Consider the following 57671-nt stretch of genomic DNA (forward strand, 5'->3'; position numbering starts at 1 on the left):
AATTCCCTTTGAGGAGCGTCTATACTGGCTACTGATTTTCGTGCACCCCCTGATCGAGCCAGCGGATAGTATACAGCTGTATGAGAAAGCTTTGAGTTCAGCTGCATTGTCTGCCGATCAGCTTCGCGAACTCCGCATTCTGAACATCGTTGAAGTTTATGTAGAGGTGGGCCAATATCAACGTGCCAAAGAGCAGCTGGAAGAAACATATCGTGTAATAGAGACTGACGAGCTCAAGAATTTCAGACTGCCTGTAGCACTTGCAGCGTTGTATGTGGAACTGTGGGGTGGCAGCGGCGAAGCTGTTGAGGCTCAGATGGCAGTCCTGCGAGCGGGATTGAAGGATGCACCCTATCTGCGAGAGATCGGACGTTTTCAGGTGATGGAAGGATTATGGTTACTTCGGCAGGGACGGATTCGTGAGGCAGAGTTAAGAATGGATGATGGTCTGGATGTATTGAAAATGTCGCTGAATGCACCGCTGTATCTGAATGCGGCATTTCAGATTCTCCTATTCCTGGGTCATCATCGAATTGAAGGTAGAATTCGCAGTAAATATCGTCAAGTGTATGGAGAGATAGGCAAAAGTTACGGTGTACCCGCATATGGACAACAAATTGTAGATGAAATACGTAACTTCTTATCTCCTACCTCCCCATCCTCTGATCTTCCTCTGTTATAACTCCTTTATGATTACAGCCAAGGAACATACAGACCACAAGCGGCTGTAATCAAGGGAGGAAGTACATGTATGACCGTCATTTCAAATGAACCCACATCCAATGAATCCACCGAATCACCCGTCTCATCTGCGGAATCTTCCAAAATCTTATGGACTAACCTCCGGTTTGTCCGCATGTTTATCGCATACTCTCTGGCTACGTTTGGAGACTGGTTCGATGCACTCGCCATCCAGGTGATGGTGGCTTACCGCTGGGGTGCTGATCCACTGATCATTGCACTTATTCCTGTATGTATGGCTGTCCCGGGTATACTGCTGGGCTCCTTTGCAGGTGCCCTGGCTGATCGACTGCACAAAGTAAAGATCATGATCTTGTGTGATGTGATCACCGTGGGATTAACCGTTGCTATTTTATTCGCGCCAAGCCCGGCATGGTTGCTGCCACTTCTTGCCTTGCGGGCCATGATGGGGGTGTTCCATGTTCCAGCCCAGCAGGCGTTAACCCGCCAGGTGGTGGCAGAGGAGCATCTGTTTCAGGCATCGTCCCTAAACGGTTTTGTGAGCCAGTGTTCGAAAGTGGCGGGACCACTTCTGGGTGCAGTCATTTTGGCCATCTTTTCACCACAAATCTGTATTGTCATTAATGCCTGTACCCGCCTGTTGTCGGGTGCGGTATTATGGCCCTTGCGGCGTTTGGTGGAGAAGTCGGAGTTCGTTGAATCAGACGGAAGTGCTGCAAGTGAAAAGGATGGATCGGAATCTTTGTTCTCCCAGTGGAAGCAAGGCTGGCGTTTTATACAGAGCAGTCGCACCGTGATGAGTACGATTTTGTTCGGCTGTTTTGGACTCATGGCCATTCTCATGATTGATTATCAGTTTACGACCCTGTTTCGGGAGATCAAGCCAGGTAATGAATCACTGCTCGGATGGTTGGGGTCTTCGGCAGGAGCCGGGGCAGTCGTCACCATTTTGTTGTTAAATCGCTTGCCGAGAATTGGGTATGGGTGGGGACTGGGTGGAGGATATCTGTTCGTGGGTGCCGGAATCGCTGCGCTGGGGTGGATCGGCCCACAAACACCTGAAATTTGGGTCATTATCTGGGGTCTCTGTATCGGGCTGGGCAATGGACTCTTTATGGTAACACTGAATTATTTGTTGCAAAAGGAAACCCCTCCTGCCTATGTAGGGCGCGTCTTTGGCATTCAAAATTCACTATCCAGTGTTGTACTGGTTGTAGCTCCACTTGCAGGTGGAGCGCTCATTCGAGTTGCGGGGCCGAGCCCCACCTTTCAATATATCGGTCTCGCTACACTGGTAATTGGTCTTGCCGGCATACTACTACAGCGCATTTTGTGGGAAGGGAAGCAGCCTCTCGTGTCTGAAGCCAAAGAGAACATTCCGCAGGAATCGGCCTGATAGCCTTTGTCTGGACATTTTTAATCATCCATCTACAATATATAAAGAACAGCCGCTTTCGGTACTCATCCGAAGACGGCTGTTTGCACGTTGCCTTTGTTATACATCGTTGAACGAATCATACTTCCCACCAAGCAAAATAAGCAGTGGAGGCCATCAGTCCACCAACCGAAAGTGATCCGCTGACAGAGAGGTTAATGGCTTGACCCGGAGGAACCACGTAACGGCCAAATTCATTGGACAGAAACGGCCCTGCTTGAAGGGGCATAGCCATCAATGGGGTCGCTCCTGAAGGTGTAGCAGCAGAGAACCGTACCGTGGCTACGCTGGTATTGCTGCTGGAAAGATTACTGTTTACCGGCGTGAGTGTGGTGGGCGATGTCAGTGTTCCATTAGCGCTCAGACTCATGGAACCACTGAAGGAAGATAACAGATTGAGTGATACCGTGATTCCGCCGGAGAGTCGTGATACGTATAGGGTTTTCCCACTCCCTGCGGGATTAGCTAATTGTACGGTGGCGATCACCGTTCCTCCCAGTAATCCTAGTGTTGTGGAGTTGGTGGAACCTGCGTTGTACAGATTGCCTGTACTGCCAGCATTATTCTCTGGAGGTGCAACAATACCGGGAGAAATATACGTGTTGGTGTTGGACGTATAGACGGGCTGGCTTAACGGGTTGAATACATTATTGTTCGGCACAGTGTGCACCTCCTTTTATCAGGGTCAAACTCAGAATTCCCACCAGAACAGATTAATGGCTGCGGTCTGATTCCCCGTGCCTACGCTAATGGATAATGTTTGTCCCGGTGGAACAATAATGGAGCCATTCAGATCCAGTGAATACATTCCTGCGGTGAGCGGAATACTTGCGATGCTCGTGAAGGTTCCCCCCAGAGTACCTGTATTTTGTCTTGTGGTAACTACACTGGCGTTGGTATTTCCAAGTAACGTATTGACGGGCACTGGTGTGCTACCAACAGTCACGGTTCCTCCTGAATAGATAACAAGAGTAGCTGCCGCTGTTGTGCCTCCTGTGAGGCTGGATATACGTATTGTTCGGCTGCTGCCAGCCGCATTCAAGATCTGTAGAAGAAGATTCTGGTTGGAAGGAATTAAGGTATTGTTGGTCGTTAGGGCAAAAAAACTGCCTGCAGTAGCTGCACCGCTGTCTGGTGACGCTTCAATGCCCGGGGCTGAGAAGGTATTGGTCAGTTGAGTAAACAGGGGACGATTAGATTGGTTGAATACATTATAGTTGGTCATCTCATCCACCTCCCATAGACCAGTTCATTTGAGCAACATTCCGATTGATTCGTATTTCATTGTACTGGCAGTGTATGTGAAAAGAAGCAAAATGGATTGGGGACTGAGCCGTATATCTGGAAATAACGGCGGTTGCCGTGCCCGTATATCCAATCCGGGCATACGATGCGTAAGCACATTTTTTAAGGGGAAATCGAGATGAGTCGAACAGCAAAGCAAAGCAAGAAGAGAACGAAGCAACCAACTAAATATGTCAGTCGCCGTCGCTCCCGTCATTCCTGCCGCGCTAAATTGCTGAAACCCCCTTGTTCCCGGATTACTCGTCCCCGGTTCAAGCAGGGTGCTTCCTCACGTACGAAACTCCCTGGTGCTATTCATTGTTTTACAGAGCATACGTATGTCGGAGCCGAAACCAGTAGTAGCATGGATTCACTCCCGGCACAAGACACCTCATCACTCAGCATGTATACCTATGGCGTTGTGAATCGGGGCAAACATCCGGCTCTTGTACAGATCCAGATCAGCCCAAATGCCGTAGATTATGCTGTGGACAGCCAGGAGGTGGTCGCGGGAGGCCAGACCAAAGCGCTGGTACCATTGCGATTTTTGCACTATACCCGGCTTGCAATTCGATCCGTTGAACCGGATCAGCCGACCCGGCTCGATGTTTACTTTCAGGCGCAGCGTATGCCGTAAGGGAGTATGATCTCACAGATTTGACCAGGGAGGAGGACAAGGCACATGCCTAACTTTACAACGTTTAATACGAATCCGGATAATTTGAGAACGTTGATTTTTGGCCAGGATAGTACAGGCACAGCCCAGCCTGTCAGAACGGATACAAGCGGGAACGTGGTTGGCATTATTTTGGACGGAACGATCAGTAACATCTCAGGTCTGACCACGGTTACAATTAACGCCGGAACCATTACCAACATTCTGAACGGAACGATCACGAGTGTACTTGGAGCGACGATCACAGCAGGTACGATTACCAGTGTGCTTGGAGCCACAGTAACAGCAGGTACATTGACGAATTTGCTGAATGGTACGATCACAAGTGTATTAGGAGCAACGATCACGGCGGGAACGATTACAAGTGTACTCGGGGCAACCGTAACAGCAGGAACGCTGACAAACTTGTTGAACGGTACAATCACGAGTGTGCTCGGAGCCACGGTGACCGCCGGAACATTGACGAACTTACTGAATGGTACGATCACAAGTGTATTGGGAGCAACGATTACCGCCGGAACGATCACGAGTGTGCTCGGGGCCACGGTGACCGCAGGAACATTGACAAACTTGCTGAATGGTACGATTACAAGTGTATTGGGAGCGACGATTACCGCCGGAACGATCACAAGTGTGCTTGGAGCCACGATTACAGCAGGTACCATCACAGGTATACTCGGAGCGACAATTACAGCAGGAACACTGACGAACCTGTTGAACGGAACCATTACCAGTGTGCTCGGGGCCACGGTGACCGCCGGAACGTTGACGAACTTGCTGAATGGTACGATCACGAGTGTATTGGGAGCAACGATTACCGCCGGAACACTGACAAACTTATTGAACGGAACCATTACAAGCGTACTTGGCGCAACGGTAACAGCGGGTACGTTGACAAACCTGCTAAATGGTACAATCACCAGCGTGCTTGGTGCTACAATTACCGCGGGAACACTTAGCAGTGTGACGTCCATTTCACAGAAGAGTTTTCAGGAGTCCCAACTCATAAGCACCCCGACCGCCAACACCTTCACAGCGCTCCCGGCGGTTACGACCAGTGTATTTGGCACGTATTCTTTCTTTGTATATAACCGGGGGCCGGGTGTAAACCGGGTAGATGCTCTTGTTGAGATCAGCGCCAACGGAACGAACTGGTACACGGATGTGACGACGGTAACGGGCATTTTGTCCGGGTCAGTCGATGTATTGGTACCGCAGCGTTTTCTCAAATACACGCGTCTTTCCTACCGCTCCAGCCTAATCGGTGCACCAAGCACGATTGATGTGTTCTTCAATGGACAAGGCACATAACCCATTTATTTGTCATATAGGTACATGGAGTTCCTTTGGTGGACTTCATGTACTTTTTTGTATTGGAGGTGGTTGCATTTGAAGAACCGTTTACTTGGAATTCATATGATTGTGCAAAATGAAGAACATCACCTGCCCCGCTGTCTCGACAGCTTGAAGCATATCAGCATGGAATGTTTTATCACCGATACTGGCTCATCTGACCGTACACCCGAGATCGCTAGATTATACGGAGCAACGGTGTTGCACGCCTGTTGGGAAGATGACTTTGCCCATGCACGAAATATCAGTCTGCCTCTGGCGAGCACGGAATGGGTCCTGTGTTTGGATGCGGATGAGTACGTTACGCAGGGATTGGAAGAACTGCTGAATTATTTACCTAAAGTCCATAAAAGCATTTCAAGATTACGTATTACCATAGAGAATCGATATGGTGAAGGGATAGAAGAGAACGTTATCTCTCAGCCAGTGAGATTATTCCGTGCTCATCAGGGATATCGGTACAAGGGGCGTATTCATGAGCAATTGGTTCGTAGTAGCCCAAGCAGGCTTGGCCAGGATGAGGCTATTGATATGAATAAGAGCGAGACCTATACAGATGAACAAAACCAATTGATCGAGACTGAACCGCTTGCTCCATTATGTCTAATTCATGATGGATATCTGGCTTCAACGATTGCGAAAGAACATAAACCAAGACGTAATTTGAAACTGATTGAGCGTGAGTTACAGGATGAGCCTGCACAGCCTTTTCACCTGTACAATCTGGGAGTAACGTATTGCCAGCTTGGTGAGGTTGAAAAGGCAATTAAAGCGTTCAGTGAATCATTACACCTGACAGAGTTGCTCGCACCATATCGACCTACACTGGTTAGAGATTATGCAAAGACCCTTGTGGGATCGGAACGTTACGACGAGGCGCATGCAATTCTGGCTGTGGAAAGACAGCGTTATCCATCTTATGCTGATCTGCACCTGTTGTATGGGGAGACGTTGGAGCTGCAAGGTTTGGAGGAGCGTGCATATCAATCGTATGCTCGAGCAACGGACTGTCGGGAGGGAATAGACCGTGTTGGACACAGTGATGGCGGTAGCACGTTAGACGCGTCATATGTAACGGAAGCGGGTTCTAACAGTTACAGAGCCTATACTGCGATGGCAAGACTTGCACAGAAACGGGGATTCTATAAAGAGTCTGCACATCTGTACGGGCTGGCTCTGGACAGCATGTTCACATATGCTCCAGCATGGGCGGGGTTGGCAGACGTGCTGCAACAATCCGGTGAAACGGATGAGAACATAGCAGAAACATTACTTACCAGAAGCAGAGGAATCGGAGAGTCAGATCACGGTGATTTGATTCGTGGTGAAATGCCCCATTCATATGCAGTGACAAATGAGGATCATCTGGTGCAAATGATTCATGTTCTAACAGGCTGTGGAGCATATGAACAGGCATTGAAAATGCTGGATGCAGATTCGTGTACTGCTCGTATCCATGTAGCGGATCAAATACATTGGATGTTGTGTGCGAATAGGGTTTCCGAAGCACTGCAACTGGCAGAAGAACACTGGAGCGTGGGGTGTGTGCATGAAGTTAATCTGCTGGCTGAGCACAGAATGGATTGGGCACTGGCTTGTTGGGCCAACGGATTAAGATTATCCGAGGCGTTCCTCGCAACTACGCTTCCACAAGAAAAGAACGTTTGGAAGGTCATGGATCGACTGCTGGATCAGCTATCGAAAGAGCCGCGAAGCATGGAACCTGCGTCACAAGAACAGAAGCTTATTCAATGGGGTCCGCAGGCAGAAATGGTAGCAGAGAAGGTTGTGCAGCAAGCCGTAAAGACAGGACAGCTCACACTTGCTGAGCAACTGCATGAGTTGCGGGCCATGATGATGTGTGATCATTGGGGAACGACTTTAACTCGAAGGCGAAAGTTTGCAAGTCTGCTGTATCGTCACGGGTATACCATGGTAGCCGCGAACATCCTGATTCAGTGCATGACCGAGAGTGAGCTGGATGCCGAAGGGTTATTCTGGCTGGGTGAAACGCTGTATGCAAAAGGCCACAACGATCAAGCGCTGTCTCTGTTCGAGCAGGCTCTGGAGCGGGAGCCTGATATGTGGCAGGCCCGAGTTGGAGCAGCTGTATGTTACATGCGATTGGCAATGGAGGCGATTCGGCAGGAATTGGTTCGATCTCCTTCTTCAGGTGTACTCGTTGCACAACATAATGCACTGGAACAAAGGCTGCGAACGACCGAGGGTATGCCGTGGCGTACGCTTTTCCATGCAAAGGAAAGGAGGAATCAGCTTGCGAGCGGAACGAATTTCCCTATGCATGATCGTGAAGGATGAGGAAGAGTTGCTGCCTCATTGTCTTGCCAGTGTCCAGGGAGCGGTGGACGAAATTATTGTGGTGGACACCGGTTCATCGGACCGAAGCGCAGAGATTGCGCAGCAATATGGCGCGTTGGTTGTGCGAGTTGAGTGGTGCGAAGATTTTGCCGCAGCACGGAATGCTGGCCTGGAGCGCGCTTCCGGCGACTGGATTCTCTTTCTTGATGCGGACGAGGCGCTCGATAGGGCTGCGCGGGAGCAGATCAGGAGCTGGACGTCGGTCAGCGGATGTGACGGATTGTTTTTAAACATTCATAACTATACAGGTACGGGTCAGCAGGGGGTTACCGTGAATCCGGTTTTGCGTCTCTTCCGTAATGCCCCGGAGCATCGGTTCGAAGGTCGGATTCATGAGCAGATTGCCGCGGCGATTTGCCGTAGGAACCCAGAGGCTGCTTTTCATGTGACGGACATGGTCATCCATCATTATGGGTATCAGACGGCGATTGTGGAGCGCAAAGATAAGGTGAACCGCAATGTCCGCCTGCTGCAACAGGCAGTGGAGGAAGAACCGGATCAGCCGTTCCATCACTATAATCTGGGTGTCGAGTATCTGCGTGTGGGGGAAGCGGAGCGGGCGTTGGAGACGTTTGGTGTGGCTCGGATGGGAATTGATCCTGCGGTGACCAGTTACGCGCATTTGCTGTTCAAATATGAAGTTCGTTGTCTCCAGCATCTGAATCGCTGGCAGGAGGCATTAGATCGCATCGATGCTGCGCTTGAACTCTTTCCAGAGTACACGGATCTGATGCACCATCGCGGGGTATGTGCAGACGCATTGGGTGATGCAGATCGGGCAGAATATTCGCTACGTGAAGCTGTCCGTATGGGACCACCTCCACCCATATATCATACGGAAGAAGGCATCGGCACCTATCAGACGCGGTATACGCTAGGGCGATTGCTGGAAGGAAGAGCAGATCTGGAGGGTGCGGTAGATGCTTACGTGGAAGCAGTGCGTGCCAAATCGAGTCTGTTACCGCCGCTCTATCGGATATTCCGAATTATGCGAGTCTCCGGGCAGGAACATAAGATTCCAGAGCTGGTTAGGGAGCGCTTTGCACTAAGTTCGGAAGAGGCTACACACAAAGTATTGGGCATTCTGGAGCAATCTCGTTGTTATGATGCGGCTCTGCAATTGTTATCGGGTATATCCTCACAACCCTCCGCAGAGATGAGGGAGCGTTTATCTGTGGCGGAGGCGATGCTCCAAATCCAACAGGGAAGATGGAACAAGGCGCGTCTGAAACTGGAACCTGTGCAGCGGAAAAAAGGGATGCTCGCGATCTCGTCTGCACGATGGCTCGAACGTTTGGAGTGGATCGAGGGGAAGAAAGCCAACGGAGATGATCCATTGACTTTGTGGTTAAAGCGTAGTTCGCAGGTGGGTGAAGGAACGAATGAGGAATCTGCTGTGCAGACAGGGAGAACGGTTGGTCTGAGAGCGACAAAGAAGAAGGACATGGACTCCAGCATAGACGGAACGGTTGCAGGAACAGAGTATGATGGCTGGCAGGCGCTTGGACTGATGATGGAAGGATGTGTACAGTCAGGGAGATGGAAAGAGCTGCATAGCCTGATTCAGATGTGTCGACAGCAATTGGCTGGAGAAGGGTTATCGGTGGAACAGAGCGTTCGAGTGGGGGAGAAGGAGAAAGAGATGGAAGGGAAAAAGGAAAACGGGAAGGTGAGTGACATTGATTCGTTCCCTGGGGCTTCGGATACCCTGACGGGAACAAGCTGGCTGGTGAAAGGATTGGTCAGTGCTGCGGACCATCATCTGGAGGTGTTCGCTCAGCATGCAGATGGACAGCGGCACCGTTGTTGGCCTGTCGTTCAGCATATTCGGCTGGAGTTGCCGGGAGCGGACGGGTTTGAGAGATGAGAGGGATCAGGCAGCGGGAGTTCAACTTAATTCAGCGGGCTAATTGGTGCAGCTGAACTCCTTTGGTGAGGGGTGGTGATGAATATGGGCATAGGGATTAGCTTGTGTATGATCGTGAAGGATGAAGCGTTGTCACTCCAGCGGTGCTTGAATGCAGTCAAGGATGTTGTGGATGAGATCATCGTTGTGGACACAGGTTCGATAGATGATACAACTGAAATTGCGCGTCTCCATGGTGCCGTTGTAATTCGTACGGAATGGAACGGAGATTTCAGTGAAGCCCGTAATCTGTCACTGGCCGCTGCTACGAAACCGTGGATTCTGGTGCTTGATGCGGATGAGGTATGGGCACAGACCCCTCAGATGAAGACAGAACTCATGCGGTTGTTAGCGGCAAGTAGGGATGACGTGTGGGGATATTGGATACAGGTCACAAGTCTGCTGGGTGTGTCCGGTGAAGAGCATGTGACGGATGCGGTGTGTCGTTTGTTCCGAAATGATCCCCGAATTGCTTTTCAGGGCAGAATTCATGAAGAGATTGCTTCTTCCATCATGGCACTGGCTCCGCAAGGTGTGCTTCATTCTGGACTTGAAGTCATTCATTACGGATATCTGGAGCAGGTGATTACCGACAAAAATAAAGGTGCACGGAATATGGAGTTGATTCGTTTCGCGTTGAATCAGGAGGGCGATCAACCGGAGTTGTTATATGCTCTGGCCGCAGAATGGTTTCAGCAAGCGAAGTATGATGAAGCACTCCGTTTGTTACAGCCATTATTGGCACAGCTTAAGCCGGAGTGTGGATATCACTCGGATCTGGTGCTGAAAACGGCTTACGCCTGGCGAGAGATTGGCAGCCCGGAACGGGCGCTTGCTGTAGTGGAAGCATGGGCGCCCCTGTATGAGGATTTTCCGGATTTGTTGGAGTTTGGTGCTGTACTTGAACTCGATCAAGGGAGAGAGGACGTGGCCTTGAATTGGTTAAAACAAGCTAAATCAGCTGCTTCCACGGCCAGCAGGTATACATCAGTCTCTGGTGCTGGGACCTATCGTAGCCTGACGCTGGAAGGCATGGCATATGAGCGGGCTGGCCGTTGGGCAGAGGCAGAAACCGCGTACACGGCGGCGCTGAGCATGCAACCCGGCAGCATGGCTGCATGGCAGCGGCTGTTGTTGCTGGCCGCAGCGACAGGGCGGCCGCATGCCATCGCCAGCGCAGCCGCTCGGGTAAGCTTGCCGCCTGCGGCATGGCAAGCGTTGATCCCGGCCGCGCTTGCCGCGCATCGGCCGAATTGGCTGTTACGCCATGCGGCGGCGCTTGCTGGCCCGCTGCGGGCACAGCCGCTGGCCGCCGGGCTTGCGCTGGCCCAGCTGGGCGAGAACGCCGCGGCTCGGGCGGCTTTGCAGCCCTGGGCGGCGCATGCGCAGCACGGGCCAGAGGCGACCCTGGCGCTGTGGGCGCTGGGCCACAAGCAGCCCGGCGGGCGCAACGCCCGAGCGGCGGCTCGCCAGCAGGCAGCGCTGCCCGCCGCGGCCCACGCCGCCGAGGCGCTGCTGCAGCGCGGTGCCACGGCCGGCAGCAGCGGCCTGGCGTGCAGCCCGCCCCGCGGCGCAGCGCCAGGCGGCCCGACCGCGCCTGCGCCGGGCTGCGTGCTCGCCGCTGCGCAAGCGCTCGCCGCTGCGCAAGCGCTCGCCAGCGTAGGCGCCTGGGCCGCATGGCTGCGCCTGCTGCAAGCCCTGCCGCCTCGTGGCGCGCTGGCGTTGCTTGCAGCGCTTCCGCCTGCGGCCCGCTGCGGGCTGCTGCGCGCACCCGCGAGCGTCCGCAAAGGGCTGCTTGCACTATGCGGCACGCCTGACGGCGCGCAGCAGCCCCACGCGGACGAAGTGCCCGCCCCGGAGCGTACCGCTTACGCGCTCCTCGCGGGCACGCTCGCGCTGCTCGCCGGGCGGCAGAACCTGGCGCGTGAATGGGCCAAATCGGCCCAACTCACTGCGCGGCAACCTGCCGCCACAGGTCGCCCGGCGACGACAATCCCGCCGGGCCTGCAAACCCTGTTGCGCCTGACAGCACCCGGCGCAGCCTATGCCAAAGAGTACACCAACCAGTGCAACATGTTACTGGTACACCTATAATTTCCTTTAATCTTTAATCTTTAATCTTTAATCTTTAATCTTTAATCTTTAATCTTTAATCTTTAATCTTTAATCTTTAATCTTTAATCACTAATCTCTGGTCTCTAGTCCCCAACCTCAATCCCCACATATTCCCGCAATAGCCCATCCGATTGAAATTGCAAAAGCAACGGAGCTACCGGTAATCGGAGCATTTCCCGAACCGTGTATTGTTCCGTTGCTAATGGGTCGAGCCCGTAAGCCCTCAATCTTCCACTCTGCACTTAACTCAACGTAACCCAATTCGTTTCAACCTTTGCATATCACCGCTCGAAAACAGCGGATCGGCGCGCCGTACATATCAGACCAGATGGCATCGTCTGGCTCTTTCACATTCAGCTTATCTTCAATGGTTAATCCGGTGACAGCCATGATTGTCTCCAGCAGATCAGGCCGCATCTCGGGCACATCGAAGGTAGCGATTAACTGTCCGTTTGGTTTCAGCACCCGAGCGAATTCACGAAACGCCCGCAGCATCGTGCCTGTATCCAGATGCTCCAGTACAGAGATACAGAACACCCGATCAAACTTACCCGACTCGTACGGAAGCTGGGCCAGATTAGCCTGTGCACGGTGCAATCGGACGAGAGTTGATTCCGGCAGATCCTGAGCGGCTTGCTCCCCAAAATCAGAAACAATATCCAGTCTTATCGCCTCTTCAGACAAAATGCGTTCATCCCAGTCACAGGCGTGAACCTCGCGGCAGTGTTCTGCAAGCCAGAATTTGAATGGATGGGAGATGCCGCAGGCTGCATCAAGGACCACATCATCTGGACGTGCAAACCGCCGGGCCCATTCATATTCGTAGGGACGGCTCCACCATGCCGGATGCAGCGGGAAGACCAGTGTGTCCGTTTTAGGGTCACTTTGCCGAATGTATCTTGATTCCATGAATTCCGTTGCCTTGGGCGTATCCATCATCCCCGAATTCCCTCCTTCAATCCTGTCTCTGCCAAAAAAGATTCCAACACCGTGCTCCACCGGCTCCGCCACCTGGCAAGATCATAGGACAGTGCAGTCTCGCGCGCATAGATTCCCAGTCGTTCTCGCTCGGCCCGATCCTGTACAAGGCGTACCAGTGCAGCGGTTAGTTCCTGCTCACCAGGAGGTACCAGCAGTCCATTAAAACCATCCTGAATCAGATCATTCAATCCGCCAACATTGGAGGCAATTACCGGAAGTCCACAGCTCATCGCTTCCAGACAGGCATAGGAGGTGCCTTCCGAGAACACAGTTGGAATCACAGCGATATCTGCCTGATGGTAGGCCTCCCGAATATCCCGGAAATCATACGTGCGCTGGTTAATTCGCTCCGCATGTGGATGAGTACGATGCCAGTAACGAAAGACTCTCCCGACTGTACTGCCTTCAACCAGTTCCCCGGCAAATTCAACCTCCAGATCTGGAAAGGCTCCAAGTAGTTTATCCGCCGCCAACATCATTGGAATAATACCCCGCTCCATGCTGATGCGGCGTGGATAGATAATGCGAATTGGTCGGGGAGAGGTCATACGGGCATCCACAGTTTTCTTTTCAACCTGTCCCTGAATGGGGACATTAACCTGATACTCAGCATCTGCTTCTACTAGAATCTCCGTAGCCCAATCCTTTGAATTCCGGTGATTATGAGCAAACCTATACGTTTCGCCATCTGCCTCGACTTCTTCCCGTTTCGATAACTGCAAATGGAGATCTACCGTTTCTTTCCCCTCTGGTTCTGGATCGCTATCTGTATCCCCACCTCCATCTCCGTTAGCCTTACCACTGTTCGCTCCATCATGACTCATTCCACCCTTGCCTTCTACAGCTTGCACCCCTGATATAACTGCACCAACATTTTCTTCATGACTCGCCAGATCATTCTTCCATGCGACAAGCCATTCGTCTTCCTGTTTCTGCTCGAAGGTTCGTGTTGGTGGGGCTGGTGTGAAATAAGACGTATCCACCGCATTGGGAATCAGGACAACCTGCCTTGGATCGGTATAGGTGCACGCAGCCCGGCAAAAGGTTTGGAAATGAGAATCCACGGATACAATGCGCACGAGTCCATCCAGAGCCAGTTGAATATGTTCCGCGACTTGTTGTTTGGTCTCCAGTGGCAGTCCGGGACGATCCCAGTTAATGCCGTGACAGATGCCAAGACTGCCAGGTTTGTAGGTGATGGGTTGCCACAGACAGCTGGCATAGATCACGGGACCGCGCGCTGCGGCTGCCATCCGGTCAAAGGCTTCCGGTACATTATCCATGTCGTACGAATAACCAAATACGTCAATCTGCTCCGTCCGAGTCTGGAATGCTTCAAAATAGGACAGCTGATGAACTTCGGGAATATGTCCGAGCCCTCGGATGACACTGCACAGATCCAGAATGTAGCGTTCCAGTCCACCACCAAATACCCGGCCGAATTCCCGGTTGTACCCGTCGGTGAAACTATGCGTCAGAATACTCACCACGCCCATCTCACGGTCCCTCCTTCCAGGGAATCAGCCGAGGTTCCGGATCGAGAATAGACTCGTAATGTGCAAGATTGCCCCACTCACCGCTAGGATCAATGCGCTTGTAACGCAAATATTTACGAACCCGGTCCTCGAGACTGCCTGCCCATCCGAGATGCTGAACCTTCAGCTCCGTGCTGACCCCGGGCAATACGGTGCAGGACAAGGGAAGACGGGGAACATGATGATTCTGTTGTGGATAAAAATAGGGATATCCAGGCATATACCGTACAAGTGAAGCCGTATGCCGCTTGTGAAGAGACCAGAGATCATCTTCCCGGTAGTGGGTCCGGCCACCCCACATATCGTAGAATCGAAATGCAAACCAGTCCGCATACTCCTGATTAATCAGAGTGCGTATGGCTTTCTTGGCCTCTGAGCTGTATAGCTCATCCGCATCAACCGAGATCAACCAGTCGGGACATGTTCCCGCAGCCGCTTGCCACAAGGTGTTGCGAAGTCGCCATTCCTCGGCGAACAGTGGTTTCTCCAATACCTCCAGACGGACCACCTTTGAATAGGCTTTGCATATGTCCGGTGTTCCGTCTGTGCTGGCATCGTCCACAATGACGATTTCATCCACGAACTCACTCAGATCATGCAATACTTCTTCAAGGTATCGGCCACGTTCATTGCGAACCTGGAGCATGGCGGTCAGCTTGTTGCCTTTGCTTTTGCGAACCCGACGAATGGAGAAAGGCTCTTTGAATACACTTGTTTCCTCTTGTGTTACAGCAGCATTCTGTTCTGCCTGACCTTGTGAATCATTCCAGTGATGCACTTGGCTTCGGATGTCCTGCGTTGGTTGTGCATGATCCGGGGTGTGATCTCCATTTTCCAATGCGTCTGTATGTGTTCGATCGACTGTTTCGGTTGGCGTGTAAGTGGTTTCGGTTCGGATATCCCTGTGCACCATTGGTCCATTCAACTGTTGTCTACGCTTCTTTGGGTCCAGCATCATGGCACCTCCCCAAGCAATTGCTGTACAGCATGATCCAACAGCTCCAGCTCGACAATCCGGACCAGCGCATCTTCATCCTCCAGTGCTGTCTCAAGGAAATGTCGGACTGCCCCGTGTCGTTCCCCTCGCAGTGCCAGCGCACTGCCGGATAATTGCTGGTAATCCCGGCGACTGGCATCATCCTGAATATCGACTGCATGCACCAGAGCCAGTGCTTCTTCCACACGTCCAGTCTCCTGGTAGATGCGGAATTTCCAATGTCTCGCCGTTTCTCCGCCAAGTTCGTCCAGGATACGCAGGGCGTTTCCGTAATCATCGTTCATACGGAGTAGTTCCGCTCGTACAAGTTGATCTTCTCCTGCCTCAAGCCAGCGACATAACTGTTCATAATGATGCCGTTCTTGTTCATCTGCTGCACTAATTCCATACACCCGCAGGGCGTCCTCCAACTGTCCAGCCCGGGCATGGATGGCAGACAGGAATCGATAATGGGAGACCACACAATCACTGCGACCATTCATGACCGCATGGGTGAAGGCCTCTTGCAACGAATGGACGGCCCGCGGATCTTCAAGCAAGTACTCATAGGCTGCCAGCAAAAAGGATATCGTCTCATGTGCACCTGCTTTGGCACGGAGCTGACGGTAGAAGTCGGCACGTACACTGCATTGAAGCAGGGTGACGCTATCTGGAGTGCCTGACAGGATCTGCCGTAGCGCATGCAAGAAGAGCAGTTCGTAGTCCCGGAGAGGGACTTCGAGATCATCCTTTTGCATCGTACCCGCAGGTGCAGGGTCTTCTCCGCCCAGCCAGATAGCACGTACGCCTTGGAATAACAGCTTCATATAACGTGTTTCGGAGGATGTGCCTACCAGATCGGCGATGCCGACCAGTTTGGAAATACTGCTCTCCCATAGCGGAGATTCTGCTTCGTTTCCAGCAGGCTCAGGGAGCAGGGCAATACATAGCTCAGGCTCCAGCGAAGCCGTAGCTATTAGCCAGTAGGGATGGGCGACCACGGCTACGGTGCGAGGTTCCAGCAATAGCTGCTCAGCCTCAGGGAGGGAGATGGCGGTAATGACCGGAGGTACATCTTCTGTTTGCGTCAGGCTGCTGACATAGTAGACCTCTCCCTCGATCGACAGCAGTGCAGCAATATCGGGATAGGGAAAGGATGACCAGCCTCCTTTGCGAGGGAAGAGAACATACCGGACAGGGGGCTGTGTTGTACTGGCCTTATCCAGGCTGGCTTCGGCGTCTTCACCTGGTAGTGGTGCAGGTTTTTCCATGAATAGTTCACCTCACCTTGACTGTAATATGGAGCGTCTTCACTCTGCATGTGCTTCATGCTTTCACTTCATATGTAAAGCCCTCACGGTACTTCGCATGATATGCCTGAGACTAACATATGGGCATTCCGTCCCAAACATGAGTATCTTCCATGAATAGATGCAGTTGGCATGCTGTGATAATAGGCTGAATTTTATCTTTTGTGTGACCAGGATCACTTTTTTTTGCTCTAGAGACGAAGATTGTGATAATTCTCACATGTATAAAATAGGTAATCTGGCACAATACGTTCATCAACGTATTTGGCGGACAGACAGCGAAGGTGCAGCTTCAATGCCAAATACGCATACTGCGAAGTGAACAGAAAGAAGGGGTAACGGTATGGATCCGATTATGTTATCGCGTATCCAATATGCACTTACAACGATTTTCCATTTCTTTTTTGTCCCGCTATCCATCGGTCTTGTACTGTTGGTTGCAATCATGGAGACGTTGTACGTTGTTAAGGGTAAGGAGATTTACAAAACGATGGCCAAGTTCTGGGGCAAGCTGTTCCTGATTAACTTCGCCGTCGGGGTAGTCACAGGTATTTTGCAAGAGTTCCAGTTTGGTATGAACTGGTCCGAGTACTCCCGATTTGTCGGGGACGTATTCGGTGCGCCACTGGCTATTGAAGCGCTACTGGCGTTTTTTATGGAGTCTACATTTATTGGATTGTGGATATTTGGATGGGATCGTTTGTCCAAAAAAGTGCATCTGGCCTGCATCTGGCTGGTGTTTGTCGGCACATTCCTGTCCGCGCTGTGGATTCTGGCAGCCAATTCATTTATGCAACATCCTGTTGGGTTTGAGATTAACAACGGCCGAGCCGAGATGAATGATTTTTTTGCACTCATCACAAATGGTCAGCTTCTCGTTGAGTTCCCACATACAGTCTTTGGGGCATTGATGACAGGGGCCTTCGTCGTAACCGGGATCAGTGCCTACAAATTGATGAAAAAGCAGGATGTGGAGATCTTCCGCAAATCGTTTAATATTGCGATCATTATCGCTCTTGTTTCTTCATTCGGCGTTGCATTCTCGGGTCACTTCCAGGCGCAATATCTGGTGGAGACACAGCCGATGAAGATGGCAGCAAGTGAGGGCACATGGACAACGACAGAAGATCCGGCGCCATGGACGGTGGTCGCTTTTATTGACCCGGATAAACAGGAGAGTACGGGTGAGATCAAAATCCCTGGATTGCTCAGTTATCTGTCCTACAGCAAGTTCTCCGGTAGTGTCAAAGGTATGAAGGAGCTTCAAGCTGAGTATGAACAGACGTATGGACCGGGGGACTACATCCCGCCGGTACGGACAACATTCTGGAGTTTCCGCATTATGATCGCAGCGGGTGGTTTAATGATTGCATTGGCGCTATACGGTACATTCCTAGCCATGCGTAAGAAGCTAGAGGTCGCTGGAAAGTGGTTTATGCGTCTGATGGTGTTCGCCATCTCCCTGCCGTTTATCGCCAATACGTCAGGTTGGATTATGACCGAGGTTGGAAGACAGCCATGGACAGTATTTGGCTATATGACAACCGAAGCCGGGGTCTCGCCGAACGTATCCGCAGGAATGATCCTGTTCTCGACCATCGCTTTTACCGCTGCGTATACGGTTCTCGGAATCGTGATGGTATACCTGTTCGTACGTGAGATCAAGGCAGGACCGTTTGCGGTCGAGAAGCCAGAAGATCACGATGAATCGGCCGATCCGTTCGGCGTGGATGGAGGTTATTCCGTTGTCACTAAGTGAGTTGTGGTTTTTGCTGATTGCCGTATTGTTTGTTGGTTTCTTCTTTTTGGAAGGTTTTGATTTTGGTGTGGGGATGTCTACAGGCATTATTGCCAAAACAGACCGTGAACGTCGGACTCTGATCAACTCGATCGGTCCGTTCTGGGATGGTAATGAGGTATGGCTGATTACGGCAGGGGGCGCGATGTTTGCTGCCTTCCCGCACTGGTATGCCACGTTGTTCAGTGGTTTTTACCTGCCACTTGTGGTGGTGTTACTCGCCTTGATTGGCCGCGGAGTTGCTTTCGAATTCCGCAGTAAAATGAAACAGCAGCGCTGGCGCAAAACATGGGACATCATCATTGTGGTCTCCAGCGCGCTCTTGCCTTTCCTGTTCGGCGTGGTCTTTGCCACATTGATGAAAGGTCTGCCCATTGATGGGGAGATGCAGTTGCGTGCAGGATTCCTCGATATTGTTAATCCGTACACCGTGATTGGTGGCTTGAGTGTAACGCTGCTGTGTCTGGTTCATGGATTGCTGTTTGCATCACTACGAACAGTAGGTGATCTCAGAGAGCGTGCCTTGAAGACAGCGCAAAAATTGATGTTGCCGCTGGCTGCACTGCTCGCCGTTTACGCGTTAATGACGTATTTCATGACGGATGTGTTCGCCGTACGTGGCTGGGCTCTTTGGATCATGGTTGTACTTGGCGCAGTTTCGCTTGCACTTGCGGCATACTTTGTTCGTCAGAAGCGTGAAGGCTGGGCTTTTGGTATGACTGGAGCAGTTATTGCAATTGCCTTTGCCTCGGTATTTATCGGACTTTTCCCAAGAGTGATGGTGAGTTCCTTTGGGGCGGCGTATGACCTGACTGTATACAATGCCGCATCGGGTGCTTATTCATTGAAAGTAATGACCATAGTAGCTTGCACACTGCTGCCGTTTGTTCTTGGCTATCAGATCTGGAGTTATTATATCTTCCGCAAACGTCTGAACGAGCAGCACCACCTGGAGTACTGATATGGGACGGGGGCTGATGAAGCTGCCGGGCATCCGGCCGGTACTTGCGCTGGCATCAGCGCTGGTACTGTTGCAGGCGATGACGATCATTATGCAAGCCAAATGGCTGGCACAGGCCATCACGGCATTGTTTGAAGGTTCATCCGTAACGGAGCAGTACCCGATACTGCTGCTGTTCCTGGCTGCTTTTGCCGCCCGCTACGCCCTATCCTTCTGGTTACAACTCGTGACTTCACGATATGCGGAGAAGACAGGGACTGATCTGCGTAGACAGATGGTGGAGCAGTGGTTCAGACTTGGGCCGCGTTATGCCAAGACGGAGGGCACAGGACATCTGGTTACACTGGCACGTGAGGGAACAGCTCAATACAAGACGTATCTTGAACTATTCATTCCTCGCATGCTAGGCATAGGATTCACACCTATCGTCATTCTGCTGTATGTGTTCAAGCTGGATCTGATGTCCGGGGTTATTCTGATGCTGACACTCCCAATCCTGATCGTATTCATGATTCTGATTGGCCTCGCAGCTCAGCGTAAGATAGACGGACAATTCAGATCTTACAAAGCACTCGCTAACCATTTTGTTGATACCTTGCGTGGACTAGAAACGCTAAAAACATTGGGACAGAGCAAAACACATGAAGGGTCCATTTTGCGGGTCAGTCAGCGGTATCGGAAAGCAACGATGTCTACTCTGCGCATGGCTTTTCTTTCTTCGTTTGCACTCGATTTCTTTACGATGTTGTCCGTTGCTTCCGTAGCAGTTGGTCTGGGATTACGTCTGACGGAAGGACATATGCTACTTGGCCCTGCGTTGACGGTACTGATTCTAGCACCCGAATATTTCCTGCCTGTACGTATGCTAGGCGCTGATTATCATGCCACATTGGACGGTAAGGAAGCCGGAGCGGCCATTAATCAGGTGATTGAACGGGGGAAAGCTGCTGAACGGAAACAGAAAGAAGCTTATGCAAACGTTGTTGCGCATGCGGACATGGCAGAGGATGGGACGGGATCTGCATCATCGTTATCTTCGGGTAAAAGGAAAGCAGGCACTTCGACCATACGTGTCGTGTTGAACGATAAAACGGCTGCGGGGCATTTTGCTCCTGCTTCTGCTTCTGTTTCTACTACTCCTGAGCTTGTTTCTTCCTCTTCCTCAGTGTTCTCTTGGAATGAGAATAGCAGATTGGCACTAACAGATGTACAGGTACGGCATGATGATGAAGGTCCTTATTCGCTAAAGGATGTCACATTTCAGATCACGGGTCTTGGCAAAATCGGTATTATTGGTGCCAGCGGAGCAGGAAAGTCCACGTTGATTGACGTATTGGCTGGATTTCAGATTCCTACTTCAGGCCAAGTATTAGCCAACGGACAGCCTGTGACACAGGATATGCTTGAATCCTGGCGAAGACAGACAGCAGCTATCCCGCAGCATCCGTATATTTTCAGTGGAAGCCTGGCCGATAACGTTCGTTTCTACATGCCGGAGGCATCGGATGCGGAAGTGGCGAAGGCCATTAGCGCAGCTGGATTAACCAAGCTACTGTCTTCATTATCCGGTGGGCTGCATGAGCCTATTGGGGCTGGTGGCAGACAGCTCAGTGGTGGGCAGGAGCAACGGGTGGCGCTGGCAAGAGCCCTGCTTAGTAAACGGAACATCCTGCTGCTTGATGAACCGACAGCTCATCTGGATGTGGAAACAGAGTATGAACTGAAACAGACGATGCTGCCGCTGTTTGAAGGCAAACTTGTATTTTTGGCTACCCATCGCCTGCACTGGATGCCGCATATGGATCGAATTATTGTTATGGATGGCGGCACAGTGGCAGAGACGGGAACACATCAGGAATTACTGGCACGACAAGGTGTATATTATCAGATGATTCAGGCCCAGATGGAGGCGATATAAAATGAAGTCCGGATATGAACATATGGAGACCGTCCGTAACGGAAAAGAAAAAAATAGCTGGATTGCTCCGTATGTGGCACAGTACCAGTGGAGATTCATCGCAGTCATTGCGCTAGGCACTTGTGCTGCACTGTGTGCGGTACTGCTGCTGTTCACCTCCGGATTTCTGATCTCCAAGTCTGCGCTGCGTCCTGAAAATATTTTGATGGTGTATGTACCTATTGTTGGTGTACGTGCATTTGGGATATTCCGCGCCGTGTTTCGATATATCGAGCGATTGGCAGGACATGATGCCGTACTGCGGGCGTTGGCCGATCAGCGGGTGAAGCTATATCGCATTCTGGAGCCACAGGCCCTGTTCCTGCGTTCTCGTATGCAGACCGGGGATGTACTTGGAGCACTCGCCGATGATGTGGAGCGGCTGCAGGATATTTATCTGCGCACCGTTTTTCCCGCCGTTACCGCACTTGTGATGTACGGTGGGGCTGTGATTGCCTTTGGCAGTGTTGATCTGGGATTTGCAGTGTGGATGGGCTTGTATATGTTATTTCTCGTTGCCGTGTTACCTGCGATCTCCCTGAAAGTGACGTGGAAATGGCGTGTACGGCTGAAAAAGGAAAACAGCAGGTTGTATACCCGTCTGACCGACGGTGTACTTGGACTGGGAGATTGGCTTGCAAGTGGACGAGCGGCCGAATTTGTTCAGCAGCAGGAAGAAGCGGAGGAACAGGTCGACGCGATTCGTCGCAAGTTGCGGCGCTGGACACGCTGGCGTGATCTGATGGCTCAGTCTGTCATTGGCCTGCTGGTGGTATCGGTTACGTTATGGGCCGGAAATGCCGCTTCTATCGGGCAATTGCCTGCCGTGATGATTGCTGCTTTTGTATTGGTATTATTTCCGCTCACGGAATCAATTCTGCCTGTAGGGGATGCGGTGGAGCATCTTCCCCAGTACCGGGAATCACTGGATCGCTTGAAACAGCTCGAAGGGAAAGGGTATCTTCCGTTGCAGAATGGAGTTGGTGATGCGGATGGAACGGGCGAATCGATCTCTGTAGTAAAAAAAGGCAACGTGATGGCTGGACAGACATCGGAGTCCTTGCCAGCTGCGAATGTTATCCCAGACAGACGAATTCGTCTTCGCATTCCACCCAAACTCAGAGCAGACATCGAGATTAATCGCGTAAGTTATCGTTATGCAGCGGATGATTCCTACGCCGTACAGGACGTATCCCTTCATCTGCCACAAGGCAAACGATTAGCTATTCTTGGACGAAGCGGCGGCGGCAAATCAACCTTGTTGAAGCTGATTCAGGGGGCATTACTTCCGTCTGCGGGGAAAGTTCTGATCAATAATATGCCTGTGCAGACCTTGGGTGAGAGTGTCACTGATGTCATCGCAGTGCTGAATCAGAGTCCTCACCTGTTCGACACCACGGTAGCCAATAATTTGCGGATTGGTCGTCCGCATGCATCGGATGAGGAGATTCGTCAGGTGGCCGCCCAAGTAGGGTTATCCGGTCTAATCGAATCTTTGCCGCAGGGATATGATACGCCAATGCTGGAGACGGGCCTGCGTTTCTCCGGTGGGGAAAGGCAACGGATCGCTCTGGCCCGGGTACTGCTTCGGGAGACACCTGTTATTATATTGGATGAACCAACCGTAGGGCTTGATCCGGTGACGGAACGAGAGTTGATGCGCACCATCCTGGACAACTTGCAAGGCAAAACGATGATCTGGGTCACCCATCACCTGATTGGTGCGGAACAGATGGACGAACTTATTTTTATGGAAAATGGAAAGATTGCCATGCAAGGTTCTCACGAACAATTGCTGGCTGGGGAAGAGCGATACCGCCGTCTAATCGAACTTGATCGGCCGGGGTGGTCTGACTTGCAGACAGTAGAGGGCAAGCTGCCTACTGCCGCTTCCAGATAGCAGGAACTTTCTCGGCAAATGGAAGCGAATAGCGTGTCTCAGGTTCATTAAAACAAAATAACACAAACAAGGGATGTCCCCTGTCATATTCATGACTTATGGGATATCCCCTTTTTGCTTCTTGGTGTGGAGTTTTATGAAAAATCGCTATGTCTATGATGTGAATTGATCTGCAGTAGCCAGTCCCAAAGACTTAACGCTTAGATTTCCTGTGCCAGCAGCATGGCTGTGCCACAGGATTGACGTACAACCAGTTCCGGCTCTACTTTAATGCAACGATTATCCATTTGTTTGTTCATCAGATCAAACAGAATCATGGCAGCAAGGCGTCCAATTTTGTCCGTATCCTGCTTGACGGTTGTTAGCGGTGGATCGGTATAACGGCAGGCTTCGATGTCGTCACAACCTGCCACAGCTATATCTTCTGGAATGCGTAACCCCACTTCCTTAAAGGCGCGAATAGCTCCAAAGGCAAGTAGATCTGTGGCTGCAAACACGGCACGTGGCAGAGTCTTGCAGGCGAGCATTTTCTTGGCCGCTTCGTATCCATCCGCTGCAGCATAATCTTTGCTGTATACAACCCACTCGGGCTTTTCATCAAGACTAAACTGATTTAGTGAACGTTTGAAAGCCATCTCTCTCTGTTGCATCACAAGAGAGGCGCGCTCCAGCCCGATAAAACCAACATCTCGATAACCGTTCATATAAAATTGTTCTACAACTTTGGTTGAGATCTTATCGTTATCGGACATGATGTAACAGGAGCTTTGTCCTGTTAGCTCGATATCTATTCCGATACAAGGAATCGGGCTGGCATCCAGGTCGAATATGCTGCTCTCGACCTCATCCCCCGCAATAATAATACAGCCATCCACTTGAAAATACTTGGATCTCGCCAAGTAGTCCTCACCCTGATCCAGAAACTTCTCATTCGAGAAGAAGAGTAGATCGTATCCAAGCAAGCCAATTTGTTTCTTAAACGCATTGATAACCTGTACGAAGAAAGGGTGGCTGAAATCCACGTTCAGCTTCCCTGCAAACACAACGCCAACGAGGCTGGATTTTTTGGTTGCCAATGTTTTGGCTGAAGAAGATGGACGATAGCCTGTCTCTTCCATAATTTTAAGCACACGCTGGCGCGTTTCCTCGCTAATATCTGGATAGTTATTGATAATCTTGGACACCGTGGCTACAGACACGCCGGCTAAACTCGCTATCGTTTTGATATTCATAAACATCCCTCGGATTCCTAAACTGGTTTCGTAAACTGGGGCTGTATCGGTTTTTACGCTTTCTTGCAAGTATTCTATGCTACATAGACCGGAGAGTCAACAGCAGAGAGAGGGTTTCACACTTGAAATGATATGCATCCATAGATTTGAAGTGATCAAGGAGGTTTGTCGCGAAAATAAGGACGAATTTTAGCTCGTAATCTTAATTATTTTACAGATTTTGAGTCCATTTAAAGGAATGCCGGGTTGTCTGGGGCTTAAATGAAATTATGTCATGTGCTGTGTTTCGTAACTTTCGTGACTATCGTAAAGGGTACCTTGATTTCAACGTATACAGCAATAAATAAAGCTTTTATCAAGCGTGTTAAAGCATGGAAATCAAAAAAACAAAGTGACTATTTACAAAATAAAGATCTGAAGTCATAATAAGGGTGGGATTAACGAAACTGATTTCGTAGATTTAATTCAAAAATTTGGGGGACAACGAAAATGAAGAAAATGACTTTAACCATTGTACTTGTAACCGCTTTATTATGTGTGCTCGCCGCTTGTAGTAACAGCTCTTCGGAATCAGAAGGAACTCAGGCTACAGACAGCAGCAAAAAAGTTACCTTGAAGATCATTCACTGGCAGCAAGAGAATATTAACAACTACATCAAAGAGTTTAATACGAAATTTGAAGCGAAATATCCGGACGTAAAGGTGGAGTATACTACCGTTCCGGCAGACGCGACTTACGATCAGTTGATGCAAACACGGATGAACGCCGGAAGTAATGGGGATGTAGATATCATTCCACTCAAATCAAGCTTTGTAGGCGCTCCGCAGGAATGGTCCAGTGGTGCTGCTGATCCGATGTGGAAGCAATGGATCGATGCCGGGTTAATCAGTGATCTGTCTGATCAATCTTTTATCAAAAACTACAATGAATCGGATGTACAGAACGCAATGACATATAACGATAAGGTGTACGGTGTAAACATGGGCAAGGTGGCATTCACAGGACTGTTCTACAATAAGGAACTCTTCGCAAAATATAATCTGGAGATCCCTACAACCTGGGATGAATTGCAACATGTTATCAAAGTGTTCAAAGACAATGGTGTCGAAGCGCTGGGCCTGGCGGGTAAAGATGTATGGCCAATAGGTCTTGCGGTGCAAGGGCTTCAGGCCTCTATTCATGATGATCAGCTTGCTTATATCAAAGGTCTATGGACTGGTGAAACCAAGCTGACTGATCCGGTTCAACTTGAAGTCTTGCAGAAATCTCAGGATCTGATGAACAATGCAATGCCTGGTTTCATGGGTATTGACTACGGAACATTGCCCAGTTTGTTCGCTACAGGCAAGGTGGCTATGATTGCTGACGGTACTTGGGATGCAACAACAATTCAAACGGCCAACCCTGATCTGAAGTTTGGATATTTCCCAATTCCAGGTAGCAATGATGCAGCCAAGAACAAAAATCTGGCGGGTAAATACGATATGACCTGGATGGTGGTGGATAACTCACCGAACAAGGATTACGCAATGAAATGGCTTGATATGTTATCGGAGAAAGAGAACTACACGGAATTTGTGAATGCAGCCGGCTTCCTGCCCACACAGCCTGATGTGGAGATGACAAGTGAGTTTATCCAAGGCATTCAGCCTTACCTGGAGGACTTTAAACTATCTTGGGATCAGTTGTTCATTAACCGTCAGAATGTAGGACAGTACATTTCGGAGGCCAGCGTTCACGCAGAGATGCTCAAGCCAGCCGGACCGATTGCAACACCGGAAGAGCTTGCAGGTAAATCCCAAGCGGATTGGGATGCTGCTGCTCCAAAGTAATTCATAATCATTCATATTCATGGCACAAGTTGGCCGCATGCGCCGGAATAGCGCTCGGGTCTGAGCCTTCAGGCCAGACAAGGCTGTTATTCCGGTTTTCTTATGTCTTAGTTTTACCCCATGAAAGGTGTGAGGACGATGTATCCGTTTGGGAAAGGTAAGGCAAAACTTATTCCTTATCTGTATTTGAGCATTCCGTTGTTACTTTATGTCGTGTTTGGCTTCGGTCCATCACTTGTGACGATACTGTTTTCGTTTACAGATGCTACTGGTGTTCGGGGCCAGGAATGGAGCTTTATCGGCTTTGAAAACTATAAAACATTTTTTGGTGCATCCAATGCTGGAGACCGAATGGATGCTATTGGGCGATCCTTATACTTTGCGTTTGCTGTTGTGATCATACAAAATGCAGTGGGTTTGTTTATAGCGATTTTGATCAATAAAAAGCTTAGAGGCGATAAATTATATCGCGCGGTATTCTTTTTGCCAGTGGTGCTGGGGGTTACTGTGTCTGGACTCATTTGGCAACTCGTTGCAAATCCGCTGGGCGGACCAGCCCAGTCCTTTCTGAATTTCTTGGGTACCAGTTCCAACTTTTTTGGAGATTATAATATCGCCTTCGAACTGATTATTTTTGTTCAGATCTGGATGTACATGGGTTACTCCATGACGATTTTTCTTGCAGGTCTGCAGTCCATTCCTAGCGATCTGTATGAGGCGGGTTACATGGATGGTGCTTCGGGGTGGAAAGCATTTACGAACATTACATTCCCCATGATTGCTCCTGCATTCACCGTTAACATGCTCTTGTCTATCATAGGGGCATTGCAAACCTTTGATATTATCTATGTACTTACAGGCGGCAAGTTCAATACAACGACGCTTGCATTTGATGTTTATGCTACGGCATTTGGCACAGGAACGGCTGATTACGGTTTGGCTTCTGCTGTCGCGATGATTCAGTTCCTCTTTGTATTTACCATATCGATGGTCGCCTTATTTTACCTTCGCAGAAGAGAGGTGGAAGCGTAATGAAACAGAGCCAAACGTCCAGAATGGTCAGCTACATTATCGTTCTGCTCATGCTTGCGTTGTACGTTTTCCCTCTATTCTATCTGTTCAATGTATCCATGAAGACACAGACAGAGTATCTGCTCGATCCTGTAGCTCTTACTGAAGGGATCCGGCTTGAGAACTTTTCCGAAGCATGGAACAAAGGGAACTTCTCTCAGTATATGTGGAACAGTGTGCTCTATACAGGGATGTCCACCCTGCTGACGTTGATTTTATCTATATTTGCTGCATTCCCGCTCGCACGCAGATATGTTAAATTCAGCACACTCATTTATATTTTCTTTCTGATTTCCATGTACCTTCCCAACCCGCTCATTCCGCAGTTTTCCCTGATCAATAATCTGGGTCTTTACAACACCCAAATCGGGTACATCTTATTGAAGACGACAGGTACGGGCATTGCCTTTCTCATGTTTGTGGGTTATATCAAATCAATATCGCGTGAACTGGATGAGGCCTCTGCCATGGACGGGTGCGGGTATACAAGGTATCTGTTCACCATCCTTGTTCCGTTAATGAAACCAATCCTGGCAACAGGTATTATTCTTACCGCGATTGGTGTATGGAACGATATTATCGGGCCGACCATTTATTTATCTGATCCGAATTATCAGCCGGTAACCAAAGGACTCTTTACATTTTATGGACAGTACATGAACAACTGGCCGCTGCTCGCGTGTGGCATTCTGATTGTTACCTTGCCACTGGTTGTTCTGTACGTTGCTTTGCAACGTTTCATTGTTGGAGGTGCTATGGCAGGGGCTGTTAAATCGTAAGTTAGAATCACTCCGCTTTAACTGAAAAGAAAAAAAGGCAAGCGATCCAAAAAAACATCATAAGAAAGCCACCCTCAACGCAATGAAGGTGGCTTCTATTATTTTCATCGTTATTTTGGTTTTATAACTCCACTAACATCAGAATAATGGAGGATAGACACAGACATGTGCTGACTAGATACAGTACACCCACCACCTGATTTTGATTCAATCCGGCACGCAGCAACCGATAATGGGCTTGACTTGCATCGGCCTGATAGATCGCTCTACCTTGAATGAAACGTTTGATAACGACAAAGATGTTGTCGAAGATCGGTACACCCAGCGCCAGAATCGGAATGAAGATGGACAACATGGTTGCTTGTTTGAATGCACCATCCAGAGCGATAACCGCCAGAATGAAGCCAAGGAACGTAGCGCCTGCATCACCCATGAACACTTTGGCAGGAGCTTTGTTGTACTTCAGATAACCAATCGTTACACCGACCAGAATGATCGACATGAGTGCGGAATCACTTTGACCTTTGGCAAGCGCCACGATGAACAGGGTAATTGCCGAGATGGCCGATAATCCGCCAGCCAGTCCGTCCATGCCGTCCGAGAAGTTGATGACTGTTGTCACCCCGAAGATCCACAGGATCGTGAGAATGAATTGCAGCCAGATCGGAAGCATGACATATTCCGCGTTGAAGGGATTCACAAATCCGGTGAACGCAATGCCAGAAGCAAATACGAGTACTGCCGCAGAGACTTGTACGAGCATTTTGGGCAGGGCAGGAAAATCTTTGCCTTTTGTTTTGTACCAGTCGTCGACGGTACCAATCGTTAGCAGAAGCATACCACCAGCGACCAGAGCCGCTGTTTCCCATGTGATTTCTTTCGTCAGAGCAATGTATGTCAGGAAAAATCCAGTAAATATCGCGTAACTCGCCGTAAGCGGGATAGGTTGCCTGTGTAGCTTACGCTCCACATCTTCCCGAGGCTTGTCCACAAAATCGAGCCGGTGAGCCAATCGACCAAGCGGTGGAATAAGCAGAACCACGACAGCAAAAGACACTATAAAAGCCAGTATGTATACCATAAACTCGCTTGTTTCACTCCCATCTACCAATTTCCCCTTATTATACGAGTTAAACAGGAAATCTGTCGATGTCATTATTGTAACCAGACGTACGCAAAGGTGAGCAAAAGTTCAGGTTTTATTGTATTTGAGGAAGATAGGAGCCGAAATAATGTTTTACGGCTTCTGTATGATATCCATCATCACCTTGCCAGGTTGCTGCAAAGACAAAATCACTGGAACCACCTTTGCGTTTTCTCGGTTTATCTCCAGGAACCAGTATGCCTGCTGCAGCCCAGATTTCCAGCAGGGCATCCCGCTCCTGTTTGCTGGAAGGGAAGAGATCCTTCCACTTTTTCTCAAGTGAGCGAGCACTGTCCTTGGGGTCTTCCGTCTGAGCTGCTTCAAGCAGGTTGACCAGGATGGCTTGGTCTTCAGGGGTTACTTCATAGTTTGTATCGTTGTCCTGAAGCAGTAATTCCAAATCCATTAGGCAATAGATAAGCCAGCCATGACGAACGCCGCCCCACTTAATCCGTTCAAAATTAAGGACGTTTAAGTCGACGTTAGAATATTCCTTGTCTGACTGCAAACGCAGGAAGTTACAATCTCCACAGGCACTGGTGTTAGGGTGAAGGGCAGGGCGCTCTGCATAGGTGTGTAAAGGCATGTTCGATGTTAAAGCCCAGCTGGATAATGCGCTGCGTAGATAGACTTTTTTGGTGGACAGACTATGTAGAAATGCCGAAATCACCCGTTCCTTAAACGAGTCCTCCTGATGCATGTCGTACAGACGCTGGACAATCTCGTCATGCGTGATCGTGAGTGGATCGAACATGACACCTTTGCTTTTGGCATATTCAAATTCCTCCCCGGAGAAGGGTAGAGAGGTTGTTTTCCAGCCGCCACCACCCCAGAAGGTGCTCAGCAGTATCTTTGCCGCCTTTTTGTCCATGTGGTTAGCCTCCCTTATGGTAATTGCGATTATGATGAAAGTGGTTCTTCAATCTTAGACCTGCTTACTTTAATTTACGTATTCCTCGGTTGTATTCAGAATCATCTCGACGAGGCCTGGAAAACGTACGTTTAGTTCTTCCTTTCGTAGGGAATAAAAGTGCTGTTTACCTTCAATGCGTGGCTGGATCACGCCAGCTTCACGTAAGATTTTGATGTGATGGGACAACGTGGATTTGGAAATATGGTCTACTTCGAAGGCGGAACAGTTTTTCTCGCCAGAGCTAGCCAGACAGTGTGCAATTTTCATGCGGATCGGATCACCCAATGCATTGCAGACCGTGGTCAGCTTCAGTTCCGAAGCCATAGGTATCGTTGGAGTTCTCATATCTATGACGTTAGCATATTCGGCTTTCTCTTTCAATGTTTGAAATATTTCGAACTATCTCTTGCAGGCAGTATAAGAAGTATGTTACATTTCTTTTCAGTTAGTTCGAAAAAATTCGAATTGAAAGATTGGAAAACGGCTTTTTATTTCAGGAGGAATATAAATGAGTACCACTACACTGTTGAACAACTATTTCCGTTTATTTGATGCTTCACGCACAGATGAGCGCGCCATGCAGGACTTATTGTCCCTGTTTACACCGGACGCAGAGATTGTGCTTAACGGCACCAGCCGAACAGGATTCGATGGTTTTATGAAAGCTTTCTACGAATACAATAAGGATGTAAAACATATGTGGGACGCGTGGGTGCAACAGCCAGACGGCAGCTACCAAACGAACTGGGCGGTGTGCGGACAAGCGGCAGACGGAACGGTATATGCCAAAGCAGGCATCGATATCGCACGTGTAAATGATGAGGGACAGATTGTGTATCTGGAGAATGTACAGGCCGACCAGAGTGCGTTCAGCAAGTATAATCAGTAACAGCAGAGTATAAATAGGTAATAATGAAACGTTAGGAAACGAAGCTCTACAGTCTTTCAAGCTGTGGGGCTTTTTTGGTCGCATATTTAGGTGATTTGAACGAAGCTGAGGACGAGGGCTTCATCATTCTGGTAGCACAGTTTCTACAGGTAAATTGGTACACAAAAACTGTACATGAAGATATGTACATGAAAATCTGTTCATGAAAAAGACCCTCCCACATGTTTTAAACATGGCGGACGGTCATCATGAACGTGCATAAGACGTAGTCGCTAGAGCCTTAGGTTATTCTGAGCCAGACGCAGCTTAGGAGATGGTGTCTTGCTGCATGGAAACGATGTTCTTTCAATTCTAACGAATCTGAGACGTGCTATTGGAGGATATTTGGCAAGAGTAATTTTCTAACGAACCACAGACACGTTAGTAGGCTAGATATTAGGTTCTAGAGCAGTTTCGTGCCCCATGTAAGCCAATATAAGGTGGCTCAGGTTCGTTAGATTTCGAAAACATGCTATAAACCTCATATAAGACGTCTACGATTCGTTAGCTATTCCAGGTTCAACGTTTGATCCTCCAACGTGTAACATTCCAGACGTTTAACCCTCAAGTCTCCAACCCTCAAAACCTCGGAACCTAAACCGCCCCATCCTCCGGTTATCCTGCATGCGATCTAACGCCTTCCCTACCCCTGCATCGTCTTATTCTGAAAAGCAGCGATATCCGCATACTCTTCTTCAAACTTACGGGAGATGCGGATGAAGATCGGCAGCAGTTCACGGTACACGCGGACACTGTCCGGGTCTGGTTGGTGCCGATGTGTTGATCCGATCATGCCGGAGACGGCACTCAGGGAATCGATGCGGCCAAGAGCGTACAAGCCCAGTACAGCAGCGCCGAGACAGGAGCTTTCAATACTTTCGGGGATGATGACATCCTGATCGAAAATATCGGCCATCATCTGGCGCCACAACTCAGAGCGGGCGAAGCCGCCTGTCGCCTGAATTTTTTTCGGACGGCCAATCTTTTCTTCGATCGCCAGCATGACCGTGTACAGGTTAAACAACACACCTTCGAGCGCAGCGCGAATCATATGTTCTTTCTTATGATGCAGCGTCAGACCGAAAAATGAGCCGCGTGCGTTCGGATTCCAGAGTGGAGCCCGCTCACCCGTCATATACGGATGGAACAAGAGACCTTCCGAACCCGGAGGTACGTTTTCTGCGACACGAGTGAGCACTTCATATGGATCGATGCCAAGTCGTTTCGCAGTCTCCACCTCGGAAGCTGCAAACTCGTCCCGAATCCAGCGGAAAATAACACCGCCATTGTTCACTGGTCCGCCAATGACCCAGGCATCCTCCGTGAGCGCATAACAGAAGAAGCGTCCTTTGGGATCGGTCACCGGTTTATCTACGACTGTACGAATCGCTCCACTGGTACCAATGGTCACGGCCACGACGCCCGGATCAATGGCGTTCACGCCCAGATTGGAGAGCACACCATCACTTGCACCGATAACAAATGGTGTGGTGACCGCAATGCCCATCTCCTTGGCGTACTCCGGGTGCAACCCATGTTTCAGCACATGTGTGGTTGGGACCAATCGGGACAAGTGTTCCGGCGTAATGCCCGCTACATGCAGCGCTTCAGCATCCCAGTCGAGTTTCTCCAGATTCATGAGTCCGGTTGCGGAGGCCATGGAGTGATCAATGACGTATTCAGAAAATAATTTATAGAAAACATATTCTTTCATGGATATGAATTTGTGCGTCTGTCTGAACAATTCAGGCTGATCCCGGGTGAGCCACATGATCTTGGTGAGAGGGGACATCGGATGAATCGGCGTACCTGTTCTCAGATAGATTTCGTGACCATTCATCTCCGATTTGAGTACTTCCGTCCACTCTGCACTGCGATTATCTGCCCAAGTCATGGCCCGCATCAGCGGTGTGCCCTGTTGATCGACTGGCAGAATGCTGTGCATGGCCGAACTGAAGGATACAAACAGGATGTCCTCTGGCTTCACTCCCGCTTTGGAAGTGGCCTGTTTAACGGACTCGATGACTGCTTTGAAAATATCTTCCGCATCCTGCTCCGCAATCGCAGGTGTGGGGGTGTGTAGCGGATAATCGGCACTGCCTTGAGCCACAATGGTTCCGTTCTGTTCGAACAAGACGGCCTTGGTGGAGGTTGTGCCGATATCTACGCCGATCATATAGGGTGAAGAAGCCATTTTGTCATCCCTCTTTCTTAAATATATAAGGTGGTGCTATTCATCCAACTTATATGGCATCTGTTATTTCATCTATAGATAAGAATATCAGACTTGAGGGATGGATCAAAATGCCACAATCTTAGTCCTTCACCGCCCCTGCGGCAATATCCGAAATAAATTGACGGCTGATAAACAGGAACATAACGATGAGCGGAATGACGGCAAGCAACGTACCAGCGATAACCATGGCATAGTCTGTGTTATACAACCCGTTTAATTGAGACAACGCAATCTGCAACGTGTATTTGCGTTCATCCGTCAGGACGATCAAAGGCCACAGATAATCATTCCATACGCCGATAAAGGTGAACGCGCCGAGGAAAGCAAAGGCAGGTCGCAGAATTGGCAGCGCCACGTTCCAATAGAGTCGGAAGAAATTACAGCCGTCGATGCGGCCCGCATCCAGCAGATCGTTGGGAATGGACTCTGTTGCATACTGGCGAATCCAGAAGATGCCGAAGGCGTTCACCATGCCCGGAATAATGAGAGCTTTGAAGGAACCGACCCAACCGAACGTAGCCATGAGTACGAAGGAAGGCACCAGCGACAGCTGGGAAGGTACCATCATGGTTGCGAGTAGCAAGATGAAGAGCCACTTTTTGCCGGGAAATTCAAACTTCGCAAACGCAAACCCCGCCAGTGAGTCAAAAAACAGTACAAGTATGGTCACGAGGCCCGACACAAACAACGTATTCAGAAAAGCTCCCCAGAAGTCAATCTGCTGTAACACCCGCGTAATATTATTCCACAATTCGCCCCCGAACCAGAGCTGGGGTGGAAACTTGTAGATATCGGACGTTGTCCGGGTAGACATTACAATCAGCCAATAGAACGGGAACATGGATATGAGCATGCCCCCGATAAGACCGGTATACAACACCAGCGATTTGAGGTGTTTGGTCGCCATGTGCGCTCCCCCTTATCACATCAGGATGATTTGCCTTGAACAAGCTTCCAGTTCACAATCGAGAACAGGGCGATAATGAGGAACATGCCCCAACCAACGGCAGCGCCATATCCGAAGTAATTGTTAATGAAGGATTCACGGTAGAGGTACAGTACAATCGTCATGCCTGCTGCACCTGCGCCACCGTCATTGCCTACCAATACTTGTGGCTCGGTGAACAGTTGCATACCGCCAATCGTTGATGTAATGACCGTAAACAGGATCACAGGACGCAACATCGGAATTGTAATTCGGAAAAAGGACTGTATCGCTGATGCGCCATCAATCTTGGCCGCTTCGTATAATGTCTGCGGAATACTCTGAAGTCCGGCCAGATAGATGACGGCGTTATATCCGGTCCAGCGCCAGACCACCATGGAGGAGATTGCGACTTTAATGCCCCATGGTGCATTAAGCCACTCCACAACAGGTAGCCCGACCGACTGCAACAGATAATTGAGAAAGCCATAATTGTTGGCAAATAAAGCACCGAAGATAATGGCTACCGCCACAATGGATGTGACGTTTGGCAGAAAATAACCGACCCGAAACAGGGTACGGAACTTCACAAATGGTGCATGTAGCAAAAAGGCAATAATCAGGGCGAAAAAGAGCATCGGAATCGTCGAATAGATCCAGATCATGAACGTGTTACCCACGGCTTGCCAGAACTCGGCATCGGTCAGCATGTATTTGAAATTGTTGAGTCCGTTAAACGTCATGACACCGATGCCATCCCATTTATGAAAAGCCAGATAGAGTGAGAATCCGATTGGGAACAGTCCAAATACCGCAAACAGAATATAAAACGGCGATATCGCAACATAAAGTGCACGATGCTCCCACATTCTCGCCCATAGTGACTTCTGCCGATCCAGATCAGGTCTTGCATTTCCGGGATCGGGAGTAAGACGAGGTTCAGTTACAGCCATATGAATTCCTCCTTTGCGGATAACGAAACCACACGTTGTTCAGGTTAACGCTGCAATTCCCGCTCGACGCGGTGTACCGTATCCGTCCAGACCTGCTGTGGATCGGCATTTTGCTTCGCGACATCATTCAGCCGTCGAGTGATAATGTTGTGTACGGATGGATATCTTTCGCCAAAGAAAGCATCCGGCACATCCTGTGCCGATTCGGCAAATACAGGCCCTGTCGCCTGTCCACCGAAGAAAGGTTCTTTTTCTTTCATGGCAGGATCATCAAACACACCTGGTGCAGAAGGGAACAGATTCAATGTCTGATATTGCTCCAGTTGATTTTCGGGACTTTGCAGCCAGCGAACCAGTTCAAAGGCTTCCTGAGGATGTTCACTCGACTTCAGGATGGACAGGAATGATCCTCCGTTGTTGCCATCTCCCCCTGGTGCCCGAGCGACCCGCCACTTCCCGGATGTATCCGGAGCGGCTTCCTGAAGAACTTGTTTCATCCAGACAGCGCCCACGAAAGAGGCGATTTCTCCATTATTCATCGCGGCGTTCCAGCTTGGAGTCCAGCCATCTGCATTGGCTAGCAGTCCCTTCTCTTTGAAAGCAACGGCTGTATCCCAGCTCTTGCCCACAATAGGGGAATCCATGCCGATAAAGGACCCGTCCGGCCGGAAATAACGCTCCGCAGACTGCGATATGACTTGGTTGTAAACGGTTGCAATATTGTCGGTTAGAAAAACCTTGCCTCCGAATTTTTCCTTGAGCTGTTCTCCGGCAGCAGCATATGCATCCCAACTGTTGATCTGGCGTGTAACGTCTTCGGGATCAGATGGCAATCCGGCCTCCTTGAACAGATCTTCTCGGTAGAAGAGGGCTGTTGGGCCCGTATCCATCGGGAAACCAATCATCTGTCCGCTTGGCGTAACGCCTTGCTTCCATTTCCACGGTAGATATTGGTCTTCAATATCTCCTGCACCGAGATCATACAGATTATAGAAACGGTCCTCACTGGGGAATAGCTCCATGATCCAGTCGTTCAATGCTACAATGTCTGGTTCACCTGAGCGTGCAGCGAGTGTTGTTTTGAGTTTTGCTTTGAAATCACCGCCGATTTTCTGAGCTGTCAGTTCGATATTGGGGAACTTTTCCTTAGCCCTGGCAATCAACTTATCATCGATGGAACGATTCCAGTACCATAATGTAAGCGCTACCTTTTTGTTGTTCGCTGAATCGTCCTGTCCGGGCCAGATGGAGCATCCGCTTATGAGCAGGACGCAGACCATCAGTATGGCTGTCCAGCATGTTCTTTTCCGGCGGATCATGTGTATTACCCCCTCATCATTAAGTTCGAGGCATGAAGTGCTTTGGACTACAACATTAGTGTATGAGTAGTTTATAAACTCATACCCAATATTCCTAAAATGAAACACATATTTGTGTCAATTGCGTAACATAAATTGGGTAGTTACTTTAAAAATAAAAGTTACTTGACACATTATAATTTTTATTCTAAACTAACTTACATAAAGTAACTAATGATGATGAGAATAATATAGATACGTACTATATAACGTCCAAGTGATCCATTTTCGCTTTGGATGCGAATCAATCAACAGACAAGTTGGCCTAAACAGGAGGAACGACAATGATCAATTCACATATTATTCAACTGCTTGCCCCCAAAATTCAGACTTTTCCGAGTGGAAAAGAGTTCATATACCTCGTGGGACCGATTAAGCTCCCGGTAAACCTTGATGGGGAGACCAAGACATTCCAGTGGTATAGCTGGATGAAGTCAGACAAAGCGATGGAGAGCGGCGAGTTAATCGAATCCCTTGCTGAGGCTGAACTGGCAGAGCGTCAACAATCCAGTGTTCTGGTGTATGGTGACTTTGCTGAAGCACAAGAAGCGCTGATCCGGATGCATAGCATCTGTCATACAGGCGACATCTTTGGCAGCAAACGCTGTGATTGCGGCTTCCAATTGGAGCAATCCATGAAAATGATCGCCGCTCACGGAGCGGGTGCACTGTTCTATCTTGCGAACCATGAGGGACGTGGCATTGGTCTGTTCAGCAAAGCCATGGCGTACATTTTGCAAGAAGAAGGTCTGGATACGGTAGATGCAAACTTGCAACTCGGATTCACGGACGATGCCCGCAATTATGACGATGCGATTGCCGTATTGCGTGCGCTTCGCTCCGCACCGGTTACATTAATCACCAACAATCCACGGAAGCTGGCTGCTTTGCAGGAAGCGGGATTGAATGTGGGCGGACGTGTTCCACTGTGGGGAGATCGTTCTGCTTTTAACGAGAAGTACCTGCAAACGAAAGTGAATCGTTCCGGTCACTTGGCAGAAAGTGATGGATGGGCTGGGGCAGAGACGCTGCTTCCACATGCGCAGGCTTAATCATTATTAATAGACGTAATCGATTAGTGGATTAGTCGTTGTAGTACTCTCCGTTATGGAGAAGTACATCAGCGGCTTTTTGCTATGGATGATTGGGAGCGATCAGGTTTTCCTGATTCACGGAATGGCTTGCCGTTCCCGCAGTGCGGATTATACAATATAGTCATCTGATGAATGCGGGAGGAACCAAGGTGCCATTTGAGGGACAACGTATATTGCCGGCTGCAAAGAGCATGAAGCAGTTTGAAGCGATGATTGAAGGCCCTTATACCTATGGGGTGATGCTGGAAACCCATATTGCACAGCTTCAGAGTGTAATGGACGAGGCGCGGCGGTATGACAAAAAGATACTTTTGCATGCAGATCTGGTCCAAGGATTGAAGAATGATGAGTATGCGGCAGAGTATCTGTGTCAGCACATTCGCCCTGCAGGACTGATCTCTACGCGAGCGAGTGTCATTCAGAAGGCAAAGCAGAAAGGCATTACAGCGATTCAACGTATTTTTCTACTGGATACCCATGCACTGGAGAAAAGTTATCTGTTGCTGGCCAAAACCCAACCGGATTATATTGAAGTATTACCTGGCGTCATTCCGCATATTATTGCGGAAGTATCTGTGCGTACAGGGATACCCATTATTGCAGGGGGATTGATCCGTTCACCGGAAGAGGTTGAACTTGCACTTGGCGTTGGGGCTACGGCAGTGACCACATCCAACACAAATCTGATCCGACATTTCGAGAAATCGCTTACACCTTAAAAAGAACCCACAACAGGAGGTTGGCTGTATGGAAAAATATATATTGGCTCTGGATCAGGGAACAACAAGCTCCCGAGCTATTCTATTTAACCGTGGCGGGGAGATTGTGCACATTGCACAGCAGGAATTCCCTCAATATTTCCCCAAACCGGGCTGGGTAGAGCAGAATGCCAACGAAATCTGGAGTTCCATTCTTGCCGTGATGGCTTCATGTCTGGCAGAGAGCGGAATTAAACCTGTTCAGATTGCCGGAATTGGAATTACGAATCAACGTGAGACCGTTGTGTTATGGGACAAAGAAACAGGCAGACCCATCTATAATGCAGTGGTATGGCAATCCAGACAGACCGCAGATATCTGTGAAAAATTGAAGACGCAGGGTCTCGGGGACCTTTTCCGCCGTAAAACAGGATTACTGATCGATCCCTACTTCTCGGGAACAAAGGTGAAGTGGATTCTGGATCATGTCCCTGGTGCCCGGGAGCGGGCAGAGAAGGGTGAATTGCTGTTTGGCACGATTGATAGCTGGCTGATCTGGAAACTGAGCGGGGGTACACATGTCACGGATATATCCAATGCCTCACGTACTCTGATCTATAACATCTATGATCTGCAATGGGATGACGAATTGTTGGATATCCTCGACATTCCCAAGGCTATGTTACCAGAAGTGCGAGGTTCATCCGAGGTGTATGCACACACAACAGACTATCATTTCTTCGGTCATCGGATTCCGATTGCGGGAGCGGCAGGAGATCAACAGGCAGCGATGTTTGGTCAGGGCTGTTACACCAAGGGTAGTATGAAAAATACATATGGTACCGGTTGTTTCATGCTTATGAACACGGGAGAGAACCCGGTACAATCCAATCACGGACTGATTACAACGATTGCCTGGGGGATGAATGGCAAGGTTGAATATGCGCTCGAAGGTAGCATTTTTGTTGCAGGTTCAGCGGTTCAGTGGCTGCGTGACGGATTAAGGATGCTTCGCTCTTCAAAAGATAGCGAGGATTACGCCTCACGTGTGCCTTCGACAGACGGTGTTTATATGGTACCTGCATTTGTGGGATTGGGCAGTCCGTATTGGGATAGTGAGGTTAAGGGTGCGGTGTTTGGCCTGACACGAGGCACGACAAAGGAACACTTTATCCGTGCTACGCTTGAGGCGTTGGCGTATCAGACCAAAGATGTACTGGAGGCAATGGAATCCGACTCGGGTATTCCCGTGCATGCTCTGCGTGTGGATGGCGGGGCGGCGGCCAATGATTTTCTCATGCAGTTCCAGAGTGATATTCTGGGCATTCCTGTCGAACGCCCAACGGTGAATGAAACGACTGCATTGGGTGCGGCTTATCTGGCAGGATTGGCAGTAGGATATTGGACGAGTGCGGATGAATTGACGGATCATGAAAATACGGAGCGTGTCTTCCAGCCTTTTATGGCTGAGCAACAACGAACAGAACTGTATACAGGCTGGAAGCGTGCAGTGAATGCAGCAATGGCTTTTAAATAAAAGAAATGAATATTTCTTGGTGTGGGTATTTGTACTTTTTAACTAAACATATGTTATAAATGATATTTACTGGTGGAAAATGATGCATGATTTACAGGGTTATTCTTCCTGGAGAAGGCAAAATATATATCCACTATAAGGAAAAAAACAAGGTTAGTGGATTCATTTGAAATTCCATCCTTTGGCAGAACAACTTTTTGAATTTTTTTTGAATAATGTGTCATTTCAGGACTTCACGCCGTCAAAAATCTGTGATAGGATAAAGGCACAAGTTAAAAAAATGATGTCTGGAGATCGGGAGGGACCACGTGCCGCTCAGCAATTGCTGAGCGAATGACGTGGTCCTTTTTTTGTTTTTTTACGGAAATATTAAGGAAATCAATGGGAGGTTCAAGAATGACAGAAACGTTCTCGTCAGCACAACGGACCGAATATTTGCAAAATATGGCGAATGCACATTTTGACGTATTAATTATTGGCGGCGGGATTACAGGCGCAGGGATTGCATTGGATGCGGCTTCGCGTGGGTTGAAGACGGCGCTTGTAGAAATGCAGGATTTTGCAGCAGGTACATCCAGTCGTTCGACCAAACTTGTCCATGGCGGATTACGTTATTTGAAGCAATATGAAGTGAAGATGGTTGCTGAGGTAGGACGGGAGCGGGCTGTAGTTTATGAAAATGGGCCACATGTGACCACACCGGAACCGATGTTGTTACCGATCTATACGGCTGGCACATTCGGCCGCTTCAGCACATCCATTGGACTGATGGTGTATGACCGGCTCGCCGGGGTGAAGCGCAGTGAACGGCGCCAAATGTTGAATGCTGGAGCAGTGTCAGACAGTGAACCTCTGTTACGCAAACAGGGGTTGTTGGGTGGTGGACTCTATGTGGAGTACCGGACTGATGATGCCAGACTCACCATAGAAGTTATGAAAGAAGCTGTCAAACGTGGAGCACAGGCAGTGAACTACGTTAAGGCGAAAGGTTTCCTGAAGGAGAATGGCAAGATTACAGGTATTAAAGCCGTGGATCAGATCGATGGGCAGATCTATACGCTAAAAGCAAGCAAGGTGATCAACGCTTCCGGTCCATGGGTGGACGGTCTGCGGGAATTGGACGGTTCACGCCAGGGGAAAACGCTGCAGATGACCAAAGGCATTCATTTGGTCTTTGATGGTGAACGATTCCCATTAAGACAGGCCGTCTATTTTGATACACCAGATGGTCGAATGGTCTTTGCTGTCCCACGTGATGGCAAAACCTATGTAGGCACAACCGACACTGTATATCAGGATGATCCTGCACAACCGCAAATTTCCGACTCGGATCGCGATTATGTGATTGATGCAGTTAATGGCATGTTTCCAGATGTACACATTGGTACCGAGGACGTGGAATCCGGATGGGCGGGTGTACGTCCACTAATTCATGAGGAAGGCAAGAATCCTTCCGAAATATCACGTAAAGATGAAGTCTGGGTATCCGAATCCAATCTGATTACGATTGCCGGGGGCAAGTTAACCGGATACCGTAAAATGGCCGAGATGGTTGTTGATCTGGTCGCACGCCAGATGGAGCAGGAGAGTGGGCATTCCATAGGCCCTTGTGTAACGAAGAAGATGCCCATCTCCGGCGGTGATGTAGGGGGATCGGCTGGATTTGTATCGTATGCGGAGCGCAAGATCAAGGATGGTGTTGCCTTGGGGCTTGCCCGACCGGCTGCGGAGCGGCTGGTTCGCACGTATGGTTCCAATGTGGAGGCACTGTATGAGCGAATGCCCGATCCACGCACCAAGTCCGAGCTTCATGGCATGCCACAGGAGCTATTGCTTATGCTACATTACGCGATTGATGAAGAGATGGCTGTAACCCCATCTGACTTTTTGGTACGAAGAACAGGTGATTTATTCTTCCGTATTGATGAAGTTCGTCGCTATAAAGCAGCGGTTATCTCATATATGGCAGGTTGTTTGAACTGGTCTGAAGAGCAAGAGGTTAAACATACAGAGGAACTGGATCAGCTGTTGCTGAAAGCATCTGGCAAAATCTAAGGCAGGATTTCAAGATCGAGAGTCGAATGGAACATGTAAGCGTGTAACATAGAGAGGGGATTACATCCATGACATTACAGATCGGAATCATTGGAACAGGCTGGTTCAGTAAGGTACACGCGGATATTCTCGCACGGATGGAAGGTGTTCGTGTTGCGAGTGTCTGTGGAACATTGCTCGAAAAGGCAGAGGCTATGGCCTCCGTTTATGATGCTGTTGGTTACGGGGAACTTGAACATATGCTGGATGGTGAGAAGCTGGATGCGGTGTATATCTGTGTGCCTCCGATGTCTCACGGATCGATTGAATCCGAATTAATCCGCCGCGGTATTCCATTCCTGGTGGAGAAACCGTTGAGCACCGGAATGGATGTTCCGCGTCAGGTGTTGGATCAGTTGCAAAAGAGTGGATTGTTAACCTCTGTAGGATACCATTTCCGTTATCAGGAGGCTGCGCAGGTTCTGCAGCAAGCGATGAAAGAACAGACGGTCGGCATGGCTCTTGGCCGCTGGATGGGCGGAATGCCAGGGGTCGCCTGGTGGCGGCGTCAGGACGGTTCAGGAGGACAATTCGTAGAGCAGACTACACATATTGTAGACTTGCTTCGGTATTGTGCAGGAGAAGTTACGGAGGTATATGCTGTAGCAGCTCAGCGAAGCATGCATGAGAAGCATGAACATGTGACCGTAGCCGATGTGGCAAATGTGACGCTTAAGCTGGAAAGTGGAGCGATTGCCAGTATCGCCAATACATGTCTGTTGCCAGACGGAGAGGGCGGCGCAGGACTCCAGTTCTACACGGATGCAGGTGTGTGGGATTGGACGCCAGAACGTTTGCTTCTGCCAAGTGCCGCAAAACATGCGATGGCAGGTCTGGAGATTCCGGCAGGACATAACCCATACGAGCGTGAGAATGAAGCGTTCATTCACGCCCTGCGTACGGGAGACCGTTCACGAATTCTGTCCGATTATGCGGATGCCTGCCGTACACAGGAGATTACGACGGCGGCGCTGGCATCGGCAGATTCCGGTCTGCCGGTACAGCTTCAGCCTTCAAAACATCTCTCTCATTAAAAGGTTGAAGGTAATATAAATACGCCTGAATCAGGGAATGATCCGCAGATCAGCCTGATTCAGGCGTATTTGTGTTGAGTAGAGATTATTAAGTAGCAATTCAACTATTCGGATTTCTGCTGTTTCAACCAGTCGGATGACCAACTGTAGATCTGATCAATGACAGGTTCAATGGCTCTGCCTTTCGGTGTTAATTCATACTCTACACGGGGAGGTATCTCGGGAAACATGTGTCGGGTTACGATACCTTCCGTCTCCATTTCCTTCAATCGCTCCGATAAAAGTCGTCCACTGATCGCCATCTCTGCTTCAAGCTCCGTAAACCGCTTGGGTCCAGACAACAGTTGGTACATGATTAACAGTACCCACTTCTTGCCTATGATGTCTATGGCTTGAGTGATCATACAGGGACTTGGTGATTTTACTTTTTTCAGCTTCAACGTGTTCACCTCGATTCATAATGATTTTCTTCAAAGTTGTATATGAAAGGACATGATTTCTGCCGCTTTAAGAATATAGGACATCCAAGTAAATGAGGGTTACTACAAAATATACTGTAACATACCTTTTGTATGTATTATACATCATACAGTGAAAAATTACTTGAAGAAATTATATTATTATTATATACTAACTTCACAAAAGTAAGTTGGTGATAAATAATACGTATAATATGAATGCGTACTATTCTGAAAATTGAACTGGGCTGAACGGTTGAAAACAGAGTGACCTTTGGGAACTTTTACATAGATTCTTTTTTTACAATGTGCAGCAAAAATAATCATTACATAGTAGGAACATATAATTTGTTACAGGAGGATCTACATATGAACAAGATTTTGGGTTACGTTTTTCTGGTTGTGTTAGCAGGTGTCTTCGTCATGACGGGGTTTAACAAGATTAGTGGGGCAGATATGATGATTCAGACATTCGAAAGTTTCTCTTATCCGACATGGACGATGTATCTGCTGGGCGCTGCGGAGTTGCTTAGTGCTGTAGGACTGCTGATTCCACGGACTCGCATCCTGGCTTCTGGCATACTGACCTTCATTCTGATTGGGGCCGTGGGAAGTCATCTGATCTATGCACAATACGCTGCTGTTCCGTTCCCGGCTGTGTTGTTGGTAGCTAACATTATTGTTTGGGTTGTGGGCATGCGCAGATTGGAAGCGGAAGAAGAAGGCCAGATGGACGCGATTCAGGCGTAAGTTAAAGATAAGAGGGAACGTAATTGGGCTGTTCAACGTGGAAAAGGTATTCCTGTCAAAAGGAATGTAAACGCGGATGCCTATGCAGAAGATGACCACTGCCAGTAAGCGGTGGTCATCTTTTTTTATGTAAGACTTCGCGTGGCACGTGTAACGATTCGCCGCGTATGTTGGGTATCCGACTGCTGAGTCCAAGTGGCACAGACCTGCCGCACCCACTCTGGATTGGTCTTGCTGGCGTCGTTCAGCCAGTTACTTACCGAATCCTGTACATACTTATGGGCATCGGATTTTACTGCGTCAAGCAAGGGAAGGGCCATGGCCGGATTTTCTTTTAACTCCTGAATATGCTTGGCCCAGACGCCACGAGGTCTGATTGATTCTATGGCAAAGCGACGGATCAGTGGATCAGGGTCAACGCTCCATGGGATTAACTGCTGCAAGGCTAAGGATAATTCGGCAGAGATGGACTCCCGTACAGCCATCCAGGCGATTTCTCTTACACCAAAGTGATGATCTGCTGCAAAGGGCCGAATATGCTCCAACTTTTCAGTCAGGTTCAGACCGGAATCCAGCCCAATGATATAAGCCGCCCAGCAGCGAACACTGTCTGAACGATGTTCTGCAATGGAACAAAAGAGATTCGTTTTTTCATTGACTGATGGACGTTTCAACAGATCAAGCCATTGCATGGCTATGGTCGGGATGATTTTCATGATCCGCTGCTCATCCATCTGTGTTAACTGCTCTGTAATTGCTCTGGTTTCGGCATCCATTCCCCATTCATGGGTAACCTTCTGAAAAAGAGAAATATGATCTACAGCCAGCCATTCGGTCAGATTGACCGATTCGATATGTCCTGCTTGTAGCCAATTGCGGATATGCTCAGGAATTTCCGTTGCTTTACGGGCACCTTTGCGAAGAAAAATGTCTTCAGGGATAAATAGATCTGGCTTAGCATCCAACGGTATACTCCTCCTTGGTTGTATAACATCATGAGTTATACAGTACAACTTGCTGGAGAACAGGGATGTAAGGCATCTTACAAGTGGTCAGTGATTTTCCGGAGGTTAGCGATTTCGTCACGATGAAGGGAGACTGATTTGAATCCGGTACGAATACGGCCAGATTTTGCCAAGTCTTGCATGACAATCGTAACCGATTCCCGTGTGGCTCCTGCCATCCAGGCAATCTCCTGATGGGTAAGCCCGAGTTGAATCCGGCAGTACTCATCTTCTTCGATGCATCCCATCTGTTCAGCCAGCCGGAAGAGATTATGTATCACCTTTTCATGCAGGTTTCCGAGTGCAAGCGTCTGTGTCAACTCGCTCATTCGTTTGATCCGCTCGCTTAGTACGTTCATCAGTCTCATCATAAATTCCGGATGTTCAATCAGAAACTGTTCAAAACGTTGTTTGTTCATCAGGCAAATATCACACTCCTCCATCGTATCGATATAAACGGCGCGTGTTCCGAGTGAGATTCCGTTCATTTCTCCAAACACGTTACCTTCCGTCAAAATATCGAGAGTGAACTGCTTGCCCTCCGGATTTAATGTATATAAACGAACCTTTCCCCGTTTTACAAAATAGAAACCTTCTGTAAACGTATCGGGTGTCTGGATCTGTCTGTTTTTAGGTATGGTCGTAATAGAAGTCATCCCATCCATTTCAATCAGGTCTGCCTCGGATAAGGAGGACATGAGGTCGAATTGTGATAAATACAGAATTTTATCCATAGAACTCCTTTCCCAATATGAATATAAAAAAAGAAGAACCCACGAAAAACAACGGGTTCTCTTGCAGCGGGACTTCCTGATCGGAAGGTCTTCTGACTATAAATGATCAAATGCCATTTTGATTATAGTAACTTTTTTAATTGAGAGACGCGTCCTTGGCTGATGCCAAGCTTTTCCGCAATTTGCTGTTGAGCCAAACCGGGATTCTGTTCAACAATTTCTTTCATCTGTTGCAGCATACGTGCCGTCTTTGGCCGCAGGTCCGGATATTCTTGGTTGTCAGCTGTGGTCCCTTCTTCCCTAGCGGGAGATGAGACTGGGGCGGATTTGGAAGCAGGACGCTCCACGGGTGCAGGAGCCTGTTTGTTCTGAGGTACGAACCAGTCGGGAGAGTCATCCGGGTGTTTTAATTGAATTGCACAAGTCCGGCAGATGAATTGTTCTTTGAAATACATTTCCGTATCTACATCACCGCAAAAAATACATAATGTTGATTTGTACTTTCTTAAAATCAACTCTTTTCCTTCAATGAAAAACTCAAGCGGATCGCCGATATGGATTTCCATCGTATCCCGCATTTCTTTGGGAAGGACAATTCGTCCAAGACGGTCCAGAGATCTCTTCATTCCGGTTCTTTTCATCGCATCTCCCCCGCAATATTCACAATTAAAAACCTGTCCTTATTGTAAGGAAGAAAGGGCTTTAATACAACAATAATATTTCAAAAAAAGTGGATAATTCCATCCATTATGGGAAAATAAGTTTAGAAAGCACGGGTGCAACCGCTAAAGTGAACAATGCAGCGAGCACCATGGAGATGCTGGAGATGGTACCGGTCAGGGAACTCAGTTCAAACGCCTTGGATGTCCCTGTGCCATGGGCACCGGTTCCAAACAGTGTGCCTCGTGCAATCTCCCCATCGATGCGCAGCATTTTGACGATGGAAGGGCCCATAATTACTCCGAGCAGACCAGTCATAATAACAAAAACAGCTGTCACTGCGGGTATGCCACCGATAGTGGCGGATACGTTCATGGCAATTGGGGTGGTAATCGATCTTGGGATCAGACTATGAATGAGACCGGAATCCAGGCGCAACCATTTGGCGAGCAGGGCAGAGGAAAGTACGGCAACAACCGAGCCAGTCATGACACTGAAGACAATCTCGGAAATATGTTTTTTGAGTACATGGAAAAAGGTATAGAGCGGTACGGCAAAAGCCACGGTGGCCGGTTGAAGCAGCAGACTCAGCCATTTGCCACCACTACTATACGTGGCATAATCCGTTCCGGTTGCAAGCAATATGCCAACAACAAGAAGCGGTGTAATGAGCAACGGAGACAGATATACTTTAGGCAGATTGCGATACATTCGTTTGGTAACCCAATAGATACCGACGGTTAACAACAGGCAGAGGAATCCAATCATCCGGTGTGACGCTCCTTTCGTTTGGCAATTCGTGTAGCCACTAGGCCTGTGCAGGACATGACCAGGAAAGTACTAAGTAGTACGATAAATAAAATTTGCAATCCGTCATGTTCCAACATGGGCATATAGTTCATAATGCCAACGGCTGACGGGATAAAAAATAACAATAGTTCACCGAGCAGCCAGGCAGCTCCAACTTCAATCCAGCGCAGCTTCACAACACGAGTCTGAAGCAGAATGAATAACACAACCATACCGAGTATTGAACCTGGTACAGGAAGATGGAGAGTACGGGCCAGCAGGTCCATCAGCAGTGAAAAAACCATTAAGAGCGCAACTTGTGCAATACCAAGGCCCCATTTTTTCACTTCAATCCCTCCTTGTATAATCAACGTAATCGTTTAAGTTATTATGAAAATGAAAATGATTCATTTGATATCACAAATTTTACATGGCTTCCTTTCATGAGTAAAATGCATATTAAGAATGTTTACTATTCCATTTGTCTATGAGAGGTGAGTATCAACCGATGGATATCCGCCATTTGCAATATTTTCTGGAAGTTGCCCGGCAGCAGAGCTTCACTAAAGCCGCCGAAGTCCTGTATATCACCCAGCCCACGATCAGCAAGACGGTCAAGAGTCTTGAAGAGGAATTGGGTATCACTTTACTGGACCGTTATGGGAAGAAAGTTGAACTAACCGATGCAGGCCATGTGTTTTTTCGGCAGGCACTTGAGATTGAAAAATCATTCCGCAGTCTGTCGTCCGAATTGGACGATCTGATGAATTTGAAGAAAGGCCATCTGCGGATTGGTTTGCCGCCGATGGTAGGATCAAGCTTTTTCCCCATGATCATTGGCGAATTTCACAAAGCCTACCCGCAGGTGACCATTCAGCTGTTTGAGGATGGCGCCAAAAAAGTGGAGGCCGATGTGATCAGTGGTGCACTGGATATTGGCGTTGCCGTACTGCCAACCGTGGATGAGCTGTTGGATCATTTTGTGTTTGTGAAAGAGAAGCTGAACCTGCTCGTACACCCTTCACATCCACTTGCTGGAAAAGAATCGGTCGCGCTGCATGAACTGGAAAACGACGCCTTTGTGCTGTTTAGGGAGGATTTTGCATTGCATGACCGGATTATTGTGGCCTGTCAGCATGCTGGCTTCCAGCCCCGTGTGGTATATGAGAGCTCCCAGTGGGATCTGCTCAGCGCGATGGTTGCTGCCAATTTGGGGGTAGCCTTACTGCCGGAGACGATCTGTCGTGAGGTAGACCATATGCGCGTGCGCATTATACCCGTGGTGGAACCGGTGATTCCATGGCAGCTCGGCATGATCTGGCGGAAGGATCGTTATCTTTCATTTGCCACGAGAGAGTGGATTGGATTCACTCAGTCGATGCTGGGTGAGTAAGGGAAGCGATCGGAAGGTTGTTCCATTCTAGTGCCCAGTGTAAATACTCTTTTGTTGACCCCGGATCGTTGTTACAATGGAAGCATAATCATGATGGAGGTGTACGAACATGAAATTACGGGTATCCGCTGTACAATACCAGCTACAAACAATCAGCTCGTTTGAGCAGTTCGCCGCTCAGGCTGAGCATTACATACGGACAGCGAGTGAATACGGAACCGAATTTGTCCTGTTCCCGGAATTTTTCACAACGCAGTTAATGTCCATTGGGGACAAACAAGGCAATGCACTGACAATTGAGGAGTTGCCAAACTTTACGGAGCAATATGAACAACTATTCACGTCTCTTGCTACCAAGTACGGCATGCACGTCATCGGGGGAACCCACGTCATTCGACGTGAAGGGAAGCTGTATAATACAGCCCACATGTTCTACCCGGATGGTCGCATCGCGCGGCAGGACAAGATTCACATTACACCAACCGAAGTCCAGGAATGGAACATGGCTCCCGGAGAGGGACTTGAGGTGTTCGACACGGACAAAGGCCGTATTGCGATGCTGACCTGTTACGATATTGAATTCCCGGAAATTGTACGGATGGCCAAAGCCAAAGGCGCAGACGTAATTTTCTGTCCTTCCTGCACGGACGATCGTCATGGATTCTACCGTGTGCGTTATACGAGTCATGCCCGCGCGGTAGAGAATCAGGTGTATGTTGTGTTAACCGGAACAGTGGGTAACCTGCCGACCGTTGATTTCATGCGGGCCAACTATGGACAGGCTGCGATCATTACGCCAAATGATATTCCGTTCCCGCCACGTGGCATTCTGGCCGAGGGTGAGATTAACAACGATATGATCGTGACCGCCGATCTGGATCTGGACTTGTTGTATGAGGTACGTGAACGTGGATCGGTAACGACCTGGCGTGACCGCCGTACTGATCTGTATACCGATTGGGAGTAGGCAACCTTATAGAGGTTGTTCAAAAAGCCCGCTTTTGATTACGAAGGATGCCTAGTGGCATCATCAGCATCGAATATGGAATTCAGCCGAAATGTCCGTTGCTCACGTAGTCTTCCCTACGCTCCGCTACTCCATTTCTAGCTTCATCCCATCTTCTCGGTACTGAAAACCGACCTTTTTGAACACATAATTAAAACCGAAGCGAAACAGAGTAGGGAATTCATTTTGTCAGTGGAAAGGGGTGAACCGGCAACATGTATACCAAAGAAATGCTGATCACCGATCCGGAGCGAAGTGGTAAAAGGGTAAAAGCAGTCGTTCGCAATTATGTTACTGCCGACTTTGAGGAACTCATTCGCATTCAGGCGGAGAGTTTCCCTCCTCCTTATCCGGAAGAACTGCTCTGGAGTCACGAGCAGCTCACCAGTCATGTACAGCATTACCCGGAGGGTGCCATCTGTATTGAAGTCGATGGAGAGTTGGCCGGATCAATGACCTCGCTACGGATGCAGTGGGACCCTGCACATCCAGCAAGTCATACCTGGGCCCAAGTAACGGATGACGGTTATATTCGTAACCACCAGCCGGATGGCAACACGCTGTATATTGTTGATCTCTGTGTTCGTCCAATGTACCGCAAATGGGGACTGGCTCAGCTTATGATGCAGGCGATGTACCACCTTGTCATCGCTCAGGGGATGGATCGGTTACTGGGTGCTGGTAGAATGCCCGGTTATCATTTGGTTGCAGACCAACTGTCTGCGCAGGAATATCTGAACCAGGTGGCAGCGGGAGAAAGACGTGATCCGGTGATATCGTTCCTGCTTCGTTGTGGGCGCATGCCAGTTGGTGTGACAGCGGGCTATCTGGACGATGAGGAATCCTGCAACTATGCAGCCCTGATGGAGTGGCGGAATCCGTTCAGATAAAGAAATGTTAAACGAAATACATCATCAATCTAGGGGGTATTTATTCATGGAATTCACGCGTATTACATCCATTAAAGATCCATTGTTTGCCCAAATGCACAAGTTGATGCAGGAGATTTTCCCGCGGGAAGAAGTGCTTGACTTCCCCCTGTGGGAAGAACCACTGGAAGATCCGGGTATTCGGGTGTTCGTGGCTGTGCATGAGGGACAGGTTGTTGGAGCGACAGAGTACCGTTATTACGAGGATTGGAACGTAGCCATGACGGACTTTACGATTATTGGGCGTGAAGGTCTGGGGATCGGCAGTTTCCTGGCGAATAACCGCAAGCGTGATCTGCAAAAGCTGGCTGCAGCAAACGGGAAAGAATTGTTCGGTATGTTTGCCGAAATCTATAACCCTTATCTGAGTCAGGATCATGAGTTTGGCGGCATCAAGCCGATGGACCCGTATGTGCGTCGCGAAGTGCTGTCCCATCTGGGATATCAGCGTCTGGACTTCCCGTATGTTCATCCATCCTGGCAAGGTGACGGTGAAGCAGTTGGCGGATTGGATCTGTGTTTCATGCCAGGCGATGAGTCGCTTGATGAACTGCCAGCCAGTCTGGTGGCTGATTTCCTGAATCGATATTATGCAGTGCTTCCTAACAAACCACAAGAATGGCTTGCCATGGTAGAGCAATTGACTGCTCGCAAGTCGGTTGCGCTACTGCCGTTGTGAACTGGACGGGATAGAACATTAGATCATAGTGGCGTTGCAAGTACCTTGAAGAATGATGACAGATGCAAAAAGCCCGTAGAACAGGCCATTATTGGACCTGCTTTCTACGGGCTTTTTCTATTTAGTTCAAGGTTGAGATTGAGCCAATGTATGATGGGTTTAAAATATTTTCTTTAAGAAGTGGTGAATGAGCTCATGGATCTCTGTCACATGTGTTTCGAGAGCAAAATGCCCAGTATCAAGTAAATGCACTTCTGCAGATGGGATATCACGCTTATAAGCTAAAGCTCCAGCAGGAAGAAAAGCAGGATCATTTTTACCCCATACAGCTAGAAGAGGAGGTTGATAATTGCGGAAATAAGCCTGAAATTCAGGATAAAGATCCACGTTTGTTCTATAATCGAGGATTAAATCCAGTTGGATTTCTTCAGCTTCCGGGCGTGACATGTAGGCAATATCCAGTGAATATCCGTCTGGTGAAACAAGGCTAGCATCAGTTCCATGAAGATACTGAAAGTTACGGATAGTTTCGGGGGTTAAGGAATCACGACATGCTTCACGATTTTCAGGTGTTGGAGAGTGCCAATACATCTCCCAAGGTCCCCATGCGTCACTAAATCCTTCGACATATGCGTTGCCATTCTGACTAATAATGGCTTGAACTTGTTCCGGGTGAGCCACTGCCAAGCGATAACCGACAGGTGCCCCATAATCAAACACATACATTACATATTTCTTAAGAGCTAATGCTTCAGTGAAACCTTCAATAACTCGAAACAGGCTGTCAAATGTGAAGTCAAACTGACTGCGCGGTGGAGTTGTTGTGCGACCAAACCCAGCAAGATCAGGGGCAATGACACGGTATTGTTCTGCCAGTTTGGGAATAAGGTCGCGAAACATATGACTAGAGGATGGAAACCCGTGTAATAGTAAAATAACTTGGCCATCCTTAGGCCCGGCTTCACGGTAAAAAACTTCGACATCTCCAACTTTCTGGTGCTGATAACTAATCTTCATTTTTTACATCTCCTTCTGGATTCATTAAGAAGTCCAATATTATTTCTCTTACTTACTTGTAGAACTGGTGATGACGTGTTTTTATTGTATAATTAATATATTTATTTGAATAATGAATAGATTGAATGCTAGCTATTTTAAATCGAAATACAAAAGGGTGAAAGATATGATAAATTCCTTAGAGGGTCGTTTTTTTCAGGCATTTATTGCTTTGCTTGAAGAGAAGAGTTTCAGCCGAGCTGGGGAGCGCTTAGGTTATGTCCAGTCCACAGTAACAACTCATATTCAACAGCTGGAGAAGATCTGCGGACAGAAGTTGTTTCATCGATTTCCACGAGGGGTGGAACCTACGGAAGCTGGAAAAGTATTTTCCAAATATGCTTATCAGTATGTCCACTTAAGTGAATCCCTTAAAGAAAGTATGAATGATATGAATGAGCCGTGCGGAACAATAAATATTAGACTACAGGAATCCTTTTTTCTTACACGCATGCTTCCATTTGTACAGGAATATACGAGAAACTTTCCAAGCGTAAATTTACGTGTTGAACAAGGGGCGCATCAAGATATTCTAAAAAGTGTGCTGGATTATGCCCTGGATTTTGGCATTGTTCCTCAAAACCCTGAGCGACATGACATTCTCTTTTATCCGATTATGGAAGAGACTATTGTTTTTGTTGCATCTGAGGATTTGGTTCGGAAAGTGGAAAGTGTAGGGGCGCAGATTCTAAATGACGAGGTGTTTATCAGTAACGGCACATCTTGTTTGTATCATACGACTGCTGTAGATGTTCTAAAGAATGAAGGGATTGTGGTTAAGAATGCGTTAGAGCTTTCAAGTCTTGAGATGATCAAGGAACTTGTATGCTGTGGAAAAGGTTTTGCCTTGGTCCCTAAAATAGCGATCAAAAACGAACTAAAGATGGGTAGATTAAAAATTCTTCCTTTTACTTCTAAAATAAGCTTTACGCATGGTCTGATTGTTCACAAAAATCGAGAGCGTAGTTTTACTGCTGAAAGTTTCCAATCGGAACTACTGAAATATTTTAAAGAATATTGATCCATCAGCTCTTGTAGCCTTCTGAAATGGAAAAAGGTTGAATGCCGATTGTGTGTAATTCAAATAACGCACATGTTCATCCTCGTAAGATGGATCATGTGCGTTATAGATGTGTAATCTTGAAGAAACTTCAGTACTTGGTGATTCACTATGAAGCTCTTTTTAGAATATTAAAAAAATAAAATCAGTTCGCGTCCTTTCGATCCGGGAGCTGGCTCAAATAACTGTTGGACAAGTGTGCAAGATCCAATGCTCGATCATATTGTTCCTTGGTTATAAACCGCGAAGGAGACACCTCACTGTTATTGGGTGTGGAGAATACTGAAGGTACCTTTTCCGCCGAAATTTTCGATATCTCTTCTGAAGGAACACCCGTCTGCTGTTGCCCTTCATCCTGTCTGCCCGCATCAGCTAGGGAATAATGCGTTCCGTCCCCGTATCCTTTCGCCGGTATGAAGAGAGAAGCATCGTTTAGCACGGAACCGGAAGGAAGATAATATCGTTCGGGTAGGAGATTTCCACCTTCATGCAACAAATCCTGTCCGAAGTGTAATTGGTCCTTCAGCGATACTCCGGTGAGTCCCGCAATCGTTGGCAGAATGTCCACCTGGCCTCCGATCTGCTCCAGCTGTACACCCGGAGTAGCACCCGGGGCCGAGATAATGAGTGGAATATTAATCATATCTGCTGATGTGTATTCCCGACCATACAACTCTTTCATAAGGACTTTGTCATCCCGATCCAGTGAATAGATGGGAAGTCCCAGGTGATCCCCGTACAAGACAAACAAACTATTTTCCCATAATCCCCGTTCTTTCAATCCAGCAATCAACTGTCCAACCGCCTGATCGGCATAATGCTGTGATATCAGATAATCACCGGGCAACGTATCTTTGTAACGCTCTGGCAGCGTCAGCTTCACCTTGTTTTTAGGCAAAGTGTACGGGTGGTGGGCTGACATGGAGATGATATGGGCATAGAAGGGATCGCCCGAAGACTGCATGGATTCCAGCTTATCCAGTGTTTTGGAATACAGTACTTCATCCGAGGCCGAAAAGGCGATAGAGTCCTGTGTGCCGAAATAATTAATATCATAATACTGGTCGAATCCAAGTGCCTTGTATAACTGATCCCGATTCCAGAAACGAACATCATTTGTATGGAATGTAGCTGTCTGATATCCGTTTGCTGACATCAGCTTGGGTAGACTCGGCAGAGCTTTATCCGCATATACAGTTGTTGCTGCCCCGTTCGGCGGGGTGTAGAACGATGTGTTCACAACAAATTCTGCATCTGATGTATTTCCCTGTCCCACTTGCTGATAGAAGTTCGGAAAATACAGGCTCTGTCTAGCCAATTGATTCAGATTAGGCGTAATCTCCTGTCCATCTACCTCTAATCCAATCAGAAAGTTCTGGAACGATTCCAACTGGAGCATAATCACATTGCGTCCGCTCGCGGCACCCTGCTCCACAATCGCAGGAAGTTCGGTCGTTTGTTTCAGTTGGTCGATGTCAGTCTGATCAATGTGAGCGATGGGCACAGGTTTATCAGGTCGATCCAGGATGGTATACGCCTCGTAACCGAGGATGCCCATCTGTTCTGCTTGTGTAAGCTCACTCATGCTGGCCCGATTGGGATAGATGTTGAGCATGCACAGGATCATGGACAGGGTCAGAATGACCGAGGCAACCCGTCTTCTGGCACGTCGTTCAAGTGGAATACGGTTCGGGCGTTCTGTACTCCCTAGCTTGATCCGACGACGAATGAGTATCCCCCCGATAATCAGAACGTCTGCAAAAATAAACAAATAATAGGGGTCAAGCAAAGAGAACATGCTACTCTTGACCGAGGTCACCTGATTCACTTGTGCCAACGCATGATAGTTAACGATTACGCCATAGTATTTGTAGTACATGATGGCTGCAAAGAAAATCCCTGAGAGCAGCAAATTCATGGCAAGGTATATCCACATTCGCCGCTTGGCAGCAAACCACTCGATTAGACAGAAGCCGATCCAGATGAGCGGCAATTCGGTCAGCAGTGGTTTCCAGACAGGGATGTCATCAAAGATAACAATCCAGGCCAGTGAACTTTTGATCATCATGATAATGGTAAAGAATATAAACGGTCCGCTTAGAAATCGGGTGAGTGAACTGCGTGACAAGGTACCGCCTTCCCTTCCGAAGTTTCATTTAACAAGTATTATCCTATCTGAGCATGGCTGTGTCAAAAATGAGAGCCTTCTACAATTGACGGCAAAAAACCTCTTCCATGCAGGAAGAGGTTTGAAAAAACATGGGCCACTGCGATAAAAGCCAGATGCGACCCAATTTCGTTATTCTATAGTGTACGTTGTGACGTAAGAAGGTCTGGGGAACATGGTAGGCTTCTGTGCGGTCAGTCCTTCGCTAGTACTGCGGTTACGGTGAGCGTGACTATATGCTTGGGATTCCTGCCAGCCTTTGAAGTTTTCTTCCGACTGCCAGAGTGTAAGTACGACATATGTGTCATCCTTCAGAGGACGAAGCACACGAATACCAACAAAGCCAGGCTCGTCTTCTACCTTGCGGGCACGGTTCTTAAACCGTTCTTCGAAATCGTTACGACCATCCTCTGTGACAGGGATATTGTTGAGAACAGCGTAACCACCACCAGTCCAGGAGCCTGCGGCATCAAAAGCTTCATATGCGGCTATTTTATCATCAGACTCGATATTCATCAGGCGTTCTGCGGATTCAATAGCCAGGCGCACGTGCTCTTCGCTTCGCAATGTCAGATGCGGGTATGCAGCAAGTGCATCCGGAATCGGTGAAGGAACCAAATAGATATACATAGAAGCGGCCTCCTTATTAAGTACATTCTAACTCAACATAGCATATGGGATTGTGCGAGTCCAATCGGTTCACATGTATCGGACAGGTGGGCTAATTCCGAGCTGAGTAGTATAGGTTTGCCGCAATAGAAGATAAACAATGAATGACAAACACTGCAGTAATAATGAAAAAGGAAAGCGATATTCCGTCTAGCATAACTACGAGGATCCATGCCAGAGCAAGACTGATAGTGGTCGCATTCCAGGAGAAGGCTTTTGCTCTCGTGATACAATAGAAATACCGCTCATCCAGTCCGTTGTGCTTTTTTGCAATCAACCTTGTGAAAAAAATAATGAGTATTGCAAATAACAAACCAGCTACAATTCCACCGATCCCGATCATCCGATTCAGTAATTCAGAACTCAATATTCTCATCTCCTTCAAAAATAAATAATTCCTCGATCTGACAGCCAAATAATTGGGCAAGCTTGTGAGCAAGCACAAGAGAAGGTTTGTACTTTCCGGATTCCAACGATATGATGGTCTGCCTGGAGACCTTTAGCCGTTGAGACAGTTCTTCCTGTGTGATGTGCATATGTATTCGTTTGTCTCTGATTAGATTTTGCAAGTATATCCTCCCATAAGTAAAGTTCGCTTTACGTAAAGTTAACTTTACTTATGCGACGATGGAATGTCAATCTCTCTTTATAATATTTTCCACTTCTTCGAGGTGGTGCTGTGTCCAAAAGCATATTTCATGATAAAGTATAATCACTACAAACAGAACGGGTGATCGTATGACAACAACAATTCGGATATCGGTTAGACCTTTGGTGGAGTATGTGTACCGCAGTGGCAGCATACGTCCAGGGTTCCGGACCAATGCCTCGATGCAGGAGGGAACTCGAATTCATCAGCGGGTACAGAAGGAGTACACGGAAGAGGATCTCAAAGAGATTGTGCTCGAAGCTGAGATTCAACATGGGGATCTGACCTATGTGGTGGAGGGACGATGTGATGGCCTGATCCGGTTGGAGGGTCAGTTGACGGTGGATGAGATCAAATCAACTGCGGGCAATCTGGATGATCTGGGAGAAGGTCTTCCCGTACACTGGGCGCAGGCGATGATGTATGCCTATATGTACGCCGTTCAGCAAGACGAACCACGTATGCAAGTTCAGTTGACGTATGTGCATTCGGTTACCCATGAAGAAAGACGGTTTCGCCGAATGGCAGAACGACAGGAACTGGAGCAGTTTGCGGCAGAAGTGATTGCCGG

The 57671-nt window shown here is 48.6% G+C and carries 52 protein-coding genes (2 of these 52 only partly in view); 27 read left to right on the forward strand and 25 right to left on the reverse strand.

Features of this window, described 5'->3' with window-relative positions; all coding sequences use genetic code 11:
- Both MHI01_RS20445 and MHI01_RS20450 read left to right on the forward strand, forming a co-directional pair.
- On the forward strand, positions 1-682 hold the 3' portion of the coding sequence (locus MHI01_RS20445; RefSeq protein WP_340983989.1) for a winged helix-turn-helix domain-containing protein. It extends 497 nt beyond the left edge of the window; 682 of the gene's 1179 nt are visible here — the last part of the coding sequence; its start codon lies off the left edge, out of view; the stop codon is at positions 680-682.
- Between the two features lie 69 nt (positions 683-751).
- Positions 752-2098, forward strand: a complete 1347-nt coding sequence (locus tag MHI01_RS20450; RefSeq protein ID WP_340983990.1) for an MFS transporter — start codon at positions 752-754, stop codon at positions 2096-2098.
- 118 nt (positions 2099-2216) lie between these two features.
- On the opposite strand, the gene MHI01_RS20455 is transcribed toward MHI01_RS20450, so the two are convergent.
- A complete protein-coding gene (locus MHI01_RS20455; protein WP_100528247.1) occupies positions 2217-2798 on the reverse strand; it encodes a hypothetical protein in 582 nt (193 codons plus the stop codon).
- Positions 2799-2828: 30 nt separating this feature from the next.
- Complete coding sequence (locus tag MHI01_RS20460) at positions 2829-3362, reverse strand: hypothetical protein (protein WP_340983992.1); 534 nt, start codon at positions 3360-3362, stop codon at positions 2829-2831.
- Positions 3363-3560: 198 nt separating this feature from the next.
- On the opposite strand from MHI01_RS20460, the gene MHI01_RS20465 reads away from it, so the two are divergent.
- The 5 genes from MHI01_RS20465 to MHI01_RS20485 all read left to right on the forward strand — a co-directional run bounded on the left by MHI01_RS20465 (position 3561) and on the right by MHI01_RS20485 (position 11829).
- Entirely contained in the window at positions 3561-4058 is a 498-nt protein-coding gene (locus MHI01_RS20465; RefSeq protein ID WP_091012617.1) for a DUF6385 domain-containing protein, read from the forward strand.
- Between the two features lie 45 nt (positions 4059-4103).
- On the forward strand, positions 4104-5408 hold the full coding sequence (locus MHI01_RS20470) for a DUF6385 domain-containing protein (RefSeq protein ID WP_340983993.1): 1305 nt from the start codon (positions 4104-4106) through the stop codon (positions 5406-5408).
- A 78-nt stretch (positions 5409-5486) separates the two neighbouring features.
- Positions 5487-7769: a glycosyltransferase gene (locus MHI01_RS20475; protein ID WP_340983994.1), complete on the forward strand. Its 2283-nt coding sequence runs from the start codon at positions 5487-5489 to the stop codon at positions 7767-7769.
- Positions 7753-9696: a tetratricopeptide repeat-containing glycosyltransferase family 2 protein gene (locus MHI01_RS20480; RefSeq protein WP_340983995.1), complete on the forward strand. Its 1944-nt coding sequence runs from the start codon at positions 7753-7755 to the stop codon at positions 9694-9696. Before MHI01_RS20475 ends, MHI01_RS20480 begins: the two co-directional genes overlap by 17 nt.
- Positions 9697-9774: 78 nt before the next feature.
- Positions 9775-11829, forward strand: coding sequence for a glycosyltransferase (locus MHI01_RS20485; protein WP_340983996.1), 2055 nt, complete (start codon positions 9775-9777; stop codon positions 11827-11829).
- A 288-nt stretch (positions 11830-12117) separates the two neighbouring features.
- Here the strand turns inward: MHI01_RS20485 and MHI01_RS20490 are convergent, their stop codons facing one another.
- Genes MHI01_RS20490 through MHI01_RS20505 form a run of 4 tightly spaced genes read right to left on the reverse strand, consistent with a single transcriptional unit; the run spans position 12118 to position 16613 of the window.
- On the reverse strand, positions 12118-12789 hold the full coding sequence (locus MHI01_RS20490) for a class I SAM-dependent methyltransferase (RefSeq protein WP_338707270.1): 672 nt from the start codon (positions 12787-12789) through the stop codon (positions 12118-12120).
- Positions 12786-14327, reverse strand: a complete 1542-nt coding sequence (locus MHI01_RS20495) for a glycosyltransferase family 4 protein (RefSeq protein WP_339190776.1) — start codon at positions 14325-14327, stop codon at positions 12786-12788. The genes MHI01_RS20490 and MHI01_RS20495 overlap by 4 nt, the downstream gene beginning before the upstream one ends.
- A 1-nt stretch (position 14328) precedes the next feature.
- A complete protein-coding gene (locus MHI01_RS20500; protein WP_340983997.1) occupies positions 14329-15321 on the reverse strand; it encodes a glycosyltransferase in 993 nt (330 codons plus the stop codon).
- Positions 15321-16613, reverse strand: a complete 1293-nt coding sequence (locus MHI01_RS20505; RefSeq protein WP_339190781.1) for a tetratricopeptide repeat protein — start codon at positions 16611-16613, stop codon at positions 15321-15323. Before MHI01_RS20505 ends, MHI01_RS20500 begins: the two co-directional genes overlap by 1 nt.
- Before the next feature lie 382 nt (positions 16614-16995).
- On the opposite strand from MHI01_RS20505, the gene MHI01_RS20510 reads away from it, so the two are divergent.
- The 4 genes from MHI01_RS20510 to cydC are packed head-to-tail and all read left to right on the forward strand — an operon-like array spanning position 16996 to position 23268.
- The gene (locus MHI01_RS20510; RefSeq protein WP_253503991.1) at positions 16996-18411 is read left to right on the forward strand and encodes a cytochrome ubiquinol oxidase subunit I; all 1416 of its coding nucleotides are present in this window, start codon (positions 16996-16998) and stop codon (positions 18409-18411) included.
- Positions 18356-19411 carry a cytochrome d ubiquinol oxidase subunit II gene (cydB, locus tag MHI01_RS20515; protein ID WP_244898245.1) on the forward strand — a complete coding sequence of 352 codons (1056 nt, stop codon included), beginning with the start codon at positions 18356-18358 and terminating at the stop codon, positions 19409-19411. Before MHI01_RS20510 ends, cydB begins: the two co-directional genes overlap by 56 nt.
- A gap of 1 nt (position 19412) precedes the next feature.
- Positions 19413-21329, forward strand: a complete 1917-nt coding sequence (locus tag MHI01_RS20520; RefSeq protein WP_339190786.1) for an ABC transporter ATP-binding protein/permease — start codon at positions 19413-19415, stop codon at positions 21327-21329.
- A gap of 1 nt (position 21330) precedes the next feature.
- Positions 21331-23268: a thiol reductant ABC exporter subunit CydC gene (gene cydC / locus MHI01_RS20525; RefSeq protein WP_340983998.1), complete on the forward strand. Its 1938-nt coding sequence runs from the start codon at positions 21331-21333 to the stop codon at positions 23266-23268.
- Positions 23269-23468: 200 nt separating this feature from the next.
- Here cydC and MHI01_RS20530 read toward each other — a convergent pair whose 3' ends face one another.
- Positions 23469-24500 (reverse strand): LacI family DNA-binding transcriptional regulator, encoded by a 1032-nt coding sequence (locus tag MHI01_RS20530; protein WP_036667984.1) that lies wholly within the window; start codon positions 24498-24500, stop codon positions 23469-23471.
- Between the two features lie 489 nt (positions 24501-24989).
- Here MHI01_RS20530 and MHI01_RS20535 point away from each other — a divergent pair, with 489 nt between their 5' ends.
- The 3 genes from MHI01_RS20535 (at position 24990) to MHI01_RS20545 (ending at position 28183) form a co-directional block, all read left to right on the forward strand.
- Entirely contained in the window at positions 24990-26333 is a 1344-nt protein-coding gene (locus MHI01_RS20535; protein WP_339190791.1) for an ABC transporter substrate-binding protein, read from the forward strand.
- A gap of 138 nt (positions 26334-26471) precedes the next feature.
- A complete protein-coding gene (locus MHI01_RS20540; RefSeq protein ID WP_339191448.1) occupies positions 26472-27365 on the forward strand; it encodes a carbohydrate ABC transporter permease in 894 nt (297 codons plus the stop codon).
- Positions 27365-28183, forward strand: coding sequence for a carbohydrate ABC transporter permease (locus MHI01_RS20545; RefSeq protein WP_127551447.1), 819 nt, complete (start codon positions 27365-27367; stop codon positions 28181-28183). The genes MHI01_RS20540 and MHI01_RS20545 overlap by 1 nt, the downstream gene beginning before the upstream one ends.
- Positions 28184-28304: 121 nt before the next feature.
- Here the strand turns inward: MHI01_RS20545 and MHI01_RS20550 are convergent, their stop codons facing one another.
- The 3 genes from MHI01_RS20550 to MHI01_RS20560 form a co-directional block, all read right to left on the reverse strand.
- Positions 28305-29264 (reverse strand): MraY family glycosyltransferase, encoded by a 960-nt coding sequence (locus MHI01_RS20550; RefSeq protein ID WP_339191449.1) that lies wholly within the window; start codon positions 29262-29264, stop codon positions 28305-28307.
- Between the two features lie 118 nt (positions 29265-29382).
- Positions 29383-30198 carry a hypothetical protein gene (locus tag MHI01_RS20555; RefSeq protein WP_340983999.1) on the reverse strand — a complete coding sequence of 272 codons (816 nt, stop codon included), beginning with the start codon at positions 30196-30198 and terminating at the stop codon, positions 29383-29385.
- Positions 30199-30267: 69 nt separating this feature from the next.
- On the reverse strand, positions 30268-30585 hold the full coding sequence (locus MHI01_RS20560) for an ArsR/SmtB family transcription factor (RefSeq protein ID WP_340984000.1): 318 nt from the start codon (positions 30583-30585) through the stop codon (positions 30268-30270).
- A gap of 163 nt (positions 30586-30748) precedes the next feature.
- Between MHI01_RS20560 and MHI01_RS20565 the strand changes: the two genes are divergently transcribed.
- On the forward strand, positions 30749-31129 hold the full coding sequence (locus MHI01_RS20565) for a nuclear transport factor 2 family protein (RefSeq protein WP_340984001.1): 381 nt from the start codon (positions 30749-30751) through the stop codon (positions 31127-31129).
- Positions 31130-31811: 682 nt separating this feature from the next.
- On the opposite strand, the gene gntK is transcribed toward MHI01_RS20565, so the two are convergent.
- The 4 genes from gntK to MHI01_RS20585 all read right to left on the reverse strand — a co-directional run bounded on the left by gntK (position 31812) and on the right by MHI01_RS20585 (position 36601).
- Entirely contained in the window at positions 31812-33362 is a 1551-nt protein-coding gene (gntK, locus tag MHI01_RS20570; protein ID WP_315372185.1) for a gluconokinase, read from the reverse strand.
- A gap of 121 nt (positions 33363-33483) precedes the next feature.
- Positions 33484-34311, reverse strand: a complete 828-nt coding sequence (locus MHI01_RS20575; RefSeq protein ID WP_036612996.1) for a carbohydrate ABC transporter permease — start codon at positions 34309-34311, stop codon at positions 33484-33486.
- 20 nt (positions 34312-34331) lie between these two features.
- A complete protein-coding gene (locus tag MHI01_RS20580) occupies positions 34332-35198 on the reverse strand; it encodes a carbohydrate ABC transporter permease (RefSeq protein ID WP_036613110.1) in 867 nt (288 codons plus the stop codon).
- Between the two features lie 128 nt (positions 35199-35326).
- The gene (locus MHI01_RS20585; RefSeq protein WP_053061379.1) at positions 35327-36601 is read right to left on the reverse strand and encodes an ABC transporter substrate-binding protein; all 1275 of its coding nucleotides are present in this window, start codon (positions 36599-36601) and stop codon (positions 35327-35329) included.
- A 323-nt stretch (positions 36602-36924) separates the two neighbouring features.
- Between MHI01_RS20585 and MHI01_RS20590 the strand changes: the two genes are divergently transcribed.
- The 5 genes from MHI01_RS20590 to MHI01_RS20610 all read left to right on the forward strand — a co-directional run bounded on the left by MHI01_RS20590 (position 36925) and on the right by MHI01_RS20610 (position 43097).
- Positions 36925-37692 carry a GTP cyclohydrolase II gene (locus tag MHI01_RS20590; RefSeq protein WP_047840826.1) on the forward strand — a complete coding sequence of 256 codons (768 nt, stop codon included), beginning with the start codon at positions 36925-36927 and terminating at the stop codon, positions 37690-37692.
- A 191-nt stretch (positions 37693-37883) separates the two neighbouring features.
- The gene (locus MHI01_RS20595; RefSeq protein WP_340984002.1) at positions 37884-38453 is read left to right on the forward strand and encodes a glycerol-3-phosphate responsive antiterminator; all 570 of its coding nucleotides are present in this window, start codon (positions 37884-37886) and stop codon (positions 38451-38453) included.
- Positions 38454-38481: 28 nt separating this feature from the next.
- A complete protein-coding gene (gene glpK, locus MHI01_RS20600; protein ID WP_340984003.1) occupies positions 38482-39969 on the forward strand; it encodes a glycerol kinase GlpK in 1488 nt (495 codons plus the stop codon).
- 396 nt (positions 39970-40365) lie between these two features.
- Positions 40366-42024 (forward strand): glycerol-3-phosphate dehydrogenase/oxidase, encoded by a 1659-nt coding sequence (locus MHI01_RS20605; RefSeq protein ID WP_340984004.1) that lies wholly within the window; start codon positions 40366-40368, stop codon positions 42022-42024.
- A 68-nt stretch (positions 42025-42092) separates the two neighbouring features.
- Entirely contained in the window at positions 42093-43097 is a 1005-nt protein-coding gene (locus MHI01_RS20610; protein WP_127551463.1) for a Gfo/Idh/MocA family protein, read from the forward strand.
- Between the two features lie 104 nt (positions 43098-43201).
- On the opposite strand, the gene MHI01_RS20615 is transcribed toward MHI01_RS20610, so the two are convergent.
- A complete protein-coding gene (locus MHI01_RS20615; RefSeq protein WP_026081419.1) occupies positions 43202-43501 on the reverse strand; it encodes a winged helix-turn-helix transcriptional regulator in 300 nt (99 codons plus the stop codon).
- A gap of 423 nt (positions 43502-43924) precedes the next feature.
- Between MHI01_RS20615 and MHI01_RS20620 the strand changes: the two genes are divergently transcribed.
- Positions 43925-44305 carry a DoxX family protein gene (locus MHI01_RS20620; RefSeq protein ID WP_340984005.1) on the forward strand — a complete coding sequence of 127 codons (381 nt, stop codon included), beginning with the start codon at positions 43925-43927 and terminating at the stop codon, positions 44303-44305.
- A gap of 125 nt (positions 44306-44430) precedes the next feature.
- Here MHI01_RS20620 and MHI01_RS20625 read toward each other — a convergent pair whose 3' ends face one another.
- The 5 genes from MHI01_RS20625 to MHI01_RS20645 all read right to left on the reverse strand — a co-directional run bounded on the left by MHI01_RS20625 (position 44431) and on the right by MHI01_RS20645 (position 47839).
- Positions 44431-45270, reverse strand: a complete 840-nt coding sequence (locus MHI01_RS20625) for a DNA alkylation repair protein (protein ID WP_340984006.1) — start codon at positions 45268-45270, stop codon at positions 44431-44433.
- Between the two features lie 77 nt (positions 45271-45347).
- Complete coding sequence (locus tag MHI01_RS20630; RefSeq protein WP_340984007.1) at positions 45348-46043, reverse strand: Crp/Fnr family transcriptional regulator; 696 nt, start codon at positions 46041-46043, stop codon at positions 45348-45350.
- 122 nt (positions 46044-46165) lie between these two features.
- Positions 46166-46684 carry an AbrB/MazE/SpoVT family DNA-binding domain-containing protein gene (locus MHI01_RS20635; protein ID WP_047840820.1) on the reverse strand — a complete coding sequence of 173 codons (519 nt, stop codon included), beginning with the start codon at positions 46682-46684 and terminating at the stop codon, positions 46166-46168.
- A 106-nt stretch (positions 46685-46790) separates the two neighbouring features.
- A complete protein-coding gene (locus MHI01_RS20640) occupies positions 46791-47471 on the reverse strand; it encodes a CidB/LrgB family autolysis modulator (RefSeq protein WP_076251772.1) in 681 nt (226 codons plus the stop codon).
- Positions 47468-47839 carry a CidA/LrgA family protein gene (locus MHI01_RS20645; RefSeq protein WP_017691758.1) on the reverse strand — a complete coding sequence of 124 codons (372 nt, stop codon included), beginning with the start codon at positions 47837-47839 and terminating at the stop codon, positions 47468-47470. Before MHI01_RS20645 ends, MHI01_RS20640 begins: the two co-directional genes overlap by 4 nt.
- A 161-nt stretch (positions 47840-48000) precedes the next feature.
- On the opposite strand from MHI01_RS20645, the gene cidR reads away from it, so the two are divergent.
- The 4 genes from cidR (at position 48001) to MHI01_RS20665 (ending at position 51499) form a co-directional block, all read left to right on the forward strand.
- Positions 48001-48885 (forward strand): cidABC operon transcriptional activator CidR, encoded by an 885-nt coding sequence (gene cidR / locus MHI01_RS20650; protein WP_047840818.1) that lies wholly within the window; start codon positions 48001-48003, stop codon positions 48883-48885.
- 109 nt (positions 48886-48994) lie between these two features.
- Positions 48995-49852 (forward strand): carbon-nitrogen hydrolase family protein, encoded by an 858-nt coding sequence (locus MHI01_RS20655; RefSeq protein ID WP_127551468.1) that lies wholly within the window; start codon positions 48995-48997, stop codon positions 49850-49852.
- Between the two features lie 254 nt (positions 49853-50106).
- Entirely contained in the window at positions 50107-50781 is a 675-nt protein-coding gene (locus tag MHI01_RS20660) for a GNAT family N-acetyltransferase (protein ID WP_340984008.1), read from the forward strand.
- A 46-nt stretch (positions 50782-50827) separates the two neighbouring features.
- On the forward strand, positions 50828-51499 hold the full coding sequence (locus MHI01_RS20665; protein ID WP_282319989.1) for a GNAT family N-acetyltransferase: 672 nt from the start codon (positions 50828-50830) through the stop codon (positions 51497-51499).
- A gap of 159 nt (positions 51500-51658) precedes the next feature.
- Here the strand turns inward: MHI01_RS20665 and MHI01_RS20670 are convergent, their stop codons facing one another.
- Positions 51659-52516, reverse strand: coding sequence for an alpha/beta fold hydrolase (locus MHI01_RS20670; RefSeq protein WP_036612931.1), 858 nt, complete (start codon positions 52514-52516; stop codon positions 51659-51661).
- A gap of 166 nt (positions 52517-52682) precedes the next feature.
- Between MHI01_RS20670 and MHI01_RS20675 the strand changes: the two genes are divergently transcribed.
- Positions 52683-53576, forward strand: coding sequence for a LysR family transcriptional regulator (locus MHI01_RS20675; protein WP_282322259.1), 894 nt, complete (start codon positions 52683-52685; stop codon positions 53574-53576).
- A 184-nt stretch (positions 53577-53760) separates the two neighbouring features.
- On the opposite strand, the gene MHI01_RS20680 is transcribed toward MHI01_RS20675, so the two are convergent.
- From MHI01_RS20680 to MHI01_RS20695, 4 genes are all read right to left on the reverse strand, one after another.
- Positions 53761-55683, reverse strand: a complete 1923-nt coding sequence (locus tag MHI01_RS20680) for an LTA synthase family protein (protein ID WP_425607859.1) — start codon at positions 55681-55683, stop codon at positions 53761-53763.
- 231 nt (positions 55684-55914) lie between these two features.
- Positions 55915-56412, reverse strand: a complete 498-nt coding sequence (locus MHI01_RS20685; protein WP_211084637.1) for an antibiotic biosynthesis monooxygenase family protein — start codon at positions 56410-56412, stop codon at positions 55915-55917.
- Between the two features lie 91 nt (positions 56413-56503).
- On the reverse strand, positions 56504-56818 hold the full coding sequence (locus tag MHI01_RS20690) for a hypothetical protein (RefSeq protein WP_340984010.1): 315 nt from the start codon (positions 56816-56818) through the stop codon (positions 56504-56506).
- A complete protein-coding gene (locus MHI01_RS20695; RefSeq protein WP_036612923.1) occupies positions 56808-57020 on the reverse strand; it encodes a helix-turn-helix transcriptional regulator in 213 nt (70 codons plus the stop codon). The genes MHI01_RS20690 and MHI01_RS20695 overlap by 11 nt, the downstream gene beginning before the upstream one ends.
- A gap of 169 nt (positions 57021-57189) precedes the next feature.
- Here MHI01_RS20695 and MHI01_RS20700 point away from each other — a divergent pair, with 169 nt between their 5' ends.
- Positions 57190-57671: the start of an ATP-dependent DNA helicase gene (locus tag MHI01_RS20700; RefSeq protein ID WP_076319305.1), read on the forward strand. It continues 1831 nt past the right edge of the window; the window shows 482 of its 2313 coding nt (coding positions 1-482); its start codon is at positions 57190-57192; the stop codon falls past the right edge of the window.

Source organism: Paenibacillus sp. FSL M7-0656, from assembly GCF_038003225.1.
Classification (GTDB): domain Bacteria; phylum Bacillota; class Bacilli; order Paenibacillales; family Paenibacillaceae; genus Paenibacillus; species Paenibacillus amylolyticus.

What these genes read in the sequence shown, in the direction of transcription:
- MHI01_RS20450 (WP_340983990.1), top strand. Translation starts at nt 752, where the DNA reads ATGACCGTCATTTCAAATGAACCCACATCCAATGAATCCACCGAATCA.
- MHI01_RS20460 (WP_340983992.1), bottom strand. Translation starts at nt 3,362, where the DNA reads ATGACCAACTATAATGTATTCAACCAATCTAATCGTCCCCTGTTTACT.
- MHI01_RS20465 (WP_091012617.1), top strand. Translation starts at nt 3,561, where the DNA reads ATGAGTCGAACAGCAAAGCAAAGCAAGAAGAGAACGAAGCAACCAACT.
- MHI01_RS20470 (WP_340983993.1), top strand. Translation starts at nt 4,104, where the DNA reads ATGCCTAACTTTACAACGTTTAATACGAATCCGGATAATTTGAGAACG.
- MHI01_RS20480 (WP_340983995.1), top strand. Translation starts at nt 7,753, where the DNA reads ATGATCGTGAAGGATGAGGAAGAGTTGCTGCCTCATTGTCTTGCCAGT.
- MHI01_RS20485 (WP_340983996.1), top strand. Translation starts at nt 9,775, where the DNA reads ATGAATATGGGCATAGGGATTAGCTTGTGTATGATCGTGAAGGATGAA.
- MHI01_RS20490 (WP_338707270.1), bottom strand. Translation starts at nt 12,789, where the DNA reads ATGATGGATACGCCCAAGGCAACGGAATTCATGGAATCAAGATACATT.
- MHI01_RS20495 (WP_339190776.1), bottom strand. Translation starts at nt 14,327, where the DNA reads ATGGGCGTGGTGAGTATTCTGACGCATAGTTTCACCGACGGGTACAAC.
- MHI01_RS20500 (WP_340983997.1), bottom strand. Translation starts at nt 15,321, where the DNA reads ATGCTGGACCCAAAGAAGCGTAGACAACAGTTGAATGGACCAATGGTG.
- MHI01_RS20505 (WP_339190781.1), bottom strand. Translation starts at nt 16,613, where the DNA reads ATGGAAAAACCTGCACCACTACCAGGTGAAGACGCCGAAGCCAGCCTG.
- MHI01_RS20510 (WP_253503991.1), top strand. Translation starts at nt 16,996, where the DNA reads ATGGATCCGATTATGTTATCGCGTATCCAATATGCACTTACAACGATT.
- cydB (WP_244898245.1), top strand. Translation starts at nt 18,356, where the DNA reads ATGAATCGGCCGATCCGTTCGGCGTGGATGGAGGTTATTCCGTTGTCA.
- MHI01_RS20520 (WP_339190786.1), top strand. Translation starts at nt 19,413, where the DNA reads ATGGGACGGGGGCTGATGAAGCTGCCGGGCATCCGGCCGGTACTTGCG.
- cydC (WP_340983998.1), top strand. Translation starts at nt 21,331, where the DNA reads ATGAAGTCCGGATATGAACATATGGAGACCGTCCGTAACGGAAAAGAA.
- MHI01_RS20530 (WP_036667984.1), bottom strand. Translation starts at nt 24,500, where the DNA reads ATGAATATCAAAACGATAGCGAGTTTAGCCGGCGTGTCTGTAGCCACG.
- MHI01_RS20535 (WP_339190791.1), top strand. Translation starts at nt 24,990, where the DNA reads ATGAAGAAAATGACTTTAACCATTGTACTTGTAACCGCTTTATTATGT.
- MHI01_RS20540 (WP_339191448.1), top strand. Translation starts at nt 26,472, where the DNA reads ATGTATCCGTTTGGGAAAGGTAAGGCAAAACTTATTCCTTATCTGTAT.
- MHI01_RS20545 (WP_127551447.1), top strand. Translation starts at nt 27,365, where the DNA reads ATGAAACAGAGCCAAACGTCCAGAATGGTCAGCTACATTATCGTTCTG.
- MHI01_RS20550 (WP_339191449.1), bottom strand. Translation starts at nt 29,264, where the DNA reads ATGGTATACATACTGGCTTTTATAGTGTCTTTTGCTGTCGTGGTTCTG.
- MHI01_RS20555 (WP_340983999.1), bottom strand. Translation starts at nt 30,198, where the DNA reads ATGGACAAAAAGGCGGCAAAGATACTGCTGAGCACCTTCTGGGGTGGT.
- MHI01_RS20560 (WP_340984000.1), bottom strand. Translation starts at nt 30,585, where the DNA reads ATGAGAACTCCAACGATACCTATGGCTTCGGAACTGAAGCTGACCACG.
- MHI01_RS20565 (WP_340984001.1), top strand. Translation starts at nt 30,749, where the DNA reads ATGAGTACCACTACACTGTTGAACAACTATTTCCGTTTATTTGATGCT.
- gntK (WP_315372185.1), bottom strand. Translation starts at nt 33,362, where the DNA reads ATGGCTTCTTCACCCTATATGATCGGCGTAGATATCGGCACAACCTCC.
- MHI01_RS20575 (WP_036612996.1), bottom strand. Translation starts at nt 34,311, where the DNA reads ATGGCGACCAAACACCTCAAATCGCTGGTGTTGTATACCGGTCTTATC.
- MHI01_RS20580 (WP_036613110.1), bottom strand. Translation starts at nt 35,198, where the DNA reads ATGTGGGAGCATCGTGCACTTTATGTTGCGATATCGCCGTTTTATATT.
- MHI01_RS20585 (WP_053061379.1), bottom strand. Translation starts at nt 36,601, where the DNA reads ATGATCCGCCGGAAAAGAACATGCTGGACAGCCATACTGATGGTCTGC.
- MHI01_RS20590 (WP_047840826.1), top strand. Translation starts at nt 36,925, where the DNA reads ATGATCAATTCACATATTATTCAACTGCTTGCCCCCAAAATTCAGACT.
- glpK (WP_340984003.1), top strand. Translation starts at nt 38,482, where the DNA reads ATGGAAAAATATATATTGGCTCTGGATCAGGGAACAACAAGCTCCCGA.
- MHI01_RS20605 (WP_340984004.1), top strand. Translation starts at nt 40,366, where the DNA reads ATGACAGAAACGTTCTCGTCAGCACAACGGACCGAATATTTGCAAAAT.
- MHI01_RS20610 (WP_127551463.1), top strand. Translation starts at nt 42,093, where the DNA reads ATGACATTACAGATCGGAATCATTGGAACAGGCTGGTTCAGTAAGGTA.
- MHI01_RS20615 (WP_026081419.1), bottom strand. Translation starts at nt 43,501, where the DNA reads ATGATCACTCAAGCCATAGACATCATAGGCAAGAAGTGGGTACTGTTA.
- MHI01_RS20620 (WP_340984005.1), top strand. Translation starts at nt 43,925, where the DNA reads ATGAACAAGATTTTGGGTTACGTTTTTCTGGTTGTGTTAGCAGGTGTC.
- MHI01_RS20630 (WP_340984007.1), bottom strand. Translation starts at nt 46,043, where the DNA reads ATGGATAAAATTCTGTATTTATCACAATTCGACCTCATGTCCTCCTTA.
- MHI01_RS20635 (WP_047840820.1), bottom strand. Translation starts at nt 46,684, where the DNA reads ATGAAAAGAACCGGAATGAAGAGATCTCTGGACCGTCTTGGACGAATT.
- MHI01_RS20640 (WP_076251772.1), bottom strand. Translation starts at nt 47,471, where the DNA reads ATGATTGGATTCCTCTGCCTGTTGTTAACCGTCGGTATCTATTGGGTT.
- cidR (WP_047840818.1), top strand. Translation starts at nt 48,001, where the DNA reads ATGGATATCCGCCATTTGCAATATTTTCTGGAAGTTGCCCGGCAGCAG.
- MHI01_RS20655 (WP_127551468.1), top strand. Translation starts at nt 48,995, where the DNA reads ATGAAATTACGGGTATCCGCTGTACAATACCAGCTACAAACAATCAGC.
- MHI01_RS20660 (WP_340984008.1), top strand. Translation starts at nt 50,107, where the DNA reads ATGTATACCAAAGAAATGCTGATCACCGATCCGGAGCGAAGTGGTAAA.
- MHI01_RS20665 (WP_282319989.1), top strand. Translation starts at nt 50,828, where the DNA reads ATGGAATTCACGCGTATTACATCCATTAAAGATCCATTGTTTGCCCAA.
- MHI01_RS20670 (WP_036612931.1), bottom strand. Translation starts at nt 52,516, where the DNA reads ATGAAGATTAGTTATCAGCACCAGAAAGTTGGAGATGTCGAAGTTTTT.
- MHI01_RS20675 (WP_282322259.1), top strand. Translation starts at nt 52,683, where the DNA reads ATGATAAATTCCTTAGAGGGTCGTTTTTTTCAGGCATTTATTGCTTTG.
- MHI01_RS20680 (WP_425607859.1), bottom strand. Translation starts at nt 55,683, where the DNA reads ATGATGATCAAAAGTTCACTGGCCTGGATTGTTATCTTTGATGACATC.
- MHI01_RS20685 (WP_211084637.1), bottom strand. Translation starts at nt 56,412, where the DNA reads ATGTATATCTATTTGGTTCCTTCACCGATTCCGGATGCACTTGCTGCA.